This window comes from Pseudomonas sp. 22082 (assembly GCF_052046055.1).
Lineage (GTDB): Bacteria > Pseudomonadota > Gammaproteobacteria > Pseudomonadales > Pseudomonadaceae > Aquipseudomonas > Aquipseudomonas pharyngis.
This window is the reverse complement of sequence record NZ_JBQEQB010000008.1, coordinates 161,722-205,307: the sequence shown is the minus strand read 5'-3', so window position 1 is coordinate 205,307 and position 43,586 is coordinate 161,722. Positions and strand designations below refer to the sequence as shown.

Below are 43,586 nucleotides of genomic sequence, written 5' to 3'. Positions count from 1 at the left end.
CCCGCTCCCACAGGGGTTAGGCGTTTTATTCCGCGTTGCACAGCGCCAGGCAGTTATCGAGCATCCGGTTGGAGAAGCCCCACTCGTTGTCATACCAGGCCAGCACTTTCAGCAGTTTACCGGTGGATTTGGTGTGGTTGGCGTCGAAGATCGACGACAGGGGGTTGTGGTTGAAATCGCTCGATACCAGCGGCAGGGTGTTGTAGCCGAGGATCTTCGAATGCTGGCTCGCCGCTTTCATCAATGCGTTGACTTCATCGGCCGAGGCTTCGCGCTTCAACTGTACAGTCAGGTCAACCAGCGACACGTTGATTACCGGCACGCGCACGGCCATGCCGGTCAGTTTGCCGGCCAGTTCCGGCAGCACCAGGCCCACGGCTTCAGCAGCGCCGGTCTTGCTCGGGATCATGTTCTGGGTGGCGGAGCGGGCGCGGTACGGGTCGGTGTGATAAACGTCGGTCAGGTTCTGGTCGTTGGTGTAGGCGTGAATCGTGGTCATCAGGCCGCTTTCGATGCCCAGTTCGCGGTGCAGCACCTGAGCCACCGGGGCCAGGCAGTTGGTGGTGCACGAGGCGTTGGAAATGATCTGGTGCGACTGGCGCAGAATGTCGTGGTTCACACCATAAACGACGGTGGCATCGGCGCCCTTGGCCGGGGCCGAGATAATCACTTTGCGTGCGCCGGCGGTAATATGCGCAGCGGCTTTGGCGCGGTCGGTGAACAGACCGGTGCATTCGAACACCACGTCAATCTTTTCCGCGGCCCAAGGCAGGTCGGCCGGGTTGCGGATGGCGCTGACCGAAATGCGGTCGCCGTTGACGGTCAGGCTCTCGTTGTCATGAGCCACTTCGGCGTCGAATGTGCCATGAACGGTGTCGTATTTGAGCAGATGCGCATTGATCGCGCTGTCGCCCAGATCGTTGATGGCGACGATCTGCAAATCCTGACGATAGCCTTGGGTATACAGTGCGCGCAGGACATTACGGCCGATGCGGCCAAAACCATTGATTGCGATTCGAAGAGTCATTGAACAGCGCCGCCGTCGTTTTGTTGTTGGAATTACAAGATTATTCGCATAAAAATAGAAAACAAGCCTTTTTAGTGGCAATATTTTGTTTTATCTACAACGAGTGACCTGAATCAACTGGTCCGAATGATCAACAAAACCGTTCGTCATCCCACGCGAACGGGCTTTTGATCAGCATAGACAATCAGGTCGCCACATCCGTTAGCCTGGAGTTCTACACATGCATCCCCGCGTTCTTGAGGTCACCGAACGGCTTATCGCCCGCAGCCGCGCCACGCGTCAGGCTTACCTTGCGCTGATTCGCGGCGCCGCCACCGACGGGCCGATGCGCGGCAAACTGCAATGCGCCAACTTCGCCCACGGCGTGGCCGGGTGTGGCAGCGAAGACAAGCACAGCCTGCGGATGATGAACTCGGCGAACATCGCAATTGTTTCGTCATATAACGACATGCTCTCGGCGCATCAGCCGTACGAAGTCTTCCCGGAACAGATCAAGAACGCCCTGCGCGAAATCGGCTCGGTCGGCCAGTTCGCCGGCGGCACGCCTGCCATGTGCGACGGCGTGACCCAGGGCGAGCCGGGCATGGAACTGAGCCTGCCGAGCCGCGAAGTGATCGCGATGTCGACGGCGGTGGCGCTGTCCCACAACATGTTCGACGGCGCGCTGATGCTTGGCATCTGCGACAAGATCGTGCCGGGCCTGATGATGGGCGCCCTGCGTTTCGGTCACCTGCCGACGATCTTCGTCCCGGGCGGGCCGATGGTCTCGGGGATTTCCAACAAGGAAAAAGCTGACGTGCGGCAGAAGTACGCCGAAGGCAAGGCGACCCGCGAAGAGCTGCTGGAATCGGAGATGAAGTCCTACCACAGCCCGGGCACCTGCACCTTCTACGGCACCGCCAACACCAACCAGTTACTGATGGAAGTGATGGGCCTGCACTTGCCGGGCGCATCGTTCGTCAACCCGAACACGCCGCTGCGTGACGCCCTGACCCGCGAAGCCGCGCATCAGGTCACGCGCCTGACCAAACAGAACGGCAACTTCCTGCCGATCGGCGAAATCGTCGACGAGAAGGCGCTGGTCAACTCGATCGTCGCGCTGCACGCTACCGGCGGTTCGACCAACCACACCCTGCACATGCCGGCCATCGCCATGGCGGCAGGCATTCAACTGACCTGGCAGGACATGGCCGACCTCTCCGAAGTCGTGCCGACCCTGAGCCACGTCTATCCGAACGGCAAGGCCGACATCAACCACTTCCAGGCGGCGGGCGGCATGTCGTTCCTGATCCGCGAACTGCTCGAAGCCGGCCTGTTGCACGAAGACGTCAACACCGTGCTCGGCCACGGCCTGAGCCAGTACACCAAAGAGCCGTTCCTCGATAACGGCAAGCTGGTGTGGCGCGAAGGCCCGACCGACAGCCTCGACGAAAACATCCTGCGTCCGGTGGCCCGTGCATTCTCGGCAGAGGGCGGCTTGCGGGTGATGGAAGGCAACCTCGGTCGCGGCGTGATGAAGGTGTCCGCCGTGGCGCTGGAAAACCAGATCGTCGAAGCACCGGCCATGGTGTTCCAGGATCAGCAGGATCTGGCCGACGCTTTCAAGGCCGGTCTGCTGGAGAAGGATTTTGTCGCGGTGATGCGCTTCCAGGGGCCGCGTTCCAACGGCATGCCTGAGCTGCACAAGATGACGCCGTTCCTCGGCGTGCTGCAGGATCGCGGCTTCAAGGTGGCGCTGGTGACGGACGGGCGCATGTCCGGCGCGTCGGGGAAAATCCCGGCGGCCATTCATGTCAGCCCTGAAGCTTATGTCGGCGGCGCTTTGGCGCGCGTGCAAGAGGGCGATATCATCCGCGTCGATGGCGTCAAAGGCACCTTGGAACTCAAGGTGGACGCCGCCGAATTCGCAGCGCGCGAACCTGCCAAAGGCCTGTTGGGCAACAACATCGGCAGCGGTCGCGAACTGTTTGGCTTCATGCGTTTGGCCTTCAGCTCGGCGGAGCAGGGCGCCAGCGCCTTCACTTCTGCCCTGGAGACGCTTAATTGAAACTGGCTTTGGTCGGTGACATCGGAGGCACCAACGCGCGGTTTGCGTTGTGGAAAGATCAGCAGCTCGAATCGGTTCAGGTGCTGGCCACGGCCGACCATGCCAGCCCGGAAGAGGCGATCGGCCTCTACCTGAGCGGGCTCGGTCTGGCGCCGGGCGCCATCGGTTCGGTGTGCCTGTCGGTGGCGGGGCCGGTGAGCGGTGATGAATTCAAGTTCACCAACAACCACTGGCGCCTGAGCCGCAAGGCGTTCTGCCAGACCTTGCAGGTCGATCAGCTGTTGCTGATCAATGACTTCTCGGCCATGGCCCTGGGCATGACCCGTTTGCAGCCCGGCGAATTCCGCGTGGTCTGCGAAGGCACGCCGGAGCCGTTGCGTCCGGCAGTGGTGATCGGCCCGGGCACTGGCCTGGGCGTCGGCACCTTGCTCGATCTGGGGGAAGGTCGGTTTGCCGCGTTGCCGGGAGAGGGCGGTCACGTCGATCTGCCGCTGAGCAGTCCGCGTGAAACCCAGCTCTGGCAGCACATCCACAACGAGATCGGCCACGTCAGCGCGGAAACCGCATTGAGCGGCGGCGGCTTGCCTCGGGTCTACCGGGCGATCTGCGCGGTGGATGGTCATGAACCGAAACTCGACACACCGGAAGCCATCACTGCGGCAGGTCTTGCAGGCGACCCGATTGCCCTGGAAGTGCTGGAGCAGTTCTGCTGCTGGCTCGGTCGCGTGGCCGGCAACAACGTGTTGACCACCGGCGGCCGTGGCGGGGTGTACATCGTGGGCGGCGTGATTCCGCGCTTTGCCGATTTCTTCCTCGAAAGCGGTTTCGCCCGCAGCTTCGCCGACAAGGGCTGCATGAGCGATTACTTCAAGGGAATTCCGGTGTGGTTGGTGACAGCGCCGTATTCCGGCCTGGTTGGCGCCGGCGTGGCCCTGAATCAATCAATCCCGACCTGAAATACGGTAAAAACTGTGGGAGCGGGNACCTTGATGTCTCTGATATACCTCTTTCGCGAGCAAGCCCGCTCCCACAGTGGTTCTGTGGTGTTTGCAAGTTCGATGCTTAAGGCATAATCCGCCCAATTCCAACAACAAGGATGCCTTCGAAGTGAGCTCAGTCAACAAGTCGATTTTGTTGGTCGATGACGACCAGGAGATACGCGAGTTGCTGGAAACCTACCTGACCCGCGCGGGTTTTCAGGTACGGGCCACGGCGGATGGCGCCGGTTTCCGTCAGGCGCTCAATGAAGCGCCGAGCGATCTGGTGATCCTCGATGTGATGCTGCCCGATGAAGACGGCTTCAGCCTGTGCCGCTGGGTGCGCCAGCATCCGCGTCAGGCCCAGGTGCCGATCATCATGCTCACCGCCAGTTCCGACGAAGCCGACCGGGTCATCGGCCTGGAGCTCGGCGCCGACGATTACCTCGGCAAACCTTTCAGCCCCCGCGAACTGCAAGCCCGGATCAAGGCCCTGCTGCGCCGCGCCCAATTCGGCCAGGAACGTGGCGGCAGTGAAGTGCTGGCGTTCGATGAATGGCGGCTGGACATGGTCAGCCATCGGCTGTTTCACGCCGACGGCGAGGAAGTGATTCTGTCCGGCGCCGACTTCGCCCTGTTGAAACTGTTCCTCGATCATCCCCAGGAAATCCTCGACCGCGACACCATCGGCAACGCCACCCGTGGCCGCGACCTGATGCCCCTCGACCGCATCGTCGACATGGCCGTCAGCCGCCTGCGCCAGCGTCTGCGCGACACCGAAAAACCGCCACGCCTGATCCGCACCGTGCGCGGCAGCGGCTACCAACTGGCAGCCAATGTGGTTGCCGGCAATGGTCATTGAGTTCCTGCGCACCACCGCGCGCAAAGTGCCGATGCCGCGTTCGCTGCTTGGGCGAATGCTGCTGCTGACGCTGCTCGCGGTGTTGTTCGCCCAGACCCTGTCCAGCGTGATCTGGGTGTCCCAATTGCGTGCGACCCAGCTCGAAGGGCTGGTCACCAGCGCCCGCAGCCTCGCCCATTCGATGACCGCCAGCGTCAGTTATTTCCGCTCGTTGCCGGTGGCCTATCGGCCTCTGGTGCTCGACCAATTGCGCAGCATGGGCGGCACGCGTTTTGTGGTGACGCTCAATGACAAACCGCTGGGCATGGAAGTGCTGCCGGTGACGCCGCGCAAGGCCGCGGTACTGAAAGCGGTGGATGAAGTGCTGCGTCAGTCGCTGGGCCAGGACACCGACATTCTGGTGACCTTCGTCAGCCCCGATGACCTACGGATCTTCAACGCCGGGTTGAAGCTCGATGAATTGCCGCGTTCCTGGGCGCATTACGCGCTGACGCTTGAGCCGGTGAATCCGCCGGTGCTCGTGACTCAGATTCAGTTGGCGCCGGGTGAGTGGCTGTACATCGCCTCGCTGTTGCCCGAGCCCTACACCAGTCTCGAAGAACAAGGCCTGCCGACTCAGCAGGTGTGGTTCATCGTCTTCACCAGTGGTTTTCTGTTGTTGTTCATCGGCCTGCTGGTGCACTGGCAGAGTCGGCCGCTCAAGCGTCTGGCACGGGCCGCGCGGGATTTGTCGCTGGGCGCCGATGTCGAGCCGGTGGCCGAGGGCGGCGGCAGTGAAGTGGTCGAAGTGGGCCGCGCCTTCAACACCATGCGTGAGCGGATCAGCCGTTACCTGACCGAGCGCAGCCAGTTGTTCAGCGCGATTTCCCATGACCTGCGCACGCCGATCACTCGCCTGCGACTGCGGGTCGAACTGCTGGAAGACGAAAAATTGCAGACCAAGTTCGGCCGTGATCTGGACGAGTTGGAGTTGCTCGTCAAAGGCGCACTGCAATGCGTGAAGGACACCGACATCCACGAAAACATCGAGCCGGTGGATCTGAACCATGTGCTCGACTGTCTGGTGGAGCCGTATCTGGCGCCCAACGGCAACGGCCGCGTGACCCAGCAGGGGCGGGCGCTGGCGGCGTATCCGGGCAAGCCATTGGCGCTCAAGCGCTGCATCGGCAACCTGATCGACAACGCGTTGAAGTACGGCCAGAACGCGCACTTGCACATCGATGACGACGAAAGCGCATTCGTGCTGCATGTCGACGATGAAGGGCCGGGCGTACCGGAGCAGCGGCTGGAGCAGGTGTTCGAGCCGCACTTCCGCTTGGCGGGACAGCAGCAGGGTTACGGTCTCGGTTTGGGGATCGCCCGCAACATTGCCCATAGCCATGGCGGTGAAGTGACGCTGCAGAACCTGCGCGAAGGCGGATTGCGCGTGACCCTGCAATTGCCGCGTTCGGCGGATTGATCTGATTGTCACTAGTCGGTGACAAAACCCGCCCCCTTCGTTACAAGCCCCTCCCGGCCCGTTGTTTAGACTGCCCGCAGTCATAACAACAAAAAAGGCCACCCATGGATCATTTCAATCCGGGCTTCAGCAGTTGGCTGAACGCCCCTGCCCACCAGCAATGGCTCGCCGATGAAGGCCTGCGCCTGCTGGCATTTGCCAAGGCTTCACGGCTGCCCGAAGGGTTTGGCAATCTCGATGAGCGCGGCCAGCTCCAGGCCGGCGCGCAAGCCGAAACCATGAACACCGCACGCATGACCCACAGCTTCGCCATGGCCCACATTCAGGGCCTGCCGGGATTCGCCGAGCTGGTCGATCACGGCATTGCAGCCCTGCGCGGCCCGTTGCGCGATGCGCTGCACGGCGGCTGGTTCGCCGTCGCCGAACACCGTGACGGCAACACCGGCAAGAACGCTTATCTGCATGCTTTCGTCGCTCTGGCGGCGAGTTCCGCAGTGGTCGCACAACGTCCGGGCGCGCAGGCATTACTGGATGACGCCATCGACATCATCGACACCTATTTCTGGAGCGAAGAAGAGGGCGCCATGCGCGAGTTCTTCAATCGCGACTGGCGTGAAGAGGAAGCCTATCGCGGCGCCAACAGCAACATGCACGCCACCGAAGCCTTCCTTGCGCTGGCCGATGTCACCGAAGACCCACGCTGGCTGGTGCGTGCGCAACGCATCGTCGAGCGGGTGATTCACGGGCACGCTGCCGCCAACGATTACCTGGTGATCGAGCATTTCGACCGCGACTGGCAACCGCTGCGCGAGTACAACCACGACAATCCCGCCGACGGTTTCCGTCCCTACGGCACCACGCCGGGCCATGGTTTCGAGTGGGCGCGGCTGTTGCTGCACCTCGAAGCCGCGCGGGTTCAGGCCGGCATGCTCACGCCCGGCTGGCTGGCCACCGATGCGCAAAAGCTGTTCGAACAAAACTGCCGCCATGGCTGGGATGTCGATGGTGCGCCGGGCATCGTCTATACCCTCGACTGGAACAACAAAGCGGTGGTGCGTCATCGCCTGCACTGGACCCACGCCGAGGCCAGCGCTGCCGCCAGTGCCTTGCTCAAACGCACCGGCGATGCGCAGTACGAAACCTGGTATCGCCTGGTCTGGGAGTTTTGCGAAACGTATTTCATCGACCGCTGCGACGGCAGCTGGCATCACGAACTCGACCCGCAAAACCGTCCAAGTGCCGATATCTGGGCGGGCAAACCGGATCTGTACCACGCCTGGCAGGCTGTTCTGATTCCGCGTCTGCCGCTGGCACCGAGCATGGCCAGTGCTCTGGCACACCTGTCTCGAAGCGTTCCTGTGTAACCATGTGGTGACATTCGCGCGTCCCTTCGTTACCTGCGGGGGGAAACGCTCTGTTTAAACTCGTGTGCAGCGCAAGCACCAGACTTGCATGCATAACAACAAGAAAGGTACATCTCAGATGAATGCGATTTCTCGCCTCGCTACTGTCATTTCTGTCGCCTCCCTGTTCCCGCTCGCTGTGCTGCCCCTGAGTGTTTCCGCTGCCGAATCCAAAGGTTCGGTGGAAGTCGTGCATTGGTGGACGTCCGGTGGCGAAAAAGCTGCCGTCGATGTGCTCAAGGCACAAGTCGAGAAAGACGGTTTCACCTGGAAAGACGGCGCTGTCGCCGGCGGTGGCGGTGCAACGGCCATGACCGTGCTGAAAAGCCGCGCAGTAGCCGGCAACCCGCCAGGCGTTGCCCAGATCAAGGGCCCGGACATCCAGGAATGGGCGTCGACCGGTCTGCTCGACACTGACGTGCTGAAGGACGTTTCCAAGTCCGAGAAGTGGGACAGCCTGCTCGACAAGAAAGTCTCTGACACCGTGAAGTTCGAAGGTGATTACGTGGCCGTGCCGGTGAACATTCACCGCGTGAACTGGCTGTGGATCAACCCGGAAGTCTTCAAGAAAGCCGGTATCGAAAAAGCCCCGACCACCCTCGAAGAATTCTACGCCGCCGGCGACAAGCTGAAAGCTGCGGGCTTCATCCCGCTGGCTCACGGCGGTCAGCCTTGGCAGGACAGCACCGTGTTCGAAGCGGTCGTGCTGTCGGTGATGGGCGTTGATGGTTACAAGAAAGCCCTGGTCGACCTGGACAACGCTGCCCTGACCGGCCCGGAAATGGTCAAGGCCCTGACCGAGCTGAAGAAAGTCGCGACCTACATGGACCAGGACGGCAAAGGCCAGGACTGGAACCTGGAAGCGGCCAAGGTCATCAACGGCAAGGCCGGCATGCAGATCATGGGTGACTGGGCCAAGTCCGAATGGACCGCCGCCAAGAAAGTCGCCGGCAAGGACTACGAGTGCGTAGCGTTCCCGGGCACCGACAAGGCGTTCACCTACAACATCGACTCGCTGGCCGTGTTCAAGCAGAAGGACGCGGGCACCGCGGCCGGTCAGCAGGACATCGCCAAAGTCGTGCTGGGTGAAAACTTCCAGAAAGTCTTCAGCATCAACAAGGGCTCGATTCCGGTGCGCAACGACATGCTCGCCGACATGGGCAAGTACGGTTTCGATTCCTGCGCCCAGACCGCTGCCAAGGACTTCCTGGCAGACGCCAAGAGCGGCGGCCTGCAACCGAGCATGGCGCACAACATGGCGACCACGCTGGCCGTGCAGGGTGCGTTCTTTGATGTCGTGACCAACTTCATCAACGACCCGAAAGCCGACCCGGCCGACGCTGCCAAGAAACTCGGCACTGCCATCAAGGCTGCCAAGTAATGCTTGGCCTGTAGGAGCGAGCCTGCTCGCGATAGCGGACCGTCAGCCACCGAAAGTGTGAACTGACACAACGCAATCGCCAGCAGGCTGGCTCCCACAGGGATCGCATCCGTAATTCTTAATCCTTCTACTGGATCTTCCCATGAGTTCTGTTGCTGTGTTCAGCAAGGCCTCGCCGTTCGACGCATTGCAGCGCTGGCTACCGAAACTGGTGCTGGCGCCGAGCATGTTCATCGTTCTGGTGGGCTTCTATGGCTATATCCTCTGGACGTTTGTCCTGTCGTTCACCACGTCGACCTTCCTGCCGAACTACAAGTGGGCAGGGCTGGCGCAATACGAGCGCCTGTTCGACAACGACCGCTGGTGGGTGGCGAGCAAGAACCTGGCCGTGTTCGGCGGCATGTTCATCGGCATCACCCTGGTGATCGGCGTGCTGCTGGCAGTGTTCCTCGACCAGCGCATCCGTCGCGAAGGCTTTATCCGCACCATTTACCTGTACCCGATGGCGCTCTCGATGATCGTCACCGGTACTGCGTGGAAATGGCTGCTCAACCCGGGCATGGGCCTGGACAAATTGCTGCGGGACTGGGGCTGGGAAGGCTTCCGTCTCGACTGGCTGATCGACCCGGATCGCGTGGTGTACTGCCTGGTGATCGCGGCGGTCTGGCAAGCCTCGGGCTTCATCATGGCGATGTTCCTCGCCGGTCTGCGTGGCGTCGATCAATCGATCATCCGCGCTGCCCAGATCGACGGCGCGAGCATGCCGCGCATCTACTGGAAAGTGGTGCTGCCAAGCCTGCGTCCGGTGTTCTTCAGTGCGGTGATGATTCTGGCGCACATCGCGATCAAGAGCTTCGACCTGGTGGCGGCCATGACGGCCGGCGGCCCGGGGTATTCCTCCGATTTGCCGGCGATGTTCATGTACTCGTTCACCTTCAGCCGTGGACAGATGGGCATGGGCTCGGCCAGTGCAATCCTGATGCTCGGTGCGATCCTCGCGATCATCGTGCCTTACCTGTACTCCGAGCTGAGGACCAAGCGTCATGACTAGTCTCGCTTCGAAACCTGCCATCAGCCTGAGTCGCATCGCGATCTACGCGGTGCTGATCCTCGCGGTCCTGCTGTACCTGGTACCGCTGGTGGTCATGCTGTTGACCAGCTTCAAGACCCCGGAAGACATCTCCACCGGCAACCTGCTGAGCTGGCCGACCGTGGTCAGCGGCATTGGCTGGGTGAAAGCCTGGGCCACCGTTGACGGCTACTTCTGGAACTCGATCAAGATCACCGTGCCGGCCGTGATCATCTCCACCGCCATCGGTGCGTTGAACGGCTACGTGCTGTCGTTCTGGCGCTTTCGCGGTTCGCAGCTGTTCTTCGGCCTGTTGCTGTTCGGCTGCTTTCTGCCGTTCCAGACCGTGCTGCTGCCGGCCTCGTTCACCCTCGGCAAAATGGGCCTGGCGAGTACCACCACCGGCCTGGTGTTCATCCATGTGGTCTACGGTCTGGCGTTCACGACGCTGTTTTTCCGTAACTACTACGTGAGCATTCCGGATGCGCTGATCAAGGCGGCGCGTCTCGATGGCGCGGGCTTCTTCACGATCTTCCGCCAGATCATCCTGCCGATGTCGACGCCGATCATCATGGTCTGCCTGATCTGGCAGTTCACCCAGATCTGGAACGACTTCCTGTTCGGCGTGGTGTTCTCCAGTGGTGATTCGCAACCGATCACGGTGGCGCTGAACAACCTGGTCAACACCAGCACCGGGGCCAAGGAATACAACGTGGACATGGCGGCGGCGATGATCGCCGGGCTGCCGACCCTGCTGGTCTATGTGGTCGCAGGCAAGTATTTCGTGCGCGGGCTGACGGCCGGCGCAGTCAAGGGGTAATCATGGCTACGCTCGAACTTCGCAATGTAAACAAGACCTACGGTGCCGGCCTGCCGGACACCCTGAAGAACATCGAACTGTCGATCAAGGACGGTGAGTTTCTGATCCTCGTCGGGCCTTCGGGCTGCGGCAAGTCGACCCTGATGAACTGCATCGCCGGCCTGGAAACCATCACCGGCGGTGCGATCATGATCGGTGACCAGGACGTCAGCGGCATGAGCCCCAAGGATCGCGACATCGCCATGGTGTTCCAGTCCTACGCGCTGTACCCGACCATGAGCGTGCGCGAGAACATCGAGTTCGGTCTGAAGATCCGCAAGATGAGCCAGTCGGCGATCGACGAAGAAGTCGCCCGCGTGGCCAAGCTGTTGCAGATCGAGCACCTGCTCAATCGCAAGCCGGGCCAGCTCTCCGGCGGTCAGCAGCAGCGCGTGGCGATGGGTCGTGCGCTGGCGCGTCGTCCGAAGATCTACCTGTTCGACGAACCGCTGTCCAACCTCGACGCCAAGCTGCGCGTCGAGATGCGCACTGAAATGAAACTGATGCACCAGCGCCTGAAAACCACCACGGTCTACGTGACACACGACCAGATCGAAGCAATGACCCTGGGCGATAAAGTGGCGGTGATGAAGGACGGGATCATCCAGCAGTTCGGTACGCCGAAAGAGATCTACAACGACCCGGCCAACCTGTTCGTGGCGAGCTTCATCGGTTCGCCGCCGATGAACTTCATTCCACTGCGCCTGCAACGCAAGGACGGCCGTCTGGTGGCGCTGCTCGACAGCGGCCAGGCCCGGTGCGAATTGCCGATGGCAATGCAGGACGCCGGTCTCGAAGACCGCGAAGTGATCCTCGGCCTGCGCCCGGAGCAGATCGCGCTGGCGAACGGCGAGGGCAATGGCCTGCCGAGCATCAAGGCTGAAGTGCAGGTCACCGAGCCGACCGGTCCGGACACCCTGGTGTTCGTCAACCTCAACGACACCAAGGTCTGCTGCCGTCTGGCGCCGGACGTGGCACCGCAGGTGGGCGAAACCCTGACCCTGCAGTTCGATCCGTCGAAAGTGCTGCTGTTCGACGCCCAGTCCGGCGAACGCCTGGGGATTGCGGGCCTGCCGAAAGCCGAACCGCACAGCGCCAACGTGGCCCAGTTCAAGGGTCGCTGATGAACACAGGCGGGAGCGGGCAGGCCCGTTCCCGCAGGGAGCACGCGGTGCGTGGCCTGTCGCGCGCCGCATCAGATGTAAACCGCGTTAAATAAGAAGAACAGTTAATAACAATAAAACGAGGATGTAGGGATGAAGAAGAACAACAACGCTCAGCGAATCGGCCAGTTGTCAGCAGTTGCGGCAATGATGCTGGCCGGCAGCGTCCACGCGGCTGACGCGTTCAGCTCCGATTCGGAGTGGATGACCGGGGACTGGGGTGGCGAGCGGACCAAGCTGATCGAGCAGGGCATCGACATCAAGATGGACTACGTCGGTGAGGTGGGCGGCAACCTTCACGGCGGCTACAACAACGACAAGACGGCGCGCTACTCCGACCAGTTCGGTCTGGGCGTGGCGCTGGACCTGCAAAAACTGTGGGGCTGGGACAACACCCAGGCCAAGATCCAGCTGACCAACCGTAATGGCGAAAACATTTCCAACGACCGTGTTGGCGATCCGCGTGCCGGCACACTCAGCTCCTCGCAGGAAGTCTACGGTCGTGGCCACATGGTGCGGCTGACCCAGTTGTGGATCAAACACCAGTTCTTCGACAACAAACTCGACGTCAAGGCCGGTTACTTCGGCGAAGGCGAAGACTTCAACACCTTCCCGTGCGAGTTCCAGAACCTGGCGTTCTGCGGCTCGCAAGTGGGTAACTGGGCGACCAACATCTGGTACAACTGGCCGGTCAGCCAGGCGGCCATTCGCGTCAAATACAACATCAACGACGAGCTCTACGCGCAGATCGGTGCGTACAACCAGAACCCGTCGCAGCTGGAACATGGCAACGGCTTCAAGTTGAGCGGCAGTGGCACCAAAGGCACCGTATTGCCAGTGGAACTGGTCTGGTTGCCTAACCCGAACAGCCTGCCGGGCGAATACCGTGTCGGTTATTACAAGAGCACGGCCGATGCCGACGACGTTCGCGAAGACGTCAACGGTTTCGACGCGGCGACCACCGGTGATGCCTACCGTACCCACAGCAGCAAGCACGGTTACTGGTTCGTTGCACAGCAACAACTCACCAGCCACAACGGTGACAAGAGCCGTGGTCTGAGCATCGCCGCCAACGCCACGTTCCACGACAAGGACACCAACTTCATCGACAACTATCAGTCCGTGATGTTTGTGTACAAAGGTCTGTTCGATGCGCGTCCGAAGGATGACTTCGGTATCGGTGCTGCGCGTATTCACGTCAACGATGACGTGAAGAAAAACGCCGAACTGCTTAACGTCTCCAATGGCGTTTCGGATTACGACAATCCGGTGTTCTCGCCGATTCGTGAAACCGAATACAACTACGAGATCAACTACGGCTTCCACGTGACCAACTGGCTGACCGTGCGCCCGAACCTGCAATACATCACTCATCCGGGCGGTGTGGATGAAGTGGATAACGCTTTGGTCGCTGGCCTGAAAATTCAGTCTACGTTCTGACGCGTCTGCGATAAGCTCCTCTCTATGTGCGCATATTTGCGGACAGCCAAGGCTGTCCGCTTTTTTTTGGACAGGGGTGTCGCAGCCCATGAAAGTTGAATCTGGAACCGTGGCCCATGCATGAGCATCCGCTGCAACGCTTCTTCAAATCCTTGCGCGAACGTCCGGTGTTCGCCTGGGAGCGCTATCAGATGCGCGATGTGCTGGTGATCGATCATCCGCTGTGTCAGGCGGTGTTCAGTCGCCAGGGCGCGCAATTGCTGCATTTTCAACCGCGCGGGCAAAAGCCGTGGTTGTGGTGCGCGGCGAAATGGCCGCATGTCGGCGCGATTCGTGGCGGCGTGCCGGTGTGCTGGCCATGGTATGGCCGTCACCCGAGCGAAAACGCATGGCCATCCCATGGCTGGGCACGCCTGCTGGACTGGAAACTGCTCGACAGCAGCAGCGCCGAGGACGGCGTGCGCCTGCATTGGCAATTGCAGCTGTGCGACTGGCAGGTGGACCTGCACGCACACCTGGGCGAACGCATGGAATTGCGCCTGAGCACCGAGCATCAGGACGACATGCCGTGCCAGTTGAGCCAGGCTTTGCACGCGTACTGGCGTATTGGTGACGTGAGTGAGATAGCGCTGTCTGGGCTCGAAGGGGCGCAGGGTTACGACCAGTTGAACCGTGAGGTTTGCCAGCAGGAAGGCGAGTTGCGGGTCGATGGTGGCTGTCAGCGAGTGTTCCAGCACGACGGCGAATTACAGCTCAAGGATCACGCCTGGCAGCGCGAGTTGTGCATCGATACCGGTGACAGCGCGGACACCGTGGTGTGGCATCCGGGCGCGCGGCCGTTGCTGGGCGTGACCTGGGATGAGATCTCGGAGTTTGTGTGTGTTGAAGCGGCGGCGGGTGGCACCGACAGCCTGCATCTGGCGCCGGGGGAGAAGGCGCATTTGAGTTTGCAGGCGTGGGCTGCGGCCTAGATTTGCGGTGAGTTGGCTGACGCCTTCGCGAGCAAGCCCGCTCCCACAGGTGACTGCATTCCATCTGGAGAAATACAGTCGAATGTGGGAGCGGGCTTGCTCGCGAATAGGCCGGACAATTCAGCCCAAAATTCGGATCAGTTGAACTCGTCACCCACCGGATACCGGCTCGCATTCAAGCTCTCTTTGATCTTGCGCAGATGCGGCTGGAAATCCACCCCGCGACGCAGCGTCATCCCCGTCGCCAGCACATCCAGCACGGTCAACTGAATGATCCGCGAAGTCATCGGCATATAGATGTCGGTGTCTTCCGGCAGCGGAATATTCAGGCTCAGCGTACTGGCCTTGGCCAGCGGCGAATTCTCTGCCGTCAGGCCCAGTACCGAAGCGCCGTTCTCGCGGGCGATGCGCGCCACCTCCACCAGTTCGCGGGTGCGGCCGGTGTAGGAAATGATCACGAACAGCTCGCCGGTGTGCGCCACCGAAGCAATCATCCGTTGCATCAGCACATCGGCGTGGGCGGTGACCGCCAGATTGAAGCGGAAGAACTTGTGCTGTGCATCCAAAGCCACTGGAGCCGAAGCACCCAGGCCGAAGAAGTGAATCTGCCGGGCCTGGATCAACAGGTCGACGGCGCGGCTGATAAGGTTCGGGTCCAGTGCCTGGCACGCGCTGTCCAGCGAGGCGATCGCACTGCCGAAAATCTTCTGCGTGTAGGCCTCGGGATTGTCGTCAGCTTCCACTGCGCGGCTGACATAGGCCGCGCCGCTGGCCAGGCTCTGCGCCAGTTGCAACTTGAGTTCGGGGTAGCCGCTGACGCCGAACGAACGGCAGAAACGGTTGACCGTCGGTTCACTGACCGACGCTGCCTGGGCGAGGGCGGCGATGCTGAAGCGGGTGGCCTGCTGTGGGTTGAGCAGGATCACTTCGGCGACTTTGCGTTCGGCCTTGTTCAGCTCTTCAAGGCGACTCTGGATCTGTTCCAGTAAATTTCGCACGCGGTCCATAAGAATTCCTAGATTCACCGGCGCCGATAAGCGCGCGGCTATGCAAATTGGGCCTTTGATGTGGCCCGTGACGGTGGCCTATCCTACTGATGGCTCCGACCGACCACCACTCGGAATCTGTATTTTGCGAAAATGTTGTGGTTATTACTACATTTTCCCTTGAGTGATGCCTTGAAAAAAGGTATTTGTAGCTTAACTTGATAAAAGAACAAACATCATGCCTTCGATTACGGTTGAACCGTGCACCTTCGCCTTGTTCGGCGCCTTGGGCGATCTGGCCCTGCGCAAGCTGTTTCCTGCCCTTTATCACCTTGATGGCGCCGGCCTGCTGCACGAGGACACGCGCATTATCGCACTGGCCCGTGAGGCGGGCAGCGAGCAGCAGCACCTGGCGTTCATCGCCGCCGAGCTGCGCCGTTACGTGGGCAAGGAACTGGACGAGGCCGTGGCCGAGCGCTTTCTGACGCGCCTGACTTATCTGCACGTCGACTTCCTCAAGGCTGAAGATTATGTGGCGCTGGCCGAACTGGCCGGCAGCACGCAGCGCATGATTGCCTACTTCGCCACTCCGGCGGCGGTGTACGGCGCGATCTGCGAGAACCTGGCGAACGTCGGTCTGGCGGAAAACACCCGCGTGGTGCTGGAAAAACCGATCGGCTCCGACCTCGAATCCTCGCGCAAGGTCAACGACGCCGTGGCGCAGTTCTTCCCGGAGAACCGCACCTACCGCATCGACCACTACCTGGGCAAAGAAACCGTCCAGAACCTGATCGCCCTGCGTTTCGCCAACAGCCTGTTCGAAACCCAGTGGAACCAGAACTACATCTCCCACGTGGAAATCACCGTGGCCGAAAAGGTCGGCATCGAAGGCCGCTGGGGTTACTTCGACAAGGCCGGCCAACTGCGGGACATGATCCAGAACCACCTGCTGCAACTGCTCTGCCTGATCGCCATGGATCCGCCGGCCGACCTGTCCGCCGATAGCATCCGCGACGAGAAGGTCAAGGTGCTCAAGGCCCTGGCGCCGATCAGCCCGGAAGGCCTCACCACGCAGGTGGTGCGCGGCCAGTACATCGCCGGGCACAGCGAAGGCAAGTCCGTGCCGGGCTACCTCGAAGAACCGAATTCCAACGCCCAGAGCGACACCGAAACCTTCGTTGCCCTGCGTGCCGACATCCGCAACTGGCGCTGGGCCGGCGTGCCGTTCTACCTGCGCACCGGCAAGCGCATGCCGCAGAAACTGTCGCAGATTGTCATCCACTTCAAGGAACCGTCGCACTACATCTTCGCCCCCGAACAGCGCCTGCAGATCAGCAACAAACTGATCATCCGCCTGCAACCGGACGAAGGCATTTCCTTGCGGGTCATGACCAAGGAGCAAGGCCTGGACAAGGGCATGCAACTGCGCAGCGGTCCGCTGCAACTGAATTTTTCCGACACCTGGCGCAGCGCTCGGATCCCCGATGCCTACGAGCGTTTGTTGCTGGAAGTGATGAACGGCAATCAGAACCTGTTTGTCCGTAAAGATGAAATCGAAGCCGCGTGGAAATGGTGTGACCAGCTGATCGCCGGGTGGAAAAAATCCGGTGACGCGCCCAAGCCGTATGCGGCCGGGTCGTGGGGGCCGATGAGCTCCATTGCATTGATCACGCGGGACGGGAGGTCGTGGTATGGCGATATCTGATGTGAAACTGCCCGAGGGCGTGAATGCCCGCGAATTCAAGAGCTCGGTGCTGCTCGCCGAAGGCCTGGCGCTGAATGTCGCCAAGCAGTTGAGCGAAGCGCTGGCGGCACGTGGCAACGCCGTGCTGGTGGTGTCCGGCGGCCGTAGCCCGGTGGCGTTTTTCCAGCACCTGGCCAAGCAGGAACTGGACTGGTCGAAGGTCGTCGTGACCCTGGCCGACGAGCGCTGGGTGCCGGTCGAACATGCCGACAGCAACGCCGGTCTGCTCAAGCAATATCTGCTCAAGGGCCCGGCGGCCAAGGCGCAGTTCCTCAGCCTTTACAGCGCGGCGGCCAACGTCGAGCAGGCTGCGGACCAGGCTGATCGTTTGCTCGCCGAATTGCCGCCCATCGACGTGCTGGTACTGGGCATGGGCGATGACGGTCACACCGCATCACTGTTCCCGGACAGCCCGAACCTGGCCGAAGCCCTGCAAGCCGACGGCACCCGTCGCTGCTGGCCGATGCTGGCGCCAAGCGTGCCACGCCAGCGCCTGACCATGAGCCGGGCGCTGCTGGCCTCGGCGCGGCACAAGATTCTGTCGATTTCCGGTCAGTCGAAACTGACCACCCTGAATGCCGCACTGGCATCCAACGACGTCGCCGCCATGCCGGTTCGCGCGTTTCTGCAACCTACGTTAGAGATTTACTGGTGCCCATGAGCCAAGGAACAGCCGCTATGACAATTCCATCCCCGACCGTTTCCATGGCGGACAAAGTTGCCCTGATCGACAGTCTCTGCGCCAAGGCGCGGATCCTGCCGGTGATCACCATCGCCCGTGAACAGGACGTGCTGCCGTTGGCCGACGCTCTGGCTGCCGGCGGTCTGACCGCGCTGGAAGTGACCCTGCGTTCGCAGTTCGGCCTCAAGGCGATCCAGATCCTGCGCGAACAGCGCCCGGAACTGGTGACCGGTGCCGGCACCGTGCTCGACCGCAACATGCTGGCCGCGGCCGAAGCCGCCGGTTCGCAATTCATCGTCACCCCGGGCATCACCCGTGACCTGCTGGAAGCCAGTGTCGAAAGCCCGATCCCGCTGCTGCCGGGCATCAGCAATGCCTCCGGCATCATGGAAGGTTATGGCCTGGGTTATCGCCGCTTCAAGCTGTTCCCGGCTGAAGTCAGCGGTGGCGTAGCGGCAATCAAGGCCCTCGGCGGCCCGTTTGGCGAAGTGAAATTCTGCCCGACCGGCGGCGTCGGCCCGGCCAACATCAAGAGCTACATGGCGCTGAAAAACGTCATGTGCGTGGGCGGTAGCTGGATGCTCGATCCGGAGTGGATCAAGAACGGCGACTGGGCCCGCATTCAGGAATGCACTGCCGAGGCGTTGGCGCTGCTGGACTGATACTTTTCAATTAGTTGCAACCCTACACTTCGTTGTGTGTTCTACGGCTTTAACGGTGCGCTTGGTCGGTGCGCCGTTTTTTTTTGCCCGAAAAAACCTTCGTTATCTCGAGATACATAGTTACCGCACCCGGCCTCGCGTGTGGCGCTAACCTGCGTTCATCTTATGGAAGAGAGAATGCGTCATGGACAACCAGTCTTCAGCTCCATCGGTTTATCAACTGGCCCCCGAGCAAGTCGCGGGGCCTTATTTTCGCAATCCCAAACTGCTGCGCCGCAACATCAGCGAAGGCGCCGAGGGCCTGCCGTTGCTGCTGCGCCTGACCATCGTCGATGCCATGACCGCCGAGCCGGTCAGTGGTGCGCTGGTGGATATCTGGCACTGCAACGCACGCGGCGCGTATTCCGGCTGGAGTCGGGTCAACCCGGATCTGGAAGTCGACGTCGAGGATATCGGCTCGATCCCGCGAACCGACGATGACACCTACCTGCGCGGCGGTCAGTTCAGCGACCACAAGGGCAGGGTGCGCTTCACCACGATCTATCCGGGTTTCTACGCCGGGCGAGCCCTGCACATTCACGTGGCGGTGCGCATCGTTGCCGGCAATGAATATCTGGAGGAGCGCAATGTAGCCTGGGTCGGCCAACTGTATTTCCCGGAGGTGGTCTCCCGCGGCGTGCTCAATAACAAGGCCTATCGCGGGCGAGGCTCGGCGCCGGTGTGTAACGCCGACGATGCCTACTACACCACTATGGGCGGAGAAGCATCGACCCTGACCGTCTGGCCGATCGGCCGCGACTCGCACGAGGACGGCTACTTTGGCCACCTCACGATCGGCATCGACACCTTTGCGGTGTCGTCGCAGATCAAGCCCGAGGACTTCGACAAGTACACGGTTTAACGCAGTTCGTTCAGCGCCTGAACCAGCAGCTGGATTTCCGTCGCCGTGGTGGTCAGCGACGGCGTGATACGGATGCATGGCCCACAGGCCGCGCCGTTGCGCACCACGGTGAACAGGTTGTAGTCGTTGAGCAGGCGTTCGACCATCGCCTGCTGGTCGGCATGCCGGGTAAAGCGTAGCGAGGTGATGCCGCAATACAGACGCGGATCGTCCGGGGTCGTGACTTCGATGCCCGGCAGATTGCGCACGGCGCTCACCCACAGGTTGCGCAAGTAATTCATCCGCGCGCCTTTGGCGGCCGCGCCACCCAGTGCGCGGTGTTCCTCGAACACCAGTGGCAAGGTCATCAACGCCGGAATGTTCGGCGTGCTGTAAGGCGTGCGCGAACGGATGTCGTCAGCCGAAAAATGCATCTCGCCCATGTCCGGGTCGATGTCGGCCAGGCGCTGCGGTGCAATGTAGATAAAGCCGAGGGTCAGCGGCGAGCCGATCCACTTGTGCAGGTTGTACCCGGCGAAGGCGATGCCCAACGCTTCGAGGTCGAACTCGATCTGCCCGAGAGCATGGGCGCCATCAAGGATGATATCGACGCCATGCTCCTTGGCCAGCGAGGCAATGGCCTGCACCGGCATCACCAGCCCGGTGCGGTGGGTGACGTGAGTCAGCGCCATCAGCTTGAGCTTCGGATAGCGGGTAAAGGCTTCGCGGTAAGTCGCCAGCAGGCTGTCGAAGCTGGCCGGGTGGGCGTGCTCGATCTCGATCACCTCGACCCCGCGATGCTGCGCCAGCCAGCGCATGGCGCCCTTGACCGTGTCGTACTCCAGATCGCAGATCAGCACCTGGTCGCCTGGCTGCAGGCGGTTGTAGTTGCGGATCAGCGATTGCAGGCCGGCAGTGGCGTTGTGGGTGAACGCCACGCTTTGCGCGCGGACGCCGATCAGCTCGGCCAGTTGCGCGCGGATGTCGAGGAGGTCGTGCTGTTCGAAACGTTGGCGCACGTAGATCGAGTTGCTGTTGTTGATCAGCTCGACGTTGCGCTGATACTCCTCGATCACGGTGCGCGACATCCGTCCGAAGTAGCCGTTCTCCAGGTTCACGGGGCCGGGGTGGCGATCGTAACGGTCGGCGAAGGTTTGCCAGAAGGCTTCGTCTCGGGCGCGGCGGGTGTTATCGGGCATGGTCGACTCGACTCGGATCAGGATGACGCCTCAGTGGCGCGGGGCAGGCTTGCCATGTTTGGCGCGCAGCGGTTCGAGCAGTTCCGACAGGCCGTTGTGATCGATTTCCTGCATCAATGCCAGCAGCCCGCCCAGTTCTCCATGGGGAAAACCTTCCCGGGCGAACCAGTTCAGGTACGGGCCCGGCAGGTCGGCAATGATCCGGCCCTTGTACTTGCCGAAGGGCATTTCGCGGGTGATCAGCAGTTCGAGCTTTTCAGGGTTCATCGTTGAAATCGTCTGGGTTTGAAAACACGTTGGAAAATACAGGCATTCTGCATGCAGGCCAAATGACAGATCATGCAAATAACAGGCATACAGATTTTCGTTTTATTTTTAAGTCATTGAAAATTAACGATTAATTTCTTTTCGAAAAGCTGGCACGACCACTGCAACACTCCTTGTATCTTTCACCACGCAAGGAATTGAAAAATGACTGACATGAATAAAGAAGCCATCTCCGTCCTCAACGACCTGATCGAAACCAGCAAGGACGGTCAGGAAGGCTTCAAGACCTGCGCTGAAGACATCAAGCACCCAGAACTGAAAGCCCTGTTCACCCAGCGCTCTGCCGATTGCGCCACGGCGGCGGCCGAGTTACAGGCGGCCGTGCGTTCGATGGGCGGCGATCCGGAAACCTCGACCAGCGTCAGCGGTGATCTGCACCGTCGCTGGGTCGACGTCAAAGCGATGTTCACCGGCAAGGACGAAGAGGCTGTGCTCAACGAAGCCGAGCGCGGTGAAGACCATGCGCTGAAGGCTTATCGTGAAGCGATCGAGAAGATCAACAAGCACAACCTGGTCGGCATTCGTGACCTGGTGGAGCGCCAGTACCACGGCGTGCAACGCAATCACGATCAGGTGAAGGCGCTGCGTAACCAGGCTCGCGCACGCTCGTAAGCGTTCGAAGCCCACAAAAAACGCCAGCTGGTCTGGCGTTTTTTTGTGTCCGGATTTAACCGGGGGACCATCAGCCGATGCTGATGGCCGGCAAGGTCGGCAAGGTAACGGTTTGCTGTTTACGCGGGGCCAGGATCTCGGCTTCGCCATCCACCACCAGCTCATCGCGCTGGTTGAATACGCGCGTGGCAATACGCACGCGGAATTTCGGCAGTTTCTCCAGAATCTCCAGACGTACTGTCAGGGTGTCGCCGATCTTCACCGGCTTCTGGAAGCTCATCTGCTGGCCAATATAAATGGTGCCCGGTCCAGGCAGCTCGCAAGCCACGGCCGCACTGATCAGCGCACCGCTGAACATGCCGTGGGCGATGCGTTCCTTGAACATGCTGGCGGCGGCGAACTCGGCGTCCAGGTGCACCGGGTTGTGGTCACCGGACATCGCGGCGAACAGCTGAATGTCGCGTTCCTCGACAGTCTTGCTGTAGCTCGCGGTCTGGCCCACTTCGAGGGCTTCGTAAGGGATGTTGGTAACCTGGGTCATGGGTCTGAATTCCTGTGACGGATGAAATGAATCCACAAAAAATTATTCGCTGCGGTGCGGCCGGCGATGGCTCAGGGCCTGGTCGATCCAGGCCAGCACATCGGCGGTCACTTCGTCGCGGTTGCTCTCGTTGAACAATTCGTGCCGCGCCTGCGGGTAGATCGTGAGTTGCAGGTTCTGGCTGCCGGCCGCGCGCAAGGCATTGGCCAGATCAGTCAGACGCTTGCCTTCGCTCACCGGATCACATTCGCCGCCGATCACCAGCAGCGGCAGGCCCGGATCAATCTGGGCGAGATTGGACGCTTTGCTGATTTGCTGCAACCCGCCGAGCAAGTCGATCCACATCTGATTGGTGCAGCGAAAGCCGCACAGCGGGTCGGTGGCGTACTTGTCGACCTCGGCCGGGTCGCGACTCAGCCAGTCAAATGCGGTGCGCGCCGGTTTGAATTTATTGTTGAACGAGCCGAACGACAGCCATTCGATCAGCGCGCTGCGACCCTTGGCGCCCTGGCGCAGCTTTTCAAACCGGGCGATCTGCCGGGCCGCGCGGTACAGCGCAACCGGCTGGAAATTCGAGCCGCTGAGAATCGCGCCATGCAGGCTGGCGCTGTGATGCAGTAAATAAGCCTGGGCAATGTAACTGCCCATGCTGTGCCCGAGCAGCACGATCGGAACCCCTGGATGACGCTGGCCGAGGAACTGGTTGAGGCTCGCGATATCTCCAACCACCTTGCACCAGCCGTCGTCATCGGCGAAATGCCCGAGCGTCCCATGATCGGCGGTTTTGCCATGGCCACGCTGGTCAAGAGCGTACACACCGTAGCCTTCGGCGCAGAACGCCTCTGCCAGCCGAGCGTAGCGGGCGCTGTGTTCCGCCATGCCGTGGGCCAGCAGAATCACCGCTTTCAGCGGCGCGTTCGGCAGCCACAGGTTGACGAAGAGGCGGCTGCGGTCACTCGCGTCCAGCCAGAAGGTGTCGTGGATCATGGCGATTCCTTTTGCGGCCTGTTTTTGCTCAAGCGTCGTGCAGAGGTTGCATTGTATAGCGCGTCCGATCAGCTCACGCCACGGCAGGAAGATTCACACGATCAATGACGACCTTGCCCATATTTGCCTGATTGACCATAGCTGCTAGTGTCCGTGAAGCCCCGCTTTTTGCTCTCGGCTTTTTCAGGGACAGAAAGAAATGACAGCGAAGCGGCCCCGGATCGGCTCAGGTAAAGAGGACAAGAACAATGCAACCTGATTTCTGGAATGACAAACGCCCGGCGGGCGTACCCCTGGACATCGACGCGGGTGAATTCAAGTCGGTGATCGAGGTGTTCGAGCGTTCCTGCAAGAAGTTCGCTGATCGCCCGGCGTTCAGCAACATGGGCGTGACCCTGACCTACGCCGAGCTGGAGCGCCAGAGCGCCGCGTTCGCCGGTTATCTGCAAGCCCACACCGATCTGGCGCCGGGGGATCGCATCGCGGTGCAGATGCCCAACGTCCTGCATTATCCGATTGCCGTGTTCGGCGCGTTGCGCGCCGGGCTGATCGTGGTCAACACCAACCCGCTGTATACCGCGCGGGAAATGCGCCACCAGTTCAAGGACTCCGGCGCCCGGGCGCTGGTGTACCTGAACATGTTCGGCCAGAAGGTCCAGGAAGTGCTGCCGGACACCGACATCCAGTATCTGATCGAAGCGAAGATGGGCGACCTGATGCCCACCGCCAAGGGCTGGCTGGTCAACACTGTGGTCAGCAAAGTGAAGAAGATGGTGCCGGCGTATTCGCTGCCCCAGGCGATTTCCTTCAAGAGCGCGTTGCGCATGGGTCGGGGCCTGGGCATCAAGCCGTTGAAGGTCGGCCTGGATGACATCGCCGTCCTGCAATACACCGGCGGCACCACCGGCCTGGCCAAGGGCGCGATGCTCACCCACGGCAATCTGGTGGCGAACATGCAGCAGGTGCGCGCCTGCCTTGGTCAGTTTGGCAGCGACGGCCAGCCGCTGTTGCGCGAAGGGCAGGAGGTGATGATTGCGCCGCTGCCGCTTTACCACATCTATGCGTTCACCGCGAATTGCATGTGCATGATGGTGTCGGGCAACCACAACGTACTGATCACCAACCCGCGTGACATCGGCGGCTTCATCAAGGAGCTGAAGAACTGGAAGTTCTCGGCGCTGCTGGGGCTCAACACGCTGTTTGTCGCGCTGATGGATCATCCGGACTTCAAGACCCTGGATTTCTCCACCCTCAAGCTCACCAACTCCGGCGGCACCGCGCTGGTCAAGGCCACCGCCGAGCGTTGGGAGCAGATCACCGGTTGCCGGATTACCGAAGGTTACGGCCTGACCGAAACCTCGCCGGTGGCCTGCACCAACCCGTACGGCGAGCTGTCGCGGATCGGCACGGTCGGTCTGCCGGTGCCGGGCACTTTGTTGAAAGTCATCAACGACGACGGCGTCGAGCAGCCGCTGGGCGAGCGCGGCGAGTTGTGCATCAAGGGCCCGCAGATCATGAAGGGCTACTGGAACAAGCCCGAGGCCACCGCCGAAGTGCTGGATGCCGAGGGCTGGTTCAAGTCCGGCGACATTGCAGTCATCGACCCGGACGGTTTCGTGCGTATCGTCGACCGCAAGAAAGACATGATCATCGTCTCCGGTTTCAACGTGTACCCGAACGAAATCGAAGACGTGGTGATGGCCCACCCGAAAGTTGCCAACTGCGCAGTGATCGGCGTGCCGGACGAGCGTTCCGGCGAGGCGGTGAAGCTGTTTGTGGTGGCGCGGGAAACTGGAGTCAGCCTGGAAGAGCTGAAGGCCTACTGCAAAGAAAATTTCACCGCTTACAAGGTGCCAAAACACATCGTGCTGCGTGAGTCGTTGCCGATGACGCCTGTCGGGAAAATTCTGCGCAGAGAGTTACGCGATATCGCATAAAAGAATTGCGCTTCACTCTAATCGCGAGCGGGCTCGCTCCCACAGGANTGAACCTGTGGAAGCGAGCCCGCTCGCGATTTTTTTGTTTCAAGCCCCCGAAAACCGGGACTTTCAAGGTGCTATAGGATTTTTGCTCTAAAATGACTGCCAGTAGTTCTTGAGTCATTAAAATGACTGTAGGGGCCGCTTTTGGCTCTAGTCGACCTTTGGCAAAGCTGCTACTCTCGGCGCGCTTTGTGACTTCTCGGCCTTGTAAAAAGCCAGACTCACCAATAAACAAACACCAATAATAATCGCATCAAATGCGGTGCTGAATTCGCGTTGCTGAGGAGTGGGCTTCCATGATCGAAGACTTTTGGAAGGATAAGTACCCCGCTGGAATTGCTGCCGACATCAATCCAGACGAGTACCCGAATATTCAGGCAGTGTTGAAGCAATCCTGCCAACGCTTCGCCGACAAACCGGCGTTCAGCAACCTGGGCAAGACCATCACCTACGGTGAACTGTACGAATTGTCCGGTGCGTTTGCCGCTTATCTGCAACAGCATACCGATTTGCAGCCCGGTGATCGAATCGCCGTGCAACTGCCCAACGTGCTGCAGTACCCGGTCGCCGTCTTCGGTGCCATCCGTGCCGGGCTGATCGTGGTCAACACCAACCCGCTGTACACCGCGCGGGAAATGGAACACCAATTCAACGACTCCGGTGCCAAGGCGCTGGTGTGCCTGGCGAACATGGCGCACCTGGCCGAAGCCGTGGTGCCGAAAACCGGCGTCAAACACGTCATCGTCACCGAAGTCGCCGACCTGCTGCCGCCGATCAAGCGCCTGCTGATCAACAGCGTCATCAAGTACGTGAAGAAAATGGTTCCAGCCTATCACCTGCCAAAAGCCGTCAAGTTCAACGACGTGCTGAGCAAGGGCCAGGGCCAGCCGGTGGCAGAAGCCAACCCGGACAGCGGCGACGTCGCGGTGCTGCAATACACCGGCGGCACCACCGGCGTGGCCAAGGGCGCGATGCTCACCCATCGCAACCTCGTCGCCAACATGCTGCAGTGCAAGGCGCTGATGGGCTCCAACCTTAATGAAGGTTGCGAGATCCTGATCACGCCACTGCCGCTGTACCACATCTATGCATTCACCTTTCATTGCATGGCGATGATGCTGATCGGTAACCACAACATCCTGATCAGCAACCCGCGCGACCTGCCGGCAATGGTCAAGGAACTCTCGAAGTGGAAGTTCAGCGGCTTCGTCGGCCTCAACACGCTGTTCGTGGCCCTGTGCAACAACGAAGGTTTCCGCAAGCTGGATTTCTCGGCGCTGAAAGTCACCCTGTCCGGCGGCATGGCCCTGCAACTGGCCGCAGCCGAGCGCTGGAAAGCGGTCACCGGTTGCCCGATCTGCGAAGGTTACGGCATGACCGAAACCAGCCCGGTGGCCACGGTCAACCCGATCCAGAACATCCAGATCGGCACCATCGGCATTCCGGTGCCGTCGACCCTGTGCAAAGTCATTGACGACGCCGGTGTCGAGCAGCCGCTGGGCGAAATCGGCGAGCTGTGCGTCAAGGGCCCGCAAGTGATGAAGGGCTACTGGCAGCGCCAGGAAGCCACCGATGAAATGCTCGACAGCGAAGGCTGGCTGAAGACCGGCGACATCGCGCTGATCCAGCCGGACGGCTACATGCGCATCGTCGATCGCAAGAAAGACATGATTCTGGTGTCCGGTTTCAACGTGTATCCGAACGAACTGGAAGACGTGCTGGCGGCCCTGCCGGGCGTGTTGCAGTGCGCAGCCATCGGCGTTCCGGACGAAAAATCCGGCGAGGCGATCAAGATCTTCATCGTCGCCAAACCGGGTGTCACCCTGACCAAGGAACAGGTGATGGAGCACATGCGCGCCAACGTCACCGGCTACAAGGTGCCGCGTTCCGTGGAGTTCCGCGATGCGTTGCCGACCACCAACGTCGGCAAGATCCTGCGTCGCGAACTGCGTGACGAAGAGCTGAAGAAGATCAAGGCGAAGAACGCCGCGTAAAACAGGAAGCCCGCAGATGCGGGGCTTTTTGTTAGTGCAGGTTGTAGATTTGTAGTGACTGTGAGGTCGCTTTCGCGAGCAAGCCCGCTCCCACATTCAACCGCGTTCCTCCAATTGGAATACAGGCGAATGTGGGAGCGGGCTTGCTCGCGAAGCTTTTTCTGCTACTGGCGGAACGGCGCGAAGTTCACGTTGGTGCCCGCCGGGCGCATGTCCTGCAGGTACGAGTCCTTGTCGGCGCTCAGTTCCAGGCTCAGGGCCGCCTTGCGTTTGCCTTCGTTGCGGATCACCAGGCCTTCGAGTTTCTCGCGCAGGAACACGGTCGGCACTTTCAGATGCAACAGTTCGTCGGTGGCCGGGGTGTGCATCAACAGGTGGATCCACTCGTACTGACCGATCGCCAGGCGCGACACCGGCAGGTCGAACCACCAGATGTTGCGGTTACGGTTCAGTTCGGCGAAGTGGCAGTTGTTGGTGCCGAGCACGGCACCGCCCAATTCCTGGTTGCGACGGGCGATGGCCTGCTTTTTATCGAGTTTCATAACATTCCTGCGGGGTCGGTTCTGTGGCGCCTGGCGCCCTTTTGATGGGCATTCTCGGGGGTACGCTCGTAAACATAAAGCCCAACCTGCACACCGCGACGAAATGAAGCCCTGAAAATAAATGAAACTTGGCGCAAACCGGGTCAGTCAATCATTACGTACTGACTTTCCCCCGTTAATGTTCCAAGGAGAATCACCATGGGTAGCACGAGCGATAAAGTGAAAGGCATGGCCAACGAAGCGGTCGGCAACGTCAAGCAAGGTGTCGGTAAAGCCACCGATAACACCAAACTGCAGGCCGAAGGCAAAGTGCAAGAGAAGAAAGGCGAGGCCCAGCAAGCGGTGGGCAAAGCCAAGGATGCGGTCAAGAAAGGCGTCGACAAGGCCTGATCAGGCCTTGAACGAAACAGCGAAGCGGCCATCCAAGGATGGCCGTTTTCGTATCCCGCTCACATGCGGTCAAGGAACACAGTGTTTCAAAGTCGCCAAGTAAGCTACTTTGATGAGAGAAAAACGGCCCCTGAGTCGCCACGACTTCAACCTGTTTTGCGGCGAAAGGAGACGCGAATGATTTTCCCCGACATGAAAGGTCTGCCCCTGCACCGGGTGATGGTGCGCACGGTCACCGAATTCGTCGACGACGAGATGTCGACCTACGCCTCGGCACTGGCCTACCAGATGCTGTTCTCGCTGTTCCCGTTCATTCTGTTTCTGATTGCCCTGATCGGTTTCCTGCACCTGCCGGACTTCTTCTCCTGGCTGCGCCTGCAATCGGAGCTGGTGTTGCCGCCCCAGGCGCTGGAGCAGGTCAACCCGGTGATCGATCAACTGCAGCAATCCAAGGGCGGCCTGCTTTCGGTGGGTATCGTCATCGCCCTGTACACCGCGTCTGCCGGCGTGCGCCTGATGATGAGCGCGATGAACGCCGCCTACGACGTGGTCGAGGGGCGGCCCCTGTGGAAGCGCTTTCCGCTGTCGATCATCTACACCGTCGGCATCGCCGGCATGTTGCTGGTGGCCGCAGCGCTGATGGTGCTCGGCCCGCAGGTGATGGGCTGGATCGCCGCGCAGGTCGGGCTCGAAGAAGTCATCGTCACCCTGTGGACCATCGCCCGCTGGCCGGTGATCGTGATCCTGATGATGGTGGCCGTGGCGCTGATCTACTACGTGATGCCCGACGTCAAACAGGAATTCCGTTTCATCACCCCCGGCTCGGTGCTGGCGGTGGTGGTGTGGATCATCGCGTCCCTGGGCTTCGCGTTCTACGTCAAGACGTTCGCCAACTACAACGCCATGTATGGCAGCATCGGTGCAATCATCGTGCTGTTGCTGTATTTCTACATTTCCGCCGCCGTGTTGTTGCTCGGTGCGGAGATGAATGCGGTGATCGAACACATGTCCAGCGAGGGCAAGGATTCGGGCGAGAAAGTCCCCGGCGAACTCGATGAACATCCCAAACAACACGTTTCCGGCCTCGGGCGCGATCACTCGCTCAAGCCGAACACTGACGAAGCCTGATCATGATCCGTGAAATCCTGAAGATGGGCGATGACCGCCTGTTGCGCATCGCCCCGCCAGTGCCCGCCGAAATGCTCGACAGTCCCGAGCTGTGGCAATTGATCGACGACATGTTCCAGACCATGGAAAGCGTCGGCGGCGTCGGTCTCGCCGCGCCGCAGATCGGTGTCGATCTGCAACTGGTGATCTTCGGTTTCGAGCACAGCGAGCGTTATCCGGACGCCGAAGCAGTGTCGCAGACGATCCTGATCAACCCGCTGATCACGCCGCTCAGTCCGCTGATGGAAGAGGGCTTCGAAGGCTGCCTGTCGGTGCCGGGCCTGCGGGGCGCGGTGGATCGATACCAGCGGATCCTTTACGAAGGCGTCGACCCCAAGGGTGGGCCGATCTCGCGGGAGGCCTCAGGGTTCCATGCGCGGGTGGTACAGCATGAATGCGATCACCTGATCGGGCGGCTGTACCCGTCGCGCATTACCGATTTCAGCAAGTTCGGTTTTACCGAAGTGATGTTTCCGGATCTCGATCCCAACGCTGACGACTGACTAGCCCGCGCGCGGTGCCAGTTCCATGGCAATCATCGGCTTGCTCCGCGCATACCGGCTCAAGCGTTCGGCCATGGCCTGGGGCAGGGCGGGGTCGAAGGTGAAGCTGCGCCGCTCGTAGAATCCGCGCAAGTCCGGGTGGCAGAACAACCACACCGGCCCCTCGACGTCCTTCACCGCTTCGGCAATCAGCTGTGCGGCAATGCCTTGCTCACGGCAGGCCGGATCGACGAACAACCCGGTCAACCAATGTCCGCCGAACACCGGCCGCAGGCACAGCGCCGCCACGATTTCCTCCCGCCGCGCCACCCACAATTGCGCCTCGCGCACGGCTTTCATCGACGATTGATGCTGGCGGTAGAACTTGTTCATCAACGGCCAGGAGAGGTCGTCGAGCTGGCTGTAACGGATGTCGGTCATGAATCGGACTGCCGGTGCAAAAGCCGCGGATTATAAAACAACGTGCCCGCCGGGATAGGTGTATACCTGATCTCACATCCCCTCTGAGTGGAGTACGCATCATGTCCAAAGGTATGGATTCGAAGAAAGCCGCGAAGAAGAAACCAGCCAAGACCGCCATCGAAAAACGCCACGAGAAGAGGGCGAAAAAAGTCGACATCTTTGGCCATTGATCACGCCGTTCGGGAGCCCGGATCCGGGCTCCTGTCTTGCCTTGAAAACAGCCCGCAAAAATAATCTGCAAGATTTCCCGTTGGTGTTGCACAGAACGATCAGACCCTCGTTCCGAGCCACGCCATGCCCCACTATTTCGACGATGCCCATCGCCTACAGATCGAAACCCTGCGCCAGCGCTTCACCGCCCGCACCGAGTGGCCGACCTGGCTGCTGCTGATTGGCGTATATGGTGGCTGGTTCGCGATTGTGCTGGGCAGCGAATGGCTCGGCGTCTGGTGGAGCACGCTGCTGCTGATTCCGTTACTGGTGCTGTGGCTGTCGGTGCAGCACGAATTGCTTCACGGTCATCCGACGCGCTGGACCTTCGTCAACAAAATCCTCGGCTATGCGCCGTTTGCGGTGTGGTATCCCTACACGCTCTATCGCGACAGCCATTTGCAGCACCATCGCGATGAAGACCTGACGATTCCCGGCGTCGATCCCGAAAGCCGTTACTTGAGTGCCGAGCGCTGGCAGGGCCGTTCGTTGTTCGAACGCAGCCTGCACTGGCTGAACAAAACCGTATTGGGCCGATTCATTCTTGGCGCGCCGCTGGCGTTGCTGGCGCTGGCCGGTGAAGAACTGCAACGTCTGAAAAGCGGCGAGCGCCAGGCCTGGCTGATGTGGTTGACCCACGGCGCCCTGACCGTGCTGATGCTTTTTTTCATCGCCCGCTACAGCGTGTTGCCGGTGTGGCATTACCTGTTTTTGATCAGCGTCCCGGCGCTGTCGATCGCGATGGTTCGCTCCTACTATGAACACCGACCGCACACGCAACCGGAGCAGCGCACGGTGCTCAACGAAGCCGGATGGCCGTGGCGCTGGCTGTTCCTGAACCTGAATTTCCATCTGGTGCATCACGACTTGCCGAAGCTTTCGTGGTACGACTTGCCCGAGGCCTACCGCATGCGCCGGGAACAGTGGGTGGCGCGCAGCGGCGGGTTTCTGGTGCAAGGTTATGGGCAACTGTGGCGCCGGCACGGCATCAAGCCGGTCGACAGCCCGCAGCATCCGTTTATTTGAGGCGACCATGACGTCAGGTTACGCAGAACTGTTGATGTACATCGCACCCGAGCCGATTCGCGCGGCGAACGAGCAGTGGCTGGCGCGGATTCTCGAACACCTCGGCCGTTCGCGGCTCGATGCCGACGGCTTGTCGTTGCTTGAACTTTGGCGCTCGCCTGATTTGTTGCTGACCCAGACCTGCGGCTATCCGCTGATGACCGCGCTGCGTGGGCAGGTCAGGATTGTCGGTCGTCCGCGTTACGAATTGCCTGACGCCACTGCCGGCAATCATTGCAGCCTGATCCTCACCCGTGCCGATGATCCGCGCCGCAATCTGGCGGAGTTCTTCGACAGTCGCGGGGTGATCAACAGCGAGGACTCCAACAGCGGCATGAACCTGTTGCGTCAGCGTTTGGCGCCGCTGCTTCGGGACGGTCAGTTTTTCGCCTCTGTGGGCATCAGTGGCGGGCATCGCGAAAGCCTGCGCTGGTTGCGCGAAGACCGCGCCGATCTGGCGGCCATCGACAGCGTGACCTTTGCGTATCTGGCGCAATACGCCGCCGCAGAGGTCAGCGGCTTGCGGGTGGTGGCACGCAGTGCGTTCAGCCCGACCTTGCCCTTCATCACCGCTGCCAGCACGACGGACGAACAGATTGAACACCTGCGCCGGGCGATGAATCGCAGCCTTCAAGACCTGCCCGATGTGGCCCGCATCCTCGGTTTGCCCGAAGTCCTGCCCGCCAGTGAAAGTGATTACCTCGTCCTGCTGGATTATCAGCGCGAGGCCGAAGAACTGGGTTATGGCCGCTTGCGCTAGCAGTCTCTTGTAATTCACTAATGGAATATAAAAATTCTTTTTAAGTATTTTTAACGCATAAGGCGCCTTGCTAGGATCGCGCCACCGGACGACCGGACATTCAGCGACCCTTGACCAAGGAGCCCCCATGTCCGGCGCCGACTCATCCCATCGCAATCATGTGCACACGTTGTTTGGCGACCATTACCAGTGGTTGTGCACACGTCTGCGTCGGCAATCGAATGATGCGGCCACCGCCGAAGACATCGCCGCCGAAACCTTCGCGCAACTGCTCGAATCGCCGGGCCTGACCGCCATCCGTGAACCCCGCGCCTTGCTCACCACCATCGCCCAACGCCTGCTGTACGAGCGCTGGCGGCGGCGTGATCTGGAGCGTCGGCATTTGCATCAGCTTCATCAGGGTGACTTCGATCACCCGCCGTCTCCCGAAGAACTCGCCGACCTGTCGCAGAGCCTCAAGCACCTGGACCGGACGCTCCAGCGCCTGCCGGGCAAAGTCCGTTCGACCTTCCTGCTGGCGCGAATCGACGGCCTGACCTACCCGCAAATCGCCGCTGAACTGGGTATCTCCCAACGTTCGGTGAGCCTGTACATGACCCGCTCCCAGGCCTTGTGCAACCGCCACAGCGCCAACCAAACCCTGATTTCCTCCCAGAACAAGAGGTCCGCATGAGATCGCTCAAAACCCTGCTCGGCAGTTCGCTGCTGGCCCTGACCCTGACCGCCGGCCACGCCGTGGCAGCGGAAAAAACCGCGCCGATCCACTTCGGTGACATCACCTGGGAAAGCGGCAGTTTCATCACCGAAGTGCTGCGCCTGATCGTCGAGAAAGGCTACGGCTACCCGACCGACACCCTGCCGGGCAGCACCGTCAGCCTGGAGGCGGCGCTGGCGAAAAACGACATTCAGGTGATCGGCGAAGAGTGGGCAGGGCGTAGTCCCGCGTGGGTCAAGGCTGCCGCCGAGGGCAAGGTGTTTGGCCTCGGCGACACGGTGAAGGGCGCCACCGAAGGCTGGTGGGTGCCGGAATACGTGATCAAGGGCGACCCGGAGCGCGGGATCAAACCGCTGGCGCCGGAACTGAAATCCGTGGCCGATCTGCCGCGCTACAAGGATGTGTTCAAGGACCCGGAAGACCCGAGCCGCGGGCGCTTCCTCAACAGCCCGACCGGCTGGACCTCTGAAATCGTCAACAGCCAGAAACTCAAGGCGTATGCGTTGAACGACAGTTACGTCAACTTCCGCACCGGCTCCGGCGCGGCGCTGGATGCCGAGGTGGCGTCGTCGATCAAGCGGGGCAAACCGGTGCTGTTCTACTACTGGTCGCCGACGCCGCTGCTCGGTCGCTTCAAACTGGTGAAGCTGGAAGAGCCACCGTTCGACGCCGAAGCCTGGAAAACCCTGGCCGATGCCAACAACCCCAATCCGAGAGGCACCCGTTCGATGCCGGCGAGCCTGGCGATTGGCGTGTCGGCGCCGTTCAAGGCGCAGTATCCGGAGCTGGTGACGTTCTTTGAAAAGGTCGACTTGCCGATCGATCTGTTGAACCAGACCCTGGCCGGGATGAGCGAGAAGCGCCAGCAACCACGCCAGGTTGCCGAGGCGTTCCTGCGCGATCAACCGCAAGTGTGGAAGCCTTGGGTGCCGGGTGATGTGGCGAACAAGGTGAGTGGGAGTCTGTAGTTCTTTCCGATATTTCTGTAGTGCTGCACCGACGCCATCGCGGGCAAGCCCGCTCCCANCCCGCGATGGCGTCCGACCGGCAAAAACGTTTTTGCGCTGAACCGTTTCTTGTCCGCTTCCTGTCCGAACTCCCGCATTACTGGCCGACTAGTGGCCTTGCGCAAGGCCTTGCGCTGTCTATGCTCATTCATAACTAACTATGTCGACCGCCATTCAAAGCGCTCCGACGGCAATCGGTTAGCCGTGAACAAAGCTGCCAGAGTGCGCAATCCAAGGCACCGACACTTGACCGACAAGGAGCTGTTTTTTAAATGGAAGTTCTTCTGCATGTTAGGAATGGCCCGCCTGCGGGCTATCAAGAAAAGGATGTCTTGATTAGAGCGTCGCTGCATGGACTCTTTGATTAGTCATCGTTTATCACCTGACAACTTCCTCCCGTGGAGGAAGGCGTGTGCCTGTTCTGTGGAACGTAGTGGTGGATTCTGAAAGACCTGAACTTTCATCAAATCAAAAGAACGCGCGGAAGGTGATAGAGACATGTTCAACCTACATCACAAGGCTGATCTGCAGGAAATCGAACGTTTCAGCTGTGCCCTGACCGAAGCCAACGCCAAGCTGGCGGCGATCAGCCGTTCGATGGCAATGATCGAATTCACCCCCGAGGGCATCGTTCTGGATGCCAATGACAACTTCTGCAAGACCATGGGCTACAGCGCCGATGAAGTGCGTGGCAAACACCACCGGATCTTTTGTGAAGAGGAGTTTTACCGCAGCGAGGAATACGCCAAATTGTGGCGTGACCTGGCCCGGGGCGAACCCATCAGCGGCACTTTCCTGCGTTTGAACAAAAGCGGTCGGGAGATCTGGCTCGAAGCCAGTTACATGCCGGTGTATGGCCCGGACAAACAGGTCCGAAGTGTGATCAAAGTGGCGGCGGACATCACCGCGCGAGTGAACAAGGAGAAGGAAGAGGAGAGCATGCTGGCCGCCATCGGTCGCTCTATGGCGGTGATCGAGTTCACCCCGGAAGGCAATGTGATCACGGCCAACGACAACTTTCTCAAAACCATGCAGTACTCGCTCAACGAAATCGTCGGCCATCACCACAGTCTGTTCTGTCACCGGGTCGAAGCCGAATCCGCGCAATACAAGGCGTTCTGGGCTTCGCTCAATCGCGGCGAATATCACTCGCACCGCTTCGAGCGCAAGAACAAGTCCGGGCAGACCGTTTACCTCGAAGCTTCTTACAACCCGCTGTTCGACGCCAAGGGCCGGTTGTACAAAGTGGTGAAGTTCGCCAGCGACATCACCCACCAGATGACTACCTTACAGACTGCTGCGGAATCGGCTCACAGCACCTCGGTACAAAACGACGCCTGTGCGCAAAAAGGCTCACAGGTCGTGCAGCAAACGGTGCAGATCATTCAGGACATTTCCCGCGACCTCAACGAAGCGGCGCTGAGCATCGATGCGGTCAGCAAACAGTCGGACATCATCGGCACCATCGTTCAGACCATTCGCGGCATTGCCGATCAGACCAACCTGCTGGCGCTCAACGCCGCCATTGAAGCGGCGCGGGCGGGTGAGCACGGGCGGGGTTTTGCCGTGGTGGCGGACGAGGTGCGCAGCCTCGCGGCGCGGACCAGTCAGGCAACCCTGGAGATCGTTGATGTGGTGCGCAAGAACCACGAGTTGTCATTGAGCGCAGTGTCGAGCATGCAGTCGAGCCTGAGCCGCACCGGGCTCGGGGTGGAACTGGCGAACGAGGCGGGGGATGCGATTCGGGAGATTCAGCAGGGCTCGCGGCATGTGGTGGATGCGATCAGCCAGTTCAACGAGACGTTGCAGCTAAATTAATTAAGTCTGCGAGTGATGGTAATGCCGCTCGTTCAGTAAGCCTCGATTAGAATCAAGGGCTCTGGCAACATTCAGAGCCCTTGATGCTTGTTACAGTAGGTCATACGTTCCGTCAAACTCTCCCTCTAACTTCAAGAGCCGGCCTATGCCATCGTAATAGTACACAGTGAAAGTCGCAGTGTGATGAGCGAAAGTAGGATCAACTGTCAACCTTACCTCCCCGTCGCAATGGTATCCCAGATATGTCATGAGGCCATTGTGGCCCGTCCCCACCCGGATGGTGTTGAGGCCCTCCGAGATCGGGACGCCATAAACGATGACCACATTGCCGACTGGTGCGTAGGCAAGGAACTGATCAACGGTGAATTCGATACGCTCCGAATCATAGTCCTTTCCCAAGTCCACGTTGTTGAAGAAACTCTTTGCTTTTAAATGACCAACGAAACCATCCCTTCTCATGATGAACTCCTGCTCAGCGTCATTAATCTTTGTGTAGATGCATGGCAGCTACCAGCTCGATTAAACGGATCTGATCTGACGATGGCTACTGTCATATCTGACAGGTAAGTCGTTCTTTCCGATGAGTGGTCAAGGTGGTGTGCGAGACAAACACCGGGAAACAGAGCAGACAGTACTCGATTGAGTACTGTCTACGGGTATTAAAGTGAGGCGAGGAACTTGTCAGCCGACTCGTCGCTGATCTTCGCCGAGTTGGCGTCTTGCTTGTTCTGCTTCTCGGCTTCGGCCAGCTTCATCTTGTCCTGCAGACGCTCGGCGATCTCTTTGCCGATTGCCAGTTGTTTCTCCGGCGGCATGGCTTTGATGTCGTCCTCGGTCAGGCCCATTTCCTGGAGGATACTGTCGCGCAGACGCTGTTCCGGCGTTTTGCTCATGTAGTCCTTGAACTCATCCATAGCCGATGAGCCCGTGGATTTGGTCTGCGAAGAATCGGAGGTTTGCAGAGCGACACGGGTCTTGGCGAACGCCTCGTCGACGTTGTCGCTGATGCGCGTGGCTTCGCTGACTTGCTGGGTCGCCAGTTGCGTGGCCGATTCCTGCACCTTGGCGGTGGCTTCGGCGGTTTGCGCCTGGGCCTGGTTTTGCAGGGTTTGCAGCATCGCGCCGTGCAGGCCGCCTTGCAGTCCGGCTGCGGCGGTGGCGGTTGCATCGTCATTCAGCTGCTTGGGTAGATGAATGATTTGTTGTTGTTTTGCACTGACCAACATGATGAATGAACCTGTAGGTAATGACTGTCAGCCCTAGGCAGCAATTACCGTGCCTGTTGAATAAATTAATATTTATCAATGGCTTGTCGTTTTTCGTGAACAGGTAAAGCGGTCATCCCTTGCCGGTGGGCGGCAGAGGATGACCGTTGTCCGTCAGCGATGGGCAATGTTTTCCAGCGCCAGGTTTCGGGTGCGGGGGCCGAAATAGCCGATGGTCAGCATCACGATCAGCATGCTGGCGACGATGAACGCCAACACGCCCGGTGTGCCGAAGTGGTCGAGGAACAGACCGATCAACAGGCTGCTGAATACCGTCGACAAGCGACTGAACGAATAGCAGAAGCCCACCGCCCGGGCGCGGATGTTGGTGGGGAACAGCTCGCTCTGATAGGAGTGATAACTGAAGCTCAGCCAGGCGTTGCAGAAGGTAATCATCACGCCGCAAAAGATCAGGCCGAAGGCGCTGGTCTGCAACGCGAACAGGGTGCCGAAGGTCATGGCGCCGAGGGCCGAGCCGACGATCTGCCACTTGTTCTCGAAACGGTTGGCGAATTTGACGAACAGCAGCGGGCCGAGGGGGTAGGCGAGGGTGATGATGAACGCGTACATCAGGCTGTGAGTGACGCTGACGCCCTGACCGGAAAGCAACGCCGGCAGCCAGTTGCCGAAGCCGAAGAAACCGATCGCCTGGAAAATGTGAAAGACGATCAGCATCAACGCGCGGCGGCGATAGGGCGGTTGCCAGATATCGGCGAAACGGCCCTTGCCTTCGACATCGACGGCTACCGCTTCCGGTGCATCCAATGGCTTGCGGTGATCCTTCTCGCAGCGCGCCTCGATGTTATCGAGAATCCGGTTCGCCTCATCGAAGCGGCCATGCTGCGCCAGCCAGCGCGGCGACTCCGGCAGACGTTTGCGCAGCCACCAGATGAACAGTGCAAACACCGCGCTCGCCAACACCACCCAACGCCAGCCGGACACCCCGAACGGCGCTTGCGGCACCAGCCACCAGGACATCAACGCCACTGCCGGCACCGACAGGAACTGCACGAAAAATGCGAAGGCAAACGCCGAACTGCGCATGCGCTTGGGCACCAGTTCCGAGAGGTAGGCGTCGATGGTCACCAGTTCGATGCCGAGGCCGATGCCCACCAGAAAACGCATGCAGATGATCCCCAACGCCGAACTCTGCACGCCCATCAGTACCGTGGCCACGGTGTACCAGACCAGCGCGAAGGTGAAGATCGCCCGCCGACCGAACCGATCGGCCATCGGGCTCAGCAGACTGGCGCCGAGAAACAAACCGAGGAACGTCGCCGAGGCGAACGCAGCCTGATCGGAGAAACCGAACACGCCCTGATTGCCGGTGGCGAAGATGCCATCGCGGATCAGGCCGGGGCTGATGTAGGCGGTCTGGAACAGGTCGTAGAGTTCGAAAAAACCACCGATCGACAGCAGCGCCACCAGCCCCCAGAGGGTGGCGACTGCCGGGAGGCGGTCGATGCGGGCGGAGATCTCGGCGGCGCGTATCGGGTCGATGCCGTCGCATTGCGCGGCGGGGGCGTTTGCAGTCATGGGCTGATCCATTTTTTATTGATGGAAAAGCTTAGCCTGCTATCGGAAATCAAGGATTGTTTATATCGGCGGTTGGCACGGGAAAACCGCCGATTTCTTGCAATATTCGCTTACCAATTAACGATTTATGTCGCGGGCTGCGGATCCGGCAATGCCGAGGCCGGAAGGCCGAACACCTTATCGAACAGCCAGTTGAACGCGAAGGTGTAGCAAGGGATGAACACGATCAGCGCCAGGTCCAGCAAAAAGGCCTGCACCAGACTGATGTTCATCCACCAGGCGATCAGTGGAATCAGGAACACGATCAGCGTCAGCTGGAAGCCGACGGCGTGGGCAATGCGCCGTTTCACCGTGCGGGTTCGCGACACTTGGCGGCTTTCCCAGCGCTCGAACAGCGAGGTGTAAATGAAATTCCAAGTCACGGCGATGCTGGTAATGATCACTGCCAGCGGGCCAGTGCTGCCGGGCGAGGTGCCGGACAACAAGGCCAGGCCAAGGGCCGAGAAGGTCATGCCGATCACTTCATAGAGCGACACATAGACCAGTTTGCGTTTGACGCCTTGCATGGGGAATTGCCTCTTTCTTGCGACTTGTGGCCAGTGGGACTGGCGAAGGCGACGAAAGATAGCTTCAATAGAGGTGACAGAAAAAGTCAGTAGCTTTCAGTTTTATTGATAGGTGTGAGACGTGAATTTCAACAGTGAAAGCATCGAGCTGTTTCTTGCCGTGATTGAGCGGGGCTCGTTTTCCGCCGCAGCCAGGGCATTGGGCAAAGTCCCGTCGGCGGTGAGCATGGCCATCGGCAATCTGGAGGCCGAACTCGGTTACTCGCTGTTTGATCGCAGCCATCGAGAACCGCAGCCCACTGCGATGGCGCTGTCGCTGGTACCCCATGCGCGGCTGATCGCCGATCAGCTCAAGCAATTGCAGGTACATGCAGTGCAGTTGTCGCTGGGGCTGGAGAGCAAGTTGTCGATCGGCGTGGCGGCGGATATCGACCGCCGACGGTTGCTGACAGCGATCAAGGACCTCAGCGAGCGTCATCCGCTGCTCGACATCGAAGTGCTGACTGCGCCGCAGGATGATGTGCTGGCAATGCTTCACAGTGGCCGGGTCAGCGTGTGCCTGGCGTTCGCCGGGTTGAGCGTGAATGTGCTGGAACGGTTTCAGTTCGTCGGCAGTGAGCGAATGATCGCCACGCTGGCGGCGGATAGCCCGCTGTTGCAGGGACAGGATCTGTTTCTCGAGGATCTGGTGCATGTGCGGCAGATCGTCGTCGGCAGTCGTGATTTGCCGATCAGCGAAACCCGGCCGCTGGTGGCCGAATCCCACTGGCGCACCGACAACCTGGAAACGGCGCTGGAGATGGTCGAGGCAGGGTTGGGCTGGGGCAATTTTCCGCTGTCGGTGGTGCAGCCCTGGCTTGAAAGCGGACGGCTGAAACGGCTGAATTTCCGCAACATCGAAAACGGCCTGGTGCTGCCGGTGCATGCGGTATGGCTCAAGAGCCAGCCGTTGCAGAAGGGCGCGCTGGCTCTGGTGGAGTTGCTGGGCGGTTGAGTCAGGTGCTCTCGCGGATTTTGAGTTCGAAGCCCATGTCTTCCACCGGCCGCGCCACGCTGTTGCCGGCCATCAGCGTCAGCATCTGTTCCGCTGCACGCTTGCCGATCGCTTCTCGGGGCGTGTTGATGCTGCTCAGGCGCGGCACCATGTGTTCCGACATCGGCAGGTCGTTGAAGCCGAGGATCGCCACTTGCTCGGGGATCTTGATCCGGTTGCGCAGCGCTTCAAGCAATGCGCCCTGAGCGAGGTCGTCATTGCCGAAGAAGATCGCATCGACATCCGGATGCGCCGCCAGCAATTGCAGGAACAACTCGCCACCCAGACCTACGGACGATGAACGCGGGGTCAGCACTTCCAGATCCGGATCGTAGCGACCGGCCTTCTGTAGCGCTTTGCGAAAGCCTTCACCGCGCAGCAGGGTGCGCTGATCGAGCTGCGCACCGATGTACGCCAGGCGCTTGCGGCCACGGGACAGCAAATGTTCGGCAGCCGTTTCGCCGGCGCTGAGCTGCGAGAAGCCGACGCAGTTCACCCCGGCGGCGCTGTCCAGTTCCATCATGTACACGCAGGGAATGTTGCTGGCCTCGATCATCCGCCGCGAACTTTCGGTGCGGTCGAAACCGGTCAGCAGCAAACCGCGTGGCTGATAGGCCATGTAGTTGCGCAGCAGGTTTTCTTCTTCATCGCGGGAATAGTGGAAGTTGCCGATCAGCACTTCGAAGCCTTTGGGCGTCAGTACCCGATGAATGGCTTCCAGGGTGTCGATGAATAAAAGGTTGGACAGCGAAGGCACCAGAACCACCACCGAATGGCTCTGGGCCGAGGCCAGGGCGCGGGCGGCGGGGTTGACCACGTAGTTGAGTTCCAGCGCGGCTTTCTGGACTTTTTCCACCAGTTCGGTGGCAACCGTGCTGACCCCACGCAGGGCGCGGGAAGCGGTAATCGGGCTGACGCCGGCCAGACGGGCGACTTCATTAAGGGTGGGACGGCCGGTGGTGCGGGTGTTTTTATCGTTTTTAGGGGTGGTCATCGGGCGGCTTGCCAAACAAAAATCAAGGCACTAAGGTAGCGCTGTCCTTATGCAGCTGCAAATGCGTAAGCGAGGTCCTGCCTGATCCTCGCTTTTTGGCGTACGGACAAAACCTGCTGCAACCCAAAAAAACGACAAGAAGGCGTCGGCAACTTCTGCCTGTGCACTAGAGTCATAGCTAGCAAAGGTAGCGCTGTCTGCGCGCTGAGGTGTTACATGAATCATCCCATCACCGCCCTGGTCATCATGGGCGTTGCCGGTTGCGGCAAGACGTGCGTCAGCGAGGCCCTGTGCCAATTGAGCGGCGCCACTGCCATTGAAGGCGATACTTTCCATCCGGCCGCGAACATCGAAAAGATGAGCGCGGGGATCCCCCTGAACGACGAAGACCGTGCCGGCTGGCTCGACAGCCTGTGCGATGAGCTGCGTCGCGTCGATGCCCTGGGCGAACGCCCGGTGCTGACTTGCTCGGCCCTCAAACACAGTTATCGCGAAGTGCTGCGCAGCGCCTTGCCGGGCCTGGGTTTCGTGTTCCTCGAATTGACGCCTGAAGTCGCCGCCGAACGTGTGTCCCACCGTCCGGGCCACTTCATGCCGGCCACCTTGATCGAAAGCCAGTTCGCCACCCTCGAGTCGCCCAAGGGCGAGCCGCTGACCCTGGCCCTGAATGCTTCGATCCACAGCGTTGAAGAATTGGCGTCGCAAGCCCACGTCTGGTGGCAGGCCCATGGCCTGAAACAGGCGGTATGAGTGTGATTGCGAAGATAGCGCTGTCCATGCGACTTCTGATTAACCCGCTTTAATAACAACAACAAACCAGGAGACACCCCCTCATGTTTGGCATGTCCCATGACGCCTACCTGCTGCTCGATGCAGTGGTTACGGTGATCGGACTCATCGTCCTGATCACCAAATTCAAGATTCACCCCTTCATTGCCCTGACCATCGCCGCCGCGTTCCTCGGCCTGACCTCCGGCATGCCGATCGGCACCATCATCAAGGCGTTCCAGGACGGCTTCGGTGGCGTGCTCGGTTTCGTCGGCATCATCCTCGCGCTGGGTACGATGCTCGGCAAGATGATGGCCGAATCCGGCGGTGCCGATCAGATCGCCCAGACCCTGATCCGCGCCTTCGGCAAGGACAAGGTTCAGTGGGCGATGATGTTCGCCGCGTTCCTGGTGGGCATTCCGCTGTTCTTCGAAATCGGCTTCGTGCTGCTGATTCCGCTGGTGTTCATCGTGGCTCGCCGCACCGGTGTGTCGATCATCAAGATCGGTATCCCGCTGCTCGCCGGCCTGTCCGCCGTGCACGGTCTGGTGCCGCCGCACCCGGGCCCGCTGCTGGCCATCGGCGTGTTCGGTGCCGACATCGGCAAGACCATTCTTTACGGTCTGATCGTCGCACTGCCGACCGCCATCATCGCCGGTCCGATCTTCGGTACGTTCATCGCCAAGCACATTCCGGGTCATCCGAACCAGGAACTGGTCGATCAACTGGCCCGTGAAAACGATTCGGCCAATCTGCCGAGCTTCAGCATCACCCTGGTCACCGTGCTGCTGCCGGTGTTCCTGATGCTGCTGAAAACCTTCGCTGACGTGGCGCTGCCGGACGGTCATTTCTTCCGCACCTGGATGGACATGATCGGTCACCCGATTTCGGCACTGTTGCTGGCATTGCTGCTGTCGCTGTACACCTTCGGTCACAAGCAGGGCATCGGTTCTCAGCAGATGCTCAAATGGCTCGACGCGAGCCTGGCGCCGACTGCCGCGATCATCCTGATCATCGGTGCCGGCGGTGGCTTCAAGCAGATGCTGGTGACCAGCGGCGTGGGCGACGTGATCGGCCACATGGCGGTCAGCGCGCAGATCTCGCCGATCCTGCTGGCGTGGCTGGTGGCGGCGGTGATCCGCATCGCGACGGGTTCGGCTACTGTGGCGACCATCACTGGCGCGGGCATCGTGGTGCCGGTGGTGGGGATGATCCCGGGCGTGAACCGTGAGCTGCTGGTGCTGGCCACCGGTGCCGGTTCGCTGATCCTGTCCCACGTCAACGACGCCGGTTTCTGGCTGGTGAAGCAGTACTTCAACATGACCGTGGCCGAGACCTTCAAGACCTGGACGGCGATGGAAACCATCCTGTCGGTGGTGGGTCTGGGCTTTATTCTGTTGTTGTCGCTGTTCGTTTAACCTCGAACGCAAGACACAAAAAAACCGCAGCGATGCGGTTTTTTTGTGGGTGATCAATTTACGGGCTGGACAACCCAACCCTGTGGGAGCGGGCTTGCCCGCGAAGGCGTCAT

At 60.3% G+C, this 43,586-nt stretch carries 42 protein-coding genes and 1 pseudogene; 30 read left to right on the top strand and 13 right to left on the bottom strand.

Annotated elements, in window-relative coordinates:
• Positions 1-25: 25 nt before the first annotated feature.
• On the bottom strand, positions 26-1,027 hold the full coding sequence (gene gap, locus ACTJK9_RS12255; protein ID WP_064598953.1) for a type I glyceraldehyde-3-phosphate dehydrogenase: 1,002 nt from the start codon (positions 1,025-1,027) through the stop codon (positions 26-28).
• A gap of 220 nt (positions 1,028-1,247) precedes the next feature.
• Here gap and edd point away from each other — a divergent pair, with 220 nt between their 5' ends.
• The 11 genes from edd (at position 1,248) to ACTJK9_RS12200 (ending at position 14,658) form a co-directional block, all read left to right on the top strand.
• Complete coding sequence (edd, locus tag ACTJK9_RS12250; RefSeq protein WP_440814053.1) at positions 1,248-3,074, top strand: phosphogluconate dehydratase; 1,827 nt, start codon at positions 1,248-1,250, stop codon at positions 3,072-3,074.
• Entirely contained in the window at positions 3,071-4,030 is a 960-nt protein-coding gene (locus tag ACTJK9_RS12245) for a glucokinase (RefSeq protein WP_221397984.1), read from the top strand. The genes edd and ACTJK9_RS12245 overlap by 4 nt, the downstream gene beginning before the upstream one ends.
• 151 nt (positions 4,031-4,181) lie before the next feature.
• A complete protein-coding gene (locus ACTJK9_RS12240; protein WP_011335612.1) occupies positions 4,182-4,913 on the top strand; it encodes a response regulator in 732 nt (243 codons plus the stop codon).
• 31 nt (positions 4,914-4,944) lie between these two features.
• Positions 4,945-6,372, top strand: coding sequence for an ATP-binding protein (locus tag ACTJK9_RS12235; RefSeq protein WP_201816532.1), 1,428 nt, complete (start codon positions 4,945-4,947; stop codon positions 6,370-6,372).
• 104 nt (positions 6,373-6,476) lie between these two features.
• A complete protein-coding gene (locus ACTJK9_RS12230) occupies positions 6,477-7,736 on the top strand; it encodes a D-mannose isomerase (RefSeq protein ID WP_440814049.1) in 1,260 nt (419 codons plus the stop codon).
• 118 nt (positions 7,737-7,854) lie between these two features.
• A complete protein-coding gene (locus tag ACTJK9_RS12225; protein WP_085610788.1) occupies positions 7,855-9,156 on the top strand; it encodes an ABC transporter substrate-binding protein in 1,302 nt (433 codons plus the stop codon).
• A gap of 142 nt (positions 9,157-9,298) precedes the next feature.
• A complete protein-coding gene (locus tag ACTJK9_RS12220; RefSeq protein WP_011335609.1) occupies positions 9,299-10,207 on the top strand; it encodes a carbohydrate ABC transporter permease in 909 nt (302 codons plus the stop codon).
• The gene (locus tag ACTJK9_RS12215) at positions 10,200-11,045 is read left to right on the top strand and encodes a carbohydrate ABC transporter permease (protein WP_007951164.1); all 846 of its coding nucleotides are present in this window, start codon (positions 10,200-10,202) and stop codon (positions 11,043-11,045) included. Before ACTJK9_RS12220 ends, ACTJK9_RS12215 begins: the two co-directional genes overlap by 8 nt.
• Before the next feature lie 2 nt (positions 11,046-11,047).
• Positions 11,048-12,208 (top strand): ABC transporter ATP-binding protein, encoded by a 1,161-nt coding sequence (locus ACTJK9_RS12210; protein ID WP_085610787.1) that lies wholly within the window; start codon positions 11,048-11,050, stop codon positions 12,206-12,208.
• Between the two features lie 132 nt (positions 12,209-12,340).
• Positions 12,341-13,687 carry a carbohydrate porin gene (locus ACTJK9_RS12205; RefSeq protein ID WP_039766091.1) on the top strand — a complete coding sequence of 449 codons (1,347 nt, stop codon included), beginning with the start codon at positions 12,341-12,343 and terminating at the stop codon, positions 13,685-13,687.
• Between the two features lie 116 nt (positions 13,688-13,803).
• Positions 13,804-14,658 (top strand): D-hexose-6-phosphate mutarotase, encoded by an 855-nt coding sequence (locus tag ACTJK9_RS12200; protein WP_085610785.1) that lies wholly within the window; start codon positions 13,804-13,806, stop codon positions 14,656-14,658.
• 137 nt (positions 14,659-14,795) lie between these two features.
• Here the strand turns inward: ACTJK9_RS12200 and ACTJK9_RS12195 are convergent, their stop codons facing one another.
• Positions 14,796-15,656, bottom strand: a complete 861-nt coding sequence (locus tag ACTJK9_RS12195) for a MurR/RpiR family transcriptional regulator (RefSeq protein WP_169842436.1) — start codon at positions 15,654-15,656, stop codon at positions 14,796-14,798.
• Positions 15,657-15,882: 226 nt separating this feature from the next.
• Between ACTJK9_RS12195 and zwf the strand changes: the two genes are divergently transcribed.
• The 4 genes from zwf (at position 15,883) to ACTJK9_RS12175 (ending at position 19,633) form a co-directional block, all read left to right on the top strand.
• A complete protein-coding gene (zwf, locus tag ACTJK9_RS12190; protein ID WP_085610784.1) occupies positions 15,883-17,349 on the top strand; it encodes a glucose-6-phosphate dehydrogenase in 1,467 nt (488 codons plus the stop codon).
• Complete coding sequence (gene pgl / locus ACTJK9_RS12185; protein WP_440814043.1) at positions 17,336-18,049, top strand: 6-phosphogluconolactonase; 714 nt, start codon at positions 17,336-17,338, stop codon at positions 18,047-18,049. Before zwf ends, pgl begins: the two co-directional genes overlap by 14 nt.
• 17 nt (positions 18,050-18,066) lie before the next feature.
• The gene (locus ACTJK9_RS12180) at positions 18,067-18,732 is read left to right on the top strand and encodes a bifunctional 4-hydroxy-2-oxoglutarate aldolase/2-dehydro-3-deoxy-phosphogluconate aldolase (RefSeq protein WP_064598929.1); all 666 of its coding nucleotides are present in this window, start codon (positions 18,067-18,069) and stop codon (positions 18,730-18,732) included.
• A 184-nt stretch (positions 18,733-18,916) separates the two neighbouring features.
• On the top strand, positions 18,917-19,633 hold the full coding sequence (locus ACTJK9_RS12175; protein ID WP_221397979.1) for an intradiol ring-cleavage dioxygenase: 717 nt from the start codon (positions 18,917-18,919) through the stop codon (positions 19,631-19,633).
• Here ACTJK9_RS12175 and ACTJK9_RS12170 read toward each other — a convergent pair.
• Together ACTJK9_RS12170 and ACTJK9_RS12165 are read right to left on the bottom strand one after the other, a co-directional pair.
• The gene (locus ACTJK9_RS12170; protein ID WP_085610781.1) at positions 19,630-20,811 is read right to left on the bottom strand and encodes an aminotransferase class V-fold PLP-dependent enzyme; all 1,182 of its coding nucleotides are present in this window, start codon (positions 20,809-20,811) and stop codon (positions 19,630-19,632) included. The genes ACTJK9_RS12175 and ACTJK9_RS12170 overlap by 4 nt on opposite strands.
• A 30-nt stretch (positions 20,812-20,841) precedes the next feature.
• On the bottom strand, positions 20,842-21,078 hold the full coding sequence (locus ACTJK9_RS12165; protein WP_003213031.1) for a DUF3820 family protein: 237 nt from the start codon (positions 21,076-21,078) through the stop codon (positions 20,842-20,844).
• Between the two features lie 204 nt (positions 21,079-21,282).
• Here ACTJK9_RS12165 and ACTJK9_RS12160 point away from each other — a divergent pair, with 204 nt between their 5' ends.
• On the top strand, positions 21,283-21,750 hold the full coding sequence (locus ACTJK9_RS12160) for a ferritin-like domain-containing protein (RefSeq protein WP_064598919.1): 468 nt from the start codon (positions 21,283-21,285) through the stop codon (positions 21,748-21,750).
• Between the two features lie 70 nt (positions 21,751-21,820).
• Here the strand turns inward: ACTJK9_RS12160 and ACTJK9_RS12155 are convergent, their stop codons facing one another.
• Complete coding sequence (locus ACTJK9_RS12155) at positions 21,821-22,291, bottom strand: MaoC family dehydratase (protein WP_003227420.1); 471 nt, start codon at positions 22,289-22,291, stop codon at positions 21,821-21,823.
• A 42-nt stretch (positions 22,292-22,333) separates the two neighbouring features.
• Positions 22,334-23,278, bottom strand: a complete 945-nt coding sequence (locus ACTJK9_RS12150) for a lysophospholipase (protein ID WP_440814037.1) — start codon at positions 23,276-23,278, stop codon at positions 22,334-22,336.
• A 248-nt stretch (positions 23,279-23,526) separates the two neighbouring features.
• On the opposite strand from ACTJK9_RS12150, the gene fadD2 reads away from it, so the two are divergent.
• Together fadD2 and fadD1 are read left to right on the top strand one after the other, a co-directional pair.
• Positions 23,527-25,215, top strand: a complete 1,689-nt coding sequence (fadD2, locus tag ACTJK9_RS12145) for a long-chain-fatty-acid--CoA ligase FadD2 (RefSeq protein WP_221397977.1) — start codon at positions 23,527-23,529, stop codon at positions 25,213-25,215.
• 341 nt (positions 25,216-25,556) lie between these two features.
• Positions 25,557-27,254 (top strand): long-chain-fatty-acid--CoA ligase FadD1, encoded by a 1,698-nt coding sequence (gene fadD1, locus ACTJK9_RS12140; RefSeq protein ID WP_074688296.1) that lies wholly within the window; start codon positions 25,557-25,559, stop codon positions 27,252-27,254.
• A 164-nt stretch (positions 27,255-27,418) separates the two neighbouring features.
• Here the strand turns inward: fadD1 and ACTJK9_RS12135 are convergent, their stop codons facing one another.
• Entirely contained in the window at positions 27,419-27,796 is a 378-nt protein-coding gene (locus tag ACTJK9_RS12135; protein ID WP_007951149.1) for a hypothetical protein, read from the bottom strand.
• 198 nt (positions 27,797-27,994) lie between these two features.
• On the opposite strand from ACTJK9_RS12135, the gene ACTJK9_RS12130 reads away from it, so the two are divergent.
• The 3 genes from ACTJK9_RS12130 (at position 27,995) to def (ending at position 29,856) form a co-directional block, all read left to right on the top strand.
• Positions 27,995-28,186: a CsbD family protein gene (locus ACTJK9_RS12130; RefSeq protein ID WP_064598911.1), complete on the top strand. Its 192-nt coding sequence runs from the start codon at positions 27,995-27,997 to the stop codon at positions 28,184-28,186.
• 177 nt (positions 28,187-28,363) lie between these two features.
• Positions 28,364-29,314, top strand: coding sequence for a YihY/virulence factor BrkB family protein (locus ACTJK9_RS12125; protein WP_039766115.1), 951 nt, complete (start codon positions 28,364-28,366; stop codon positions 29,312-29,314).
• A 2-nt stretch (positions 29,315-29,316) separates the two neighbouring features.
• On the top strand, positions 29,317-29,856 hold the full coding sequence (gene def, locus ACTJK9_RS12120) for a peptide deformylase (RefSeq protein ID WP_440814032.1): 540 nt from the start codon (positions 29,317-29,319) through the stop codon (positions 29,854-29,856).
• Here the strand turns inward: def and ACTJK9_RS12115 are convergent, their stop codons facing one another.
• On the bottom strand, positions 29,857-30,276 hold the full coding sequence (locus ACTJK9_RS12115; RefSeq protein ID WP_085610778.1) for a GNAT family N-acetyltransferase: 420 nt from the start codon (positions 30,274-30,276) through the stop codon (positions 29,857-29,859).
• Between the two features lie 336 nt (positions 30,277-30,612).
• Here ACTJK9_RS12115 and ACTJK9_RS12110 point away from each other — a divergent pair, with 336 nt between their 5' ends.
• From ACTJK9_RS12110 to ACTJK9_RS12085, 6 genes and pseudogenes are all read left to right on the top strand, one after another.
• Entirely contained in the window at positions 30,613-31,554 is a 942-nt protein-coding gene (locus ACTJK9_RS12110) for a fatty acid desaturase (RefSeq protein WP_440814028.1), read from the top strand.
• Between the two features lie 7 nt (positions 31,555-31,561).
• Complete coding sequence (locus ACTJK9_RS12105; RefSeq protein WP_440814026.1) at positions 31,562-32,353, top strand: phosphate/phosphite/phosphonate ABC transporter substrate-binding protein; 792 nt, start codon at positions 31,562-31,564, stop codon at positions 32,351-32,353.
• A 127-nt stretch (positions 32,354-32,480) separates the two neighbouring features.
• Positions 32,481-33,026 carry a sigma-70 family RNA polymerase sigma factor gene (locus ACTJK9_RS12100; RefSeq protein WP_085647325.1) on the top strand — a complete coding sequence of 182 codons (546 nt, stop codon included), beginning with the start codon at positions 32,481-32,483 and terminating at the stop codon, positions 33,024-33,026.
• Positions 33,023-34,036: an ABC transporter substrate-binding protein gene (locus tag ACTJK9_RS12095; protein ID WP_064598898.1), complete on the top strand. Its 1,014-nt coding sequence runs from the start codon at positions 33,023-33,025 to the stop codon at positions 34,034-34,036. Before ACTJK9_RS12100 ends, ACTJK9_RS12095 begins: the two co-directional genes overlap by 4 nt.
• 537 nt (positions 34,037-34,573) lie before the next feature.
• Positions 34,574-35,344: pseudogene (locus ACTJK9_RS12090) on the top strand (PAS domain-containing protein); the annotation flags it as partial.
• Positions 35,345-35,353: 9 nt separating this feature from the next.
• A complete protein-coding gene (locus tag ACTJK9_RS12085) occupies positions 35,354-35,893 on the top strand; it encodes a methyl-accepting chemotaxis protein (RefSeq protein WP_371320920.1) in 540 nt (179 codons plus the stop codon).
• A gap of 90 nt (positions 35,894-35,983) precedes the next feature.
• Here the strand turns inward: ACTJK9_RS12085 and ACTJK9_RS12080 are convergent, their stop codons facing one another.
• From ACTJK9_RS12080 to ACTJK9_RS12065, 4 genes are all read right to left on the bottom strand, one after another.
• Complete coding sequence (locus ACTJK9_RS12080; RefSeq protein ID WP_085610773.1) at positions 35,984-36,352, bottom strand: hypothetical protein; 369 nt, start codon at positions 36,350-36,352, stop codon at positions 35,984-35,986.
• Between the two features lie 200 nt (positions 36,353-36,552).
• Positions 36,553-37,119 (bottom strand): hypothetical protein, encoded by a 567-nt coding sequence (locus ACTJK9_RS12075; protein ID WP_085647327.1) that lies wholly within the window; start codon positions 37,117-37,119, stop codon positions 36,553-36,555.
• A gap of 153 nt (positions 37,120-37,272) precedes the next feature.
• Positions 37,273-38,694, bottom strand: coding sequence for an MFS transporter (locus ACTJK9_RS12070; protein ID WP_440814021.1), 1,422 nt, complete (start codon positions 38,692-38,694; stop codon positions 37,273-37,275).
• Positions 38,695-38,819: 125 nt separating this feature from the next.
• Positions 38,820-39,260 carry a PACE efflux transporter gene (locus ACTJK9_RS12065; RefSeq protein WP_201816129.1) on the bottom strand — a complete coding sequence of 147 codons (441 nt, stop codon included), beginning with the start codon at positions 39,258-39,260 and terminating at the stop codon, positions 38,820-38,822.
• Positions 39,261-39,381: 121 nt separating this feature from the next.
• Here ACTJK9_RS12065 and ACTJK9_RS12060 point away from each other — a divergent pair, with 121 nt between their 5' ends.
• Positions 39,382-40,254: a LysR family transcriptional regulator gene (locus ACTJK9_RS12060; RefSeq protein ID WP_440814018.1), complete on the top strand. Its 873-nt coding sequence runs from the start codon at positions 39,382-39,384 to the stop codon at positions 40,252-40,254.
• Between the two features lies 1 nt (position 40,255).
• Here the strand turns inward: ACTJK9_RS12060 and ACTJK9_RS12055 are convergent, their stop codons facing one another.
• Positions 40,256-41,287: a LacI family DNA-binding transcriptional regulator gene (locus tag ACTJK9_RS12055; RefSeq protein ID WP_064598883.1), complete on the bottom strand. Its 1,032-nt coding sequence runs from the start codon at positions 41,285-41,287 to the stop codon at positions 40,256-40,258.
• A gap of 216 nt (positions 41,288-41,503) precedes the next feature.
• On the opposite strand from ACTJK9_RS12055, the gene ACTJK9_RS12050 reads away from it, so the two are divergent.
• Both ACTJK9_RS12050 and ACTJK9_RS12045 read left to right on the top strand, forming a co-directional pair.
• The gene (locus ACTJK9_RS12050) at positions 41,504-42,037 is read left to right on the top strand and encodes a gluconokinase (protein ID WP_064598881.1); all 534 of its coding nucleotides are present in this window, start codon (positions 41,504-41,506) and stop codon (positions 42,035-42,037) included.
• Positions 42,038-42,120: 83 nt separating this feature from the next.
• The gene (locus ACTJK9_RS12045; RefSeq protein WP_085610768.1) at positions 42,121-43,473 is read left to right on the top strand and encodes a GntP family permease; all 1,353 of its coding nucleotides are present in this window, start codon (positions 42,121-42,123) and stop codon (positions 43,471-43,473) included.
• The last annotated feature ends 113 nt before the right edge of the window (positions 43,474-43,586 follow it).

Coding starts and splice junctions, on each gene's coding strand:
- gap (WP_064598953.1), bottom strand. CDS start 1,027: ATGACTCTTCGAATCGCAATCAATGGTTTTGGCCGCATCGGCCGTAAT.
- edd (WP_440814053.1), top strand. CDS start 1,248: ATGCATCCCCGCGTTCTTGAGGTCACCGAACGGCTTATCGCCCGCAGC.
- ACTJK9_RS12235 (WP_201816532.1), top strand. CDS start 4,945: ATGCCGCGTTCGCTGCTTGGGCGAATGCTGCTGCTGACGCTGCTCGCG.
- ACTJK9_RS12230 (WP_440814049.1), top strand. CDS start 6,477: ATGGATCATTTCAATCCGGGCTTCAGCAGTTGGCTGAACGCCCCTGCC.
- ACTJK9_RS12225 (WP_085610788.1), top strand. CDS start 7,855: ATGAATGCGATTTCTCGCCTCGCTACTGTCATTTCTGTCGCCTCCCTG.
- ACTJK9_RS12220 (WP_011335609.1), top strand. CDS start 9,299: ATGAGTTCTGTTGCTGTGTTCAGCAAGGCCTCGCCGTTCGACGCATTG.
- ACTJK9_RS12215 (WP_007951164.1), top strand. CDS start 10,200: ATGACTAGTCTCGCTTCGAAACCTGCCATCAGCCTGAGTCGCATCGCG.
- ACTJK9_RS12210 (WP_085610787.1), top strand. CDS start 11,048: ATGGCTACGCTCGAACTTCGCAATGTAAACAAGACCTACGGTGCCGGC.
- ACTJK9_RS12205 (WP_039766091.1), top strand. CDS start 12,341: ATGAAGAAGAACAACAACGCTCAGCGAATCGGCCAGTTGTCAGCAGTT.
- ACTJK9_RS12200 (WP_085610785.1), top strand. CDS start 13,804: ATGCATGAGCATCCGCTGCAACGCTTCTTCAAATCCTTGCGCGAACGT.
- zwf (WP_085610784.1), top strand. CDS start 15,883: ATGCCTTCGATTACGGTTGAACCGTGCACCTTCGCCTTGTTCGGCGCC.
- pgl (WP_440814043.1), top strand. CDS start 17,336: ATGGCGATATCTGATGTGAAACTGCCCGAGGGCGTGAATGCCCGCGAA.
- ACTJK9_RS12180 (WP_064598929.1), top strand. CDS start 18,067: ATGACAATTCCATCCCCGACCGTTTCCATGGCGGACAAAGTTGCCCTG.
- ACTJK9_RS12175 (WP_221397979.1), top strand. CDS start 18,917: ATGGACAACCAGTCTTCAGCTCCATCGGTTTATCAACTGGCCCCCGAG.
- ACTJK9_RS12170 (WP_085610781.1), bottom strand. CDS start 20,811: ATGCCCGATAACACCCGCCGCGCCCGAGACGAAGCCTTCTGGCAAACC.
- ACTJK9_RS12165 (WP_003213031.1), bottom strand. CDS start 21,078: ATGAACCCTGAAAAGCTCGAACTGCTGATCACCCGCGAAATGCCCTTC.
- ACTJK9_RS12160 (WP_064598919.1), top strand. CDS start 21,283: ATGACTGACATGAATAAAGAAGCCATCTCCGTCCTCAACGACCTGATC.
- ACTJK9_RS12155 (WP_003227420.1), bottom strand. CDS start 22,291: ATGACCCAGGTTACCAACATCCCTTACGAAGCCCTCGAAGTGGGCCAG.
- ACTJK9_RS12150 (WP_440814037.1), bottom strand. CDS start 23,278: ATGATCCACGACACCTTCTGGCTGGACGCGAGTGACCGCAGCCGCCTC.
- fadD2 (WP_221397977.1), top strand. CDS start 23,527: ATGCAACCTGATTTCTGGAATGACAAACGCCCGGCGGGCGTACCCCTG.
- fadD1 (WP_074688296.1), top strand. CDS start 25,557: ATGATCGAAGACTTTTGGAAGGATAAGTACCCCGCTGGAATTGCTGCC.
- ACTJK9_RS12135 (WP_007951149.1), bottom strand. CDS start 27,796: ATGAAACTCGATAAAAAGCAGGCCATCGCCCGTCGCAACCAGGAATTG.
- ACTJK9_RS12130 (WP_064598911.1), top strand. CDS start 27,995: ATGGGTAGCACGAGCGATAAAGTGAAAGGCATGGCCAACGAAGCGGTC.
- ACTJK9_RS12125 (WP_039766115.1), top strand. CDS start 28,364: ATGATTTTCCCCGACATGAAAGGTCTGCCCCTGCACCGGGTGATGGTG.
- def (WP_440814032.1), top strand. CDS start 29,317: ATGATCCGTGAAATCCTGAAGATGGGCGATGACCGCCTGTTGCGCATC.
- ACTJK9_RS12115 (WP_085610778.1), bottom strand. CDS start 30,276: ATGACCGACATCCGTTACAGCCAGCTCGACGACCTCTCCTGGCCGTTG.
- ACTJK9_RS12110 (WP_440814028.1), top strand. CDS start 30,613: ATGCCCCACTATTTCGACGATGCCCATCGCCTACAGATCGAAACCCTG.
- ACTJK9_RS12105 (WP_440814026.1), top strand. CDS start 31,562: ATGACGTCAGGTTACGCAGAACTGTTGATGTACATCGCACCCGAGCCG.
- ACTJK9_RS12100 (WP_085647325.1), top strand. CDS start 32,481: ATGTCCGGCGCCGACTCATCCCATCGCAATCATGTGCACACGTTGTTT.
- ACTJK9_RS12095 (WP_064598898.1), top strand. CDS start 33,023: ATGAGATCGCTCAAAACCCTGCTCGGCAGTTCGCTGCTGGCCCTGACC.
- ACTJK9_RS12085 (WP_371320920.1), top strand. CDS start 35,354: ATGACTACCTTACAGACTGCTGCGGAATCGGCTCACAGCACCTCGGTA.
- ACTJK9_RS12080 (WP_085610773.1), bottom strand. CDS start 36,352: ATGAGAAGGGATGGTTTCGTTGGTCATTTAAAAGCAAAGAGTTTCTTC.
- ACTJK9_RS12075 (WP_085647327.1), bottom strand. CDS start 37,119: ATGTTGGTCAGTGCAAAACAACAACAAATCATTCATCTACCCAAGCAG.
- ACTJK9_RS12070 (WP_440814021.1), bottom strand. CDS start 38,694: ATGACTGCAAACGCCCCCGCCGCGCAATGCGACGGCATCGACCCGATA.
- ACTJK9_RS12065 (WP_201816129.1), bottom strand. CDS start 39,260: ATGCAAGGCGTCAAACGCAAACTGGTCTATGTGTCGCTCTATGAAGTG.
- ACTJK9_RS12055 (WP_064598883.1), bottom strand. CDS start 41,287: ATGACCACCCCTAAAAACGATAAAAACACCCGCACCACCGGCCGTCCC.
- ACTJK9_RS12050 (WP_064598881.1), top strand. CDS start 41,504: ATGAATCATCCCATCACCGCCCTGGTCATCATGGGCGTTGCCGGTTGC.
- ACTJK9_RS12045 (WP_085610768.1), top strand. CDS start 42,121: ATGTTTGGCATGTCCCATGACGCCTACCTGCTGCTCGATGCAGTGGTT.